This window comes from Algicola sagamiensis DSM 14643 (assembly GCF_000374485.1).
GTDB classification, from domain to species: domain Bacteria; phylum Pseudomonadota; class Gammaproteobacteria; order Enterobacterales; family Alteromonadaceae; genus Algicola; species Algicola sagamiensis.
The window spans coordinates 1-42,957 of record NZ_KB894509.1; the positions used below are offsets into that span (position 1 = coordinate 1).

The following is a 42,957-nucleotide window of genomic DNA, read 5'->3' on the forward strand; positions in this document are numbered from 1 at the left end:
CGACTTTCCAGCGGAGCACTGGCAACATATTCGAACGACAAATCCAATCGAGTCCGTGTTTGCGACGGTTCGTTTAAGAACCACGAAAAGTAAGCATGGTGGCAGTCGAAAAACGACACTGGCGATGGCTTATAAGCTGCTGGTAACCGCACAAAATAAATGGCGTCGATTGAGAGGCTACCGCCTTCTAGCGGATGTCATTGCAGGGATCGAATTCAAGGATGGAGAAAAAGTAACGTCGGATGATCAACAGGATGCTGCATGATCATGTCATACACCAGATTTGACTATAGCTCTCAACTGATATGAATTGAAGAAAAGCTATCTCAATTGATTTAGCGCCTGACTACAGCTGTTTTAAACAAATAAACAAGCAGGTTGGTTTATAATTGGGTACGTAATTTGATTTTTGTTTGAAAATAACTTCCTAAGACAAAGATGATCAAGCAAACCGAACAGACCTTATTAGAACAACTTCGGATCACCGAATTTGAAATTGAACATCGTAAAGCACTATTCGGTATTACCGAAACGGATTGCATGAATCTAAAAAAGCATCAAGACCTCGTTGATAAGAATTTAGAAACTATCGTTGAAGATTTTTATAAAATTCAGACAAACATCCCTGAAATATCTCTGATCATTGGTGATATTGATACACTGGGTCGGTTAAAGTCTGCTCAGAAAAATTACATTATCGATCTGTTTAGTGGTGTCTATGATATTGAGTATGTGAATAATCGGCTGAGGATTGGTCTTGTTCATAAACGGATTGGAGTAGAGCCAACTCTATATCTTTCAGCCATTTATGCTTTGAAGACATTGATCTATGAATTGTTCGCAAGAAGTAAGCTCACAGTAGAAAAAGGCACACTGATACAGTCTTTAGAAAAAGTCTTTATGTTTGATGTGACGTTAGTCTTTGAGACCTATATTCGTAGCATGCTTTCCGAAATAGAAATGTCAAAAGAAAAGTCTGAGCGCTATGCGCAAGAATTGGAAGAAAAAGTAAAGCAAAGGACTCAGGAATTAGAGGAAATAGCACGCGTTGATATGCTCACTGGACTAATTAATGTCCGTTACTTAGACGAAACGCTCACGAAATGTCTCAGAGCAGCGGAGAGAAGATCGGAGCCAATTACGCTTGTCTATATGGATGTGGATGATTTTAAAGCATTCAATGATACACATGGCCACCAAATAGGAGACGAAATCCTAAGGGCTGTAGGTGTTGCGATGCTCAATGTTTCACGTGAAGACGATCATTGCTTTCGTTATGGAGGGGATGAATTTTGTGTTGTAATGCCGAATTGTACAGAAAAACATGCACAAGATATTTACGTTGAAAGGCTCAAAAAAGAAATACATTTACTTCATGAGGCTGTTGATGTGACGGTTGGTATAGCTCAAACAGGACCGCTAAGTTTTCTAAAACCACATGAACTTATCTCTCAAGCAGATGAACGCATGTATATCCAAAAACACTTAAAACCTGAAACGAAAATAAGTACTTCAAAAAAAGGCGCTGCAAAAAAAAGCAGTGGAGAAGTGTGATGCATCGGACATTCCATGACTTTTTGCATGGTAAGAGTTACTTTTGAATGATGTGCTTTCAATGTATCAAAGATGGCTCTCCGGATTGATAAATATTACCTTGGAAGGAATACGGTTGCTGAAAGTCCTTCAAGGTGTTCGCTTTTCTCTAAAATCAATTTCCCTCGATTCGATTCAATGATCTCAGACACGATACCGAGACCGAGGCCAGTCCCTTTCTGATCATTTGGACTGACACGATAAAAGTGTTGTGTGACATATTCTAAGTGCGTTTTTTCAATACCTGGCCCATTATCTTCAACAATGAACAGAAAATTGCTGCCTTGCAATTCACATCGCATGTTGATTTGGATCGTTGCTTTATCGTTGTAGCGTAATGCATTTTCGATGAGATTTCGGATAATGATTTCTAACTGGCTGGGATCCGCGGTGACGATAAAAGTCTCTTCTGGGACAATAGAAATCTGTGTTCGATTCATATCGAGTAATTCATGGGAGATCAAATCCCCGAGCACCTGACGGATCACCTCAGTGACATCGACGGATTGTTTACGCTGACAGTGGTTTGATTGCACACGTGCCCAATCGAGGAGTTGCGTTGTGAGCAGTTCGACACGGAGCGTTGCTTGCTCAATTTGTTTTATCGCTGGTGATGGCTGATAGGCATCAGAGGCGATATACGATTGAACTTGCGCTTTTAAAGCCGTGATCGGTGTGCGTAACTCATGTGCTGCTGAATCTAAGAATACGCGCTCTTTCGCAAGGCTATCACTCAGTCGATCCATCAGGTCATTGATCGCCTGGACCATCGGCTTGATTTCTTGCGGAACATTATCGCAGGGGAGTTGATGACGCTGTTTCATATTCAGCTTATCAATTCTTTGTGCCAGCTCATCCAAGGGTTTTAAACCCGTTCGAACGCCATAATACATTACGATAATGGCAAAACTGAAAATGAGTAATAAGACGAAGAATAAAGCGGCAATGAGAAATCTCACAGCCAGCTTTCGCTCAGAATCCTTTAGACCAACCCAAACCGTTGTTTGTGTTTCGTCGTCAGTGGCGGAGCTGACGAGCCACTTTTCGCCAGTTTTTTCATCTGTAAAGACCGTGTTTTTTGTAAAAAAGTAAAGCTGTGGACTGTTTGCTGTTTTATAAAGGGTTTGATTGCCACGGCGGACAAAAATGAATCGATCTGAATGATTCGGACATGCCTGATAGTCGTCATCCCCAAGCTCTCTTGCCATTTTCATCGTATCCAGAATATTGATCGCGATGATCCGGGCATGGTGGAAATACATCTTTCTGGTTTCTTTCCAGACCAGAAACTTTGCGCACACAAGTGCGACCAACCAGGCAACACCGATGATGAGAGCGATTCGAGTGACAAGGCGACGTTGAAGGGAGGTCATTCAGGTACCTTTGGTGTGAGGTAACCAATCCCGCGAATTGTTCTGATTACGGATGGACTTAACTTTTTACGAATTTGTGAGACGTAAACTTCGATTGTATTCTCTTCAATATATTCATCCCAGTTATATAAGGCGTCAATGAGTTGCTTCTTCGTTTTGACATGACCTTTATTTTCAACCAGATAATGCAAAAGTTTGTACTGGGTCACTGGTAAATTAACAGGCTTATTTTGGTACGTAATGATTTTACTTGCTGGATCAATGGTGACCTCACCATAAGTGAGGATTGGTGCTGCACGACCCATACTCCGACGGATCAATGCACGGACGCGTGCAAGTAATTCTTCTAAATCAAACGGTTTGACTACATAATCATCTGCACCTAAATCCAAACCGCGAACTTTATCATAGGACGCATCCCGTGCTGTAAGCACTAAAACAGGTGTTTCGACTTTTTGATTTCTGATTTCATTGAGCACCTGGAAACCACTCATATCAGGCAATCCTAAATCCAGAATGATCAGGGCATATTCCTGGATCCGGACCGCATGCAATGCCTGACTACCAGAAGCCGCATGGTCCATCTGTTGTGCGTCTTGTTGGAATCGTGTTTGGATTGCATCCGCAATGATTGGATCGTCTTCAACGAGTAAAATTTTCATTCATAAATCTCCCAGGAAGCGCATTGTAACTTTTTTTCCTGATGAAATGCTGATTGATCCTTTCAGGGAATTATCAGGATAAAGAAGTATTATCGTGAAAAATTCACTGAGTTAAAGGAAAAAATAATGACATCTCTCGTCGAGACACAACATCAGGAGTCGGAACAACAAATTAGTTCTGCAAAAAAATTATCGAAGACATCTATTCTTATGCACTGGAGTGTTGGCTCATTGATGATTGGCATCATGGCCATTGGTTTCTTTATGACTTGGAACGAACGCTATGACCTTTACAGTCTACATAAGTCTTTAGGTGTTCTTATTTTGCCGCTTGCACTTGCACGAATTGCTTGGCGAATGAAAAAAGGGTTTCCAGAGCCAGTGGCACCCATGGATAACCTCAAAGTGATAGCAGCTAAAGTTGTGCATTACTTATTGCTTGCAAGTACAGTGATCTTACCTGTATCAGGCATGGTTGGGTCGGCAGCAGGTGGTTATGGTGTGCCATTCTTTGGGATGAGTCTCATTGATGCTGTACCACAAGATATGCGCCCAGTGAATGAAACCTTGGCTAGTTTTGCACATACGACGCACTACATTGCGGGCTATGTACTTGCGGGTGTTTTGATACTTCATGTTGCTGGAGCGCTTTGGCATCATGTCATCATGAAAGATAGAACATTGAAACGTATGCTTGGTCGTTAATTGAATAGTCTCAGGCACCCGATAAGGGGTGCCTGAGGTGAGTTACTGATATTGGATTGTGATATCGGTGCCAAAGTAGGGGAAGGCATTATGTAGTGCGATATGCCAAAGCCCAGGCTTTGGGTTTTGGATTAAACATTGTTCATTGTTCCCCCATAAATAAGGGCGGCAGTCAAAGTCTTGGTGTGATGGGATTGCTTCATGTCGAATATACAGATCAGCATCACCGATACCTCCTGCAATAGAGACCTCAAATAATGTCGCTCCTTCTGGGATTTGAATGGAATAATGTCGCCATGGTCGGAAGAATGACCAAAGCTTCGGATTGATTTGCTGATAAGGAACAACTTTTCGTGCCATATCCAGCAAGATCATATCGTGATCAGCGGCACGGAACGGCCCTTCGGAATAATAGTCTTGTTGTTGGCTTGGTGTTTTATTTTCAAGGTTGTAATCTAAGACACGAGGCTCATCACTATTGGTGTGCCAGACGGATATCCGATTAATTTTTTCTGCAAGAGAATGGGTTGCAAGTGCATGATCTAACGCACCAGCATAACCATCATAAATATAGGTATAGTTGTTCGCTTCTTTATCGCGTTTGAGTAGATTGTTATAACCAGATGACTCAATCGCACGTACAGGATCTTCCATGCTATAGGCATTCAGATCACCTATGATCAAGATATCTTCATCTTGGATCCCTGTAGGGTAAGTATTGAGCCATGCGGCAAGTGTTTTTGCTGCAGTTGTTCTCGTTGCATTCCAGCATCCTTGACCATCTTGTTGATCCCTATCTTGGCCTGTCGGATTGTTACAGCGTTTTGATTTGAAGTGATTGACAGCAACCGTAAAAATCTCACCTGTGAGCAGGTTTTTAAAGCTTTGAGCGAGTGGTTGGCGGTTATGATAATCGAATGGGAATGTATGAAGGACTTTAGCCTGACCGACTTCATCAAAGATTTGTGTGTTATAGAGAAGTGCGACGGTGATGGCATCATCGCCAATTCGATTTAGTCCTTGAGGCCGGACGAATTGGAACGTTTGATTGGTTCGTTGATTGAATCGGTGAGTGAAGTCAGCAATTGCGCTGTGTTCTCCAAAGCCATCGTTTTCAATTTCGACGAGGCCGACCAATGCTGATTCAGAGTCCCAAATACTGTTGATCAATTTTTCAGTCTGTCGTGCCAGCTCTTGAGGAGTAGAGGCCCCACGCGGTGTTGGAAAACCACCACCTTGTCCGTTGCCATTAAAATAGTTTTGCACATTGAGGACACCGATACGATAGGCATCTCCTTTTTCTAAAGGACGTGGTCTTGGATTTGTTTGAGTGAAATGTACTGTCTCAATCGGATGGATTTGATATTGATCAAATTGGCCGAGGATACCTATTAAACTGGTCACTGTATCGCCAGAACGAACGGTATTGTCACTACTTAATCCTGGCAGGGGGAAAGGAATATAGGAAGGGAAGCGTGATTTGCTTCCATCATTGAGCACGATCTGACGGTGTTCATTTTCTTTTTTGATGCGGTTCGCTTCTTCACCAGGCAATGCGATTTCAGTGGGCTGCATTAAGCGTTCAGAACCCAGAGTAAGTTGACCACTGAAACCAAGCCGATAGGTATGATTCACGATCCACGGGTGTTGGTTGGTGATAAGCATACCTTCCAATGCTTCGATTTCAAGCGGATGAGCAAAAGGGAGAGGAAGGAAAGTTGGTGTGATTGAATGCCCTTGATCACATATGTTGATGGACTCTACCTGGGAAAGTTGCGTTTCGGATTTAAATTCGGCTATACGCCCTCTTACACGGACATGGTCCCCAATTTGCAGTTGTGGCTGCTGGGTTGTCGTATACACAAAAAGTCCCTCTGAAGTCGATGAGTCTGTATCCTGATTGCCCGTTTTTTCCTGAATAAAAAAACCATTCAGCTTATCATCCCCTAAATATAATGCAGAGACGATTGCCTCAACATCTACACGTTGACCAAGCATTGGACTGCGTAACTGATTACCCTGGATTTCATGAATGCGAACGACTGGTTCGCCACAAGTGGGCTCAGGCAAGTCTGGAGTGTCCGGATCATCGTTTGTGTTATGTTTGCCAAGCCCTGAAAAATCATTCTTTGCAAACATATCCCAGGTATGATCAGGGTAAAAAGGAGCATGGGCATTTAGGTCACCTGTCTGAATACCCTGATGGCGGCGCAACGTTCTATCTTTGGTGTATATACCGCCACTTGACCAAGCGTCTCCTGGGTCAACGCCAATTGTGCCAAAGCGATCAACGATCTGTCCTTGATGCGTAAGAATAATCGCATCATCACCATTAAACCAAGACTCCTCATCCGTTTGTTGCGCAACACGAAGTATCGCTTCGGATGCGTCACTATTGGCCAGAACAAATGTTTGATGCGAGTCGACCATACCACGGAGCTGGATCGTGCGCTGAGGGTGGTTTTGACCATTAAAGTACATTTGGATTTTATATTGGGAGAGGTTGATGGTTTCTTCGGTTGGATTGTAGATTTCTATGGCTTTATTGAGTGCACTTCCTTCAACATATTCAGAGATAAAAACCGAAGCTTCTAATTGAGATTGTACGACTATGTTTGTAAGCCCTAACATCCACCATACCAGAGGTTTTTTCATAGTTAATCCTTCGCTTTTTGTTTTGTTCCTGTTATCTTATTTGATTAAAATCATAGGCTTAGAGTATTTCCAAGCTGCATAAAGATTAGCCAATAGATGTGACGATGTCATGAACTTTCATTGGAGATTTAAATATGAATCGTTTGAAGTGAAAGTTATTTACTTCGATTTTAGATAGGTAACAAGCTCTGAATATGGCATCGGTTTTGCGTAGTAAAACCCTTGTGCATCATCACAACCTAAGCTTTTTAAGAAAGCTTCTTGCTCTGGTGTTTCGATGCCTTCAGCAAGCGTGTTGAGTTTGAGCTTTTTCCCAAGATGCAGAATGGTTTCAACAATTGCAGCACCTTGCTCATCATCACTGGCACTCACAAATGCGCGGTCCACTTTAATACGATCCAGGGGTAATTGCTGGAGATAACTTAAGCTGGAGAAGCCAGTCCCAAAGTCATCAATGGCGACTTTCACACCAAGCTCTTTGATTTTGAGTAATGAGTCAATGACCATTTTCGGATCATCCATCACCAAAGACTCTGTGATTTCCAGTTCAACCTGTGTGGGGGGCAAGCCAGACATCATGATGGTTTCTTTGACATTATCCACAAAGCTGAGGTTTCTGAACTGTGGCATGGATACATTCACGGCAACTTGTAGCCCAGGAAATCCCTCATCATCCAACTTTTTCGTATCTTCTAAGGAGCGTTCGAGGACCCAAGCACCGATATCGACGATCAGTCCAGAATATTCAGCGAGTGGAATAAAAGTCGCAGGTGAGATGTAGTCTCCATCACCGACGGGCCAGCGAAGGAGGGCTTCCATCCCGTCAACTTCCCCTGTTTCGAAAGACAGCTGGGGCTGATACCAGACCTCGAGTCGACGACTTTCAAAATCAGTTCGTAGTTGGCGGATGATCCCAAGACGCCAAGTGGTTTGCTCTTCCATTTCCGGCAAATAGTATTCGTGTCTCTCCTGAATCGATTTCTTTGCACGATTCAAAGAGATATTGGCTTGTTTTAAGATCACGAGGCCTGAGTTTGAGGTTTGCAATTTTCTACAAAGCCCAAGCGTAACTTTGATAGGAATGGAGTGTTCACCAGCTCGGAAGGGGGTTTCAAAAATCCGGAAAATATTCTCAGGAGTGATCTCAGTATCATGACCAATGACGCCAAAGACATCGGCACCAATTCTTGCAATGACTGTCTGGTCACCCAGCTCTTCTTGAAGTCGTTCAGAAACAGAAATTAACAGTAGATTTCCGACATCCTGTCCTAATCCATCATTGATATCGGAGAATTGGTCAATATCAATGAGCGCAACGATATCGCCTTCGAGTTTTGATGTGACGTATTGATCAAGTAGATTGATAAATTCAGTTCGATTTGGAAGTTTTGTGAGCCAATCGCGAAAAGCTGCGTACTTGAGTTCTTTCATCAAGTTCACACTTGCGTAAGCAGTTGCAATATTGCTGATGAAAATATTCAACATCTGCTCATCTAATTCGATTTGTTCCCCTTTACCAGGCAGATAAACAACAGCTTCGTAGCCCCGAATGCAAATGGGTATTACAATATCATACTCATCGATGAGCATTTCTTTTGTACTGAAAAAGTCAGTGACTTTCTGAATGATCCGGCCGTTATCTAAATCCGTGAGTTTTTGCCCAATGAGCTCCTGCTGTGTATTGCTAGCACCGACAACGATGGCAATTTTCTTATCCTTTGAGGCTGCATCAACGGGGACTTCCGCGCAAACAACCCCTTCACCACATAGATCAAGAAATCCAGAGATTGCTTTGATGACTGCCTGAGAAAAACTGGCAACATCACGCTGGGCCATAATGTGATTCACCGCATCGATGATATATTCGAGATCCGATTTATGTTGTTTGATCGTGCGGATTTGCTGAAAGGAGCGGATAGACGAAATGAGTGTGGCAACGAGTTTGCCGCGAGTCAGCTCTGTCTTTGTTTTATAATCATTGATGTCATAATCTTTGATTACGCTTTCTTCTGGAGCGAACCCAGGCTGACCTGTTCGTAACACGATCCGTACATCATCCAGCTTCATTTCTTCGCGGATATCCCTGGCGACTTTCAAACCTGCATCATCGGACTCCATCACGACATCTAACAGAATGACGGCAATGTCCTTATATTCCTGAATCAGTTTTTTCGCTTCCATCCCTGAATAGGCATGAAGAAACTCCAAGTCACGACCGAACACACTCAGGTCGGACAATGCAAGCTGTGTGACTGTATGGATTTCTTTGTCATCATCGACAATTAAAATTTGCCAGACGTCAGTGGAGCCGGAATTTTCCTCCAGCTCTTCTTCGTCGTCTTCGTCAATGAATAAAAGCTCGTCGTTTTCTTCGTTATTCGTCATAGAGACCTGCAGATACTCCGAAGGCTTAATATCTATTTTGGCTGACTTGCTACGTTATTAATTTATAGTCCAAAACGATGAAGACAGCCTAATATTCAGGCATGAAGAAGGGATAAATTCATGAGTAAAACGACTTGATTTTTGCTGATAGTCGCCGATGAGTTCTATATATTGCTGGATAAAAACAGCCCCTTCTGGTAGAACAGGAACACAGCAATTCGAATAAAAATAATGCAGTCAAGGCTCATATGAATTTGAAAGATAAAGTGATCATTGTCACCGGCGCTTCAGAAGGGATCGGTCGTGCATTTTGTTTGGAAGCGATAAAAGAAGGTGCAAAAATATCGTTGGCTGCAAGAAATCAGGAACGGCTGCAATCGTTAAAATCGGAGCTGGAGTCTTTAGGTGGTGAAGCAATATGTACTGTCACAGATGTGACTCGGCAGCAACATTGTCAAAATTTAATCGAATCAACAGTAGAACACTTTGGTCAAATAGATATTCTGGTAAACAATGCGGGTATGACCATGTGGTCACTATTCGAAGATATTGAAGATTTATCGATATTTGATGACCTGTACCGGGTCAATGTCATGGGGGCTGTCTGTTGTACTCACTTTGCATTACCTTACATAAAGCAAAGGCAGGGGATGATTGTAGCAGTGAGCAGCCTTGCAGGCTTGACGGGCGTTCCGACGCGAAGTGCATATTGTGCAACAAAGCATGCGATGATAGGGTTCTTTGACGCGCTGAGGATAGAATTAATGGATACTGGTGTGAGTGTTGTGAATATTGCGCCAGATTTTGTACGATCGGAAATTCATAAACGTGCTTTGGATGGAAAAGGGGTTGCTTTAGGCGACTCTCCAATGACGGAAGATAAAATTATGACGGCAGAAGAATTTGCTTTCTTCATGGTGGATGCGATTCATGAAGAGAAACGACTTGCGATCCCATCTCTTCGCGGTAAATTAGGGCGGATATTAAAAATAATCGCACCTGGTATGGTTGATCGTTTGGCCCGTCATGCAATCGAAAACAGGTATTGATTATGGCGAAAGTTGTCCCTTCTGTTTCGAGTACAGTCGTTCCGCTGAGTAGCAACAAAACGAATCGTGCCACCGAGCCGCAACGCCCGGCCAAAACATCTCGGCAGGATGGAAAGGATAAATCGACTGGTTCGATGAAGTCCGCAAATGCCAAAGCAAAATATACCCGCTTGTTTGCCAACCTCGGCCTCCAAATTGATGCTGTAGAAGATGCCGATGGATTAAGCCTTGATCAACGAGCCCGAAAACGACGTCATGTGATTGCACTGCGTAAGCAACGAAATTTAGAAGTTATCCTTGCGCTTGCCATTGAATTTTGCCCACCCCATGTTTCGGAGCAGGATGTTGATCCTGATTGGTTCTATAGCTTTACCGAAATGGCGGAGAATATTAGTACCAAAATAATGCAGGAGCTTTGGGGGAAAATCCTTGCAGGAGAAATTACGCAACCGGGGACATTCTCTTATAAATCACTGCAAATATTGCGAAAAATGACGTTGAAAGAGGCGCAGGCTTTTCAATCTGCTGTTCAATTGAGTTGCCGAACAGATCAGGATAGCGGCTCTCGGATCATCTCGGGTTTTTATTGCAAACCCTCATTATTGAATATATTTGGGATGAGCCAGCGGGAACTGATCAACCTGAGCAAATATGGTTTGAGCTATCCACAGTTGTTAAGCCTAATGGATATCGACTTGGTTCATCATGCTGAAATTGAATCCGGCGAAGCCACTCCAGATCAGCCGCTTACTTTGGTCTATGCAGGCAACTACCTTCCCCTTCAGCCTAAACGTCCAAAAACAGTGATGACCTATTATAAACTCACACAGTCAGGAAATGAGCTTGCAAGGCTGATGTCGGTAACCCCGTCTGGTAGTTATTTTGATGCACTCAAACAAGCACTAGGGAAGGGGTATCATATTCATTAGATTACATCCGCAGCATAATCAATCAAGATTGAGTATGTATCATATGAATCGTGAAAATGCTGACTTAAATGACTAAGCCAGCAGTAAATAATGATTAAAAATGGAAGACGACTCCACCATATAAACCATCCATATTGATATTGACAACCACCTTATCAATGTCTTCTAAATCTAAATTGAATCGACGATAGCCCAGGTATCCTGTGATATCGACAGCGGGTGTATCGACGAACTCATAAGCGAGTGCCAATGTGTAATCTGAGGCTGTATTATCGCTGATTGTGATGTAATTGCCTTCACCAAAAATGGAGAGTCCAGTTCCCGGAATACCAAATTCAGCGCGCGCATAGAGCATCGGCAAGAAGCCATCGAATGTTTCTTTACTTTGCTGTGCTGGGCTATCGACGTTTTTTACGGTAATGTCACCATCAACGTATTTCACGCTCATCCCTAAATCCAAGGAGATAAGGTCATTATCAAATAGCTCGTAATATAAATCTGTATCGAAACCACCAATGTTGGTTTCAGATAGAAGGTTTGAGTTGACCGCGTAGGTCGTTCCCCCAAATATGAACGTATTGGTCAGTGTTGTTTTCCCTGTATAATCCAGATCTTGATATGTCACGCGGACATTCGGGATCATCGGTAGTAGATGCTCAATCGCGACATAAAATGAAGCAGGTGTTTCATCCCCAAAATCAAATGTTTGTTGGTTATCTTTGCTGCTACCAAACTTTCCAGTTGGGGAGACATCCCAGCCCTCAATACCAATATAAGCACCAAGGATGGTATCCGCAGAGGCCGAAAAGGTCCCTACAGCCAGCATCAAGCCGGGAATAAGCGCGTATTTAGACATGGTTTGGATCCTTTTGATATCATTATTTTTACAGGAATAGATCCTACTTGCTGTTTTAGGTTCCGTCCATATGTACTGAAATGACAAAATCTTGCACAATATTACTCGATGGAAACGTTACTCTGACAGTCACCGCACCATTGACGGGGGCTTCGCCTGCAACCGTTGTTGTATTCGTATTGGATAAGGTAAAGGTCACGCGGTTGCCACCATAAGTATTTGGTTTGTTCGCACCGATCGAATTGGGGATCGTAAACGAAGTGGTGCCACCCAGAGCACCAACATTTGAGCTGATCCCAACAGTGGTTCCAGCAGGAAGAATCTGTCCCATTGTTGATGCGGTATCTGCAAGCGCAACACGAAGGGTCACGCTGCGGTCTTCACCCAAGGAGATGTCTTCTGTCAACGGATTCTTCGTACTGCCGATACTGAGATTGGCATCTTGATTTGCATCCGGATCATTGGTTCCAAGCACATAAAAACCTTCAAGATAACTCGGGTTGCCAGTTTGTGCGGTATTTGTACCAACGACATAAAGAGATATTTCCGCAGATGAAGAAGACAAAATTAATACAAACCCTTTGCGGACGCGAATACTCTTTTGAGACGCGCATAGAAGGGGGGCTGTACAATTTGGCCCGTTGAATAATCCATTTGCAGCATCGTAAACCCCATCGCCATCTTCATCCAAAACAATATCTTGATTATTTTTGATCCCATCTTCATCCAGATCCAAGAAGGTCTCAGCCATGTCATACCAACCACTGTTTTGATATTGAATATTACCAAAACCATTATTGATATTGGCTCCGCTGGGTCCTGCATCAAGTGCACTCCCATCATTACTATCGAAAACACCATTACCATTCGTATCGAAAAAAGTTTCCTGACCATCGACATAGGCAAGAATGGTGGCGCGATGATCACCGACGACAGGCTGCGTGCTTGTCCAAGTCACGTTACATGTCCCATTCGTCGTTGTACATTGGGAAGGGATCTGGCCTGACTCTGCAATAAATTGAACGGTAGTATTATTCGCAACAGGGTTATTGGCACTGTCCGATAGAAATACGGTCATGTTGACGGTTTCTCCGGGGCGATCCGCGGCTTCTGGATTAATTGTTGCTGGGGAGAAAGTGATGCTGTTTTGGTCAGGTAGCCCTGTATTGATGGACAGCTGACTCGATTGACTCTGCAAGACAGAATTATCAGGAAGCGTTAAGCTAGCCAACACTGAAAGAGGTGTTGGAACGACACCTGAGTTGACGACTGTTGTGACCAGTCCTTGGGAATTCGTTAAGGATGTTGTAGGGCTAAGTACAATACCGCCAACGGTTGTTGAAGCTGTGAAGTTAACCTGTTGGTTAGCCAGAGGATTATTGTTTTTACCTTTGACTAAGAATGTTAAGGTGGATGTCTCAACCCCACCAGTACCTTTCAAGGTGATACTTTGCGGGGAAGCAGAAACGAATTCGATGGAGCCTGCATCTTCGCCTGTGATTTGAATATCTTCAGAGGCAAGTAAGTCTACGGTATTGATTGTCACTTTGCCTTCAATTTTATCGAGCTTTCCTGTTGCTCCTCCACAGTTGATGTCTTCATAGGTGGCTGTTGCGCTTCCGTTGATCGTGGTGACAGTGGCATCAATGGTTGCTTTACCATCAGAGACACAACCCGATGAAAAGGTAATGGTGTTGGGGGTTAAGATCCGGATATTATTTTCATCGACAATGACGGCCGTTGCACTGAGTGTACCGCCTGCACTAATGGTTGGGGTACCCGTTTGGGTATCTGCAAAATCGATTTTCAATTTCCCATCAATAAACTGGTTGTTTGTGTCAAAATGACCAATTTTAACAATACTGGTTACAGGTGGTGCAGCTGTGATCTCATAGTTGAATTGACTGGTAAAACTGACCCCATCTTTTGACGCAGTGGCAATCGCAGTTCCTGCGCCCAAATTTGTTAAATCAGAATTGAGCGTCACTTGCGCTTTGCCCAACGACGTCGTTAAGGCACTGCTCGTGGCGAGTGTACCCAAGCCAGCTGTGAATGTAACGATCGCGTTTTCAATCGGTTGGTCATCTTCATCTAAGAAAGTTGCCTCTAACTGAACAGATTTACTTGCCTGAAAACGATTGACCAGGACACCGCTTTCCAGCATTGTTAAACTCACTTCTGGGGTAGCAGCACTTCCAGGTGAGCTTGCGCCAGAACTCACAAATTCAAGCGTTGTGGTTTGGGTTTCGCCAGTGCTGAGTGTCGTTGTTAATGTCCCAGCCCCCAGTGTACTGGATGTGCTATCGATACTGACTTGTGCAATACCTTGCGTATCGGTGAGTTTTGAAATGGGGTTGGGTGTTCCGATACTGCTTGAAAATCCAACATTTGCCCCAACAACAGGTTGCTCATTTTGAGTGACTTTTGCTTGAGCACATACAGTACTTCCTGCGAGAAAACTTGCGGTTGTGACTGCTGCACATTGATCGTCGAGCAGACTGATGGCGATTGTGGCTGCACCGGAGGGACTGACATCAAGAGCTGCAGTTTGTGTTTCAGTATTGCCAGCAATATCGGTCGTGAGTGTTAAGGTTGCAACACCTGTATCTGTATTCGCAAATGCGATTGTTGCTGTGGCAATACCTTGGCTATCTGTAAGCGCACTTGGTTTGGATAATGCGCCAAATGTTGTGGCAAAATTGACGGTTTGGTTTGGAATTACATTGCCAGAAACATCCTTGACCGTGGCTTGAATTGTGACGACTTCTGAATTAAGAATTGCGGTTGTTGCTTTATTCGCCTGATCAAGTAATGCAATTGTAATGGGTGTCTCCTTACTTTGCACGATACTCAAGGATTTTGAAACGTTTTGAGAACTGCCATCCACAGTAAATGTTGCCTGAATGCTTGCCAGTCCAATATTTGCATTCGAAACACTCAACGTTGTTTTCGCAAGCCCTGCAACATCGGATAAAACACTCGATTGGGATAACGTACCAGCTGTTGTTGTCCAATCAACTTGTACCCCTGATAACGGTTGATTTTGTGCATTCTTAAGAACAATTTCCAGTGCAACAGATTCACCGCCTGTGACTTGAGTGACAGGATCGCCATTCGTGTTTTTCATTTGCAAAGTTGGGGTGACGACTTCTGTTGATGAGACCTCAACGTTCGTTGTTGCTATTGTATCGGTTGAACCATCCAGTTGAGAAGTTGCAGTAATGGTTGCAACACCAGCATCAGAAGCGTTAAACGTCAGCTGCACAATTGCTTCACCATTCCCGCCGGTTAAAGCGGTTGCTGAGGAGAGTGTCCCGAGTGTGGTGGTAAAGCCTACGGATTGATTGGTGAGTGTTGGTGTTGTTTTGGCAGTGACTGTAACGGTGTCATTTGCGCTGACTTTACTCGCGGTGCTACCGGATGAAGTCGTAGCATTAACGCTTAATCCGGTGGCTCCAGTCGTCGGATTTTTCCCTGAAGAACCATTACAACTCATGAGCGATAACGCGGTGAATAGAAACAACGTCCATCTGATCATTATGTTGCCCCAATGTTGGTTTTCGGGCCTGTTTATCTTTCCTTAATGCTCAAAGAGAAAAGGACAGACTGGATTATTCTGTTAATTCAGCTTTGAGATATTGGAATAATTCCCGATACGCCTTTGGGGGTTTCTCAAGCTGCTGTTCTTTTTGTGCCTGTTTGACGAGCTGGCGTAGTTTTTGGCGCTCGAGTTGGTGATACTGCCCAACGATTTCGTTAATCGCCTTATCGCCATCTTTGATGAGCGCGTCGCGCATTGCTTCCAATTTATGCAACTCTTTATTCGCTGCGTTTTCTTTATTCAGGATCACATTGAGTGCTTGCTGTAGTGGCTCTGGATCCCGTCCACGCATCAGCTTGCCAATATATTGAAGTTGTCTTCGATAGCCTTCTGATTTTTTGCGAATTTTTTCAAGCTCATCAAAAGCAGCGGCTAAAATGTCATCCATGGGAATGGTTTCGCGCTTGCCTTTGCTGAGCTTACTGATTTCAACGCCAAGCGATTGAAGCTCATGCATTTCTTTTTTTCGTTGAGTTTTACTCTTATATTCTTCTTCGTGTTCCGATTGAAAATCTTCTGATCCTGTCATAGCGCCATATATCGTTGTAATACTTTCATCTAATCTCACTAGTATACCCAATCCCCGCTCGATTTTCACAAAGCGAGCTATTTTTCATTGCGACGCCCGTCGGACTCAGTTGGTATGGTATGCTTAGGCAAACGAAAAAAAGCGATGAACTTGCCATGTCAGAAAGTTTAAAAAATATTCAAAATGAAATTGATGAGGTAAAAAATGCGGTTGAGCGTGTGCTAAAACTTGCAAAAGATCAGGGGGCAACATCCTGTGAAGCTGCGATTAGTCGTACACGAGGTTTATCAGTCTCAACACGCCTCAGTGAAGTAGAAACAGTCGAATTTAATCAAGACGGTGCTCTTGGTATCAGCGTGTATCACAATAATCGAAAAGGGACTGCATCGACATCTGACTTATCTGAAGATGCGTTGATCCGAACTGTAACAGCCGCAACAAATATCGCAAAATATACATCGGAAGATGAGTGTACCGGTGTTGCGGATAAAGACATGCTGGAAATGACTCCCAAAGATTTGGATTTGTTTCATCCGGAAGATATTTCACCAGAACAAGCGATCCGTATCTGTCAGCGAACAGAAGACGCAGCTTTCGCTTATGATAAGCGAATCAAGAATTCTGATGGTGCGAGCCTTTCTTCCCATTATGGTTTCCGCGTGTATGGCAATAGCCATGGGCAGATTGTGGGTTATCCAAGCTCTCGACATAGTGTGAGTTGCTCGGTGATTGGTCAAACTGAGAACGACATGCAGCGCGATTACGCCTATACCGTTTCTCGTCGCTTTGCAGGTTTAAAGAATGCAGAAGAAGTGGGAATAGAAGCCGCTAAAGAAGTCGTCACTCGAATGGAACCTCGCAAGATGGCAACCACCAAAGCACCGGTGATGTTTCGTGCCGATATTTCTAGTGGCTTATTTGGCCATTTAGTTGCTGCAATTAGCGGTGGCAATCTCTATCGCAAGTCAAGTTTCCTTCTCGACAAATGTGGTGAACAAGTCCTTGCAAACCATATCAACATTCATGAAGAACCACACTTGCAACGTGGTTTAGCGAGTTCACCATTCGACTCAGAAGGTGTTCGCACACACCCGCGGAAAATTATTGAATCCGGTCATTTACAAACCTATTTGACCACGTCTTACTCTGCCAGAAAGCTTGGTTTAGACATGACGGGTCATGCTGGTGGTATTCACAACTGGTTTGTTGATCCGACACTTGGCGGTTTTGAAGCTTGCTTGAAAGAGCTAGGTACCGGCTTACTCGTCACGGAACTCATGGGGCAAGGTGTGAATATTGTGACAGGAGATTATTCTCGTGGCGCAGCTGGTTTTTGGGTCGAAAATGGTGAGATCCAATACCCCGTCAGTGAAATCACGATTGCTGGAAACCTCAATGATATGTTCTTGAATATGGTTGGGGTCGGTGAAGATGTGGATAACCGCGGCTCGATTTGCACAGGTTCCATATTACTTGAAAGTATGCAGATAGCGGGTAGTTAAACGGAATGACTTCAGCTGATGATTATCAGCTGAAGTTGTATGATTTATAAATGTAATTTCAATCTTGTATGAGAATCGACAAACCCAAGACGATGGTAAAATGAGATAGCTTCGAATACTTTCTCATATGATTGGGGAAGTGGATTCGAATTTTGCGCTCTTTGCGCGCTCAGAGGGTCATCAGCAAGCATGTCGATCAGCGCTGATAAATCTTGCTTGATTGCTAAACATCTTGTTTCATACAATTCCCTAAAAATTTCAGTGGATACCTTGTAAATATAAGCGGATACCCATGCGGTTGAGTTGTTCTTTTTCTTGCTCAAGTCCTTCCCGAAGAATGGGGTGTGATTCGAGCCAGGATTGTGGCATTTTCAAGGTTAATTTTTGTTGTGAATATTGCACTTGAAATTCCGGTAAGATTTCATCTTTTCGTTTTTGATTGAGTAAAATTGCCAGACGCAAAATACAGATCATGCGATGGACTTGAACCCCATCAAAAATATTAAATAATGGGATCTCTTCTGGTCGGATTTTTTTCTTATAAAAACGAACGAGTGTGGCAAGTAGCAGCTGTTCTTCCTGATTAAAGCCGGGCAAGTTACTATTTCGAATAATATAGCTGGAGTGGCGATGAACACCAGAAGAATTGATATGTAATCCAACTTCATGCAGGATTGCTGCCCATTCCAAAAGTGATTGGAACTCAGGGTTATCTAACTGCCACGCCTGCTTCAGTTGTTCAAAAAGTTGTGCTGTTGTTTCAAGTACTCGTTTTGCATGAGATGTATCGATATGATAATGCTGGATCAAACTTTCTACTGTTCGTTGACGAATATCATGATGGCGCATGCGCTCTTCCATTTCATACATTACACCTTCGCGCAGTGCCACATCAGAATAATTGATTGAATCTATCTCGAACTGTTTGAAGATGGCAATCAGAATGGCGAGTCCGGCACAGATCACGGGTTTGCGGTCATCGTTCAGTCCAGGAATGTCCAGATCATCCACATGGCTAGCAGAAATCAACTGTTGTTTAACATTCAGTAGATTCGACATCGTGAGTCTTTGTGTATTTTCTGCTTCGCAAATGGCTTTAATCGTTCCAGAGGATCCAAAGCAGTCCTCCCAACCTATCGAAAGGAAATGTTGTTGAATGTGTTCGAGCTTGGTGCCTGCTTCCAATATGGCTGCTTCAAATCTTTTTTTAGTGATTTGTCCGTTTTTAAAAAAAGCTTGGGTAAAGCTAACACAACCCATGTTTAATGAACTGACAGCAATGGTCTGAAATCCTTGACCTAAGACTAATTCAGTACTTCCGCCACCAATGTCTATCACCAAGCGCTTTTCATCGCCGTGAATATGATGGGCGATCCCTTGATAAATCAGTCGCGCTTCTTCCTGGCCGGAGATAACTTCAATCGGAAAAGGAAAGACATCTTTGGCCCTGAGTAGGAATGCATCTGCATTGGTAGCAGCACGTAATGTGTACGTTCCAACGACACGGACTTGTGAGGGCGGTAGGTTTGATAGTGTGGTCGAGAATGCTTTGAGGGTTTCTAAACCTAGCGCCATCGATGATTCGCAAAGAATATTACGTTCATCCAGGCCTAAGGCAAGTTGGACTTTTTGTTTTTCTCGATGAAGAATTTGTATCGTGCCATTCACCACTCTGGCAAGGATAAGATGAAAACTATTCGACCCTAAATCAACCGCAGCAATCGTATCGTCTTTCCTTTCGATTCGGCTTAATAATTCTTTTTTAATCAACATATTTCAGTGAGTTAGCACGTAGACTTTTTATCGGTATATAGGAATAGCATAGTCGATGCTATCACAACGGTATATTACATCTTAACAAACATAGCTAGTAACAATAAAATTTAATTACTATTCATATATTTATATCAATTTTGCTGAGTTGTATTGTAACATACAACGATACTCAAATATGTACCAAAAAGTCGATTTGTGTACCAAATCGCGTCCTAAAATCAGTTATTATTGTGGCATGTATTAATTAAAAGGATGTGTTATGTCATTAACGGTTTTGAAGTTAAAAAGTTTGCATGGCAAACCATATGAAGGAAAGCCAGAAATTTCTGATGGTGATGGGCTCTCCATTAGAATTTCCCCAAAAGGAAAAATTGCGTTTCAATTTCGGTATCGGTTTGGTGGTAAGCCAGCACGTATCAAATTAGGTGATTATCCATATATGGGTCTAAGTGATGCCAGAAATAAAAGGGATGAATACCTAAACCAATTATCAAATGGAAAAGATCCTCGCAGCGTAAGAGCTATCCAACTTATAAGAAGAGAATCAGTATCTCTTGATGATTGTATTGATTTTTGGAATAAATCTTATTGCTCTTTAAAAAGAAAAAACAGTAAAGCAACTTACAGAAGGATTGTAAAACGAATTGATAAAAAATGGCTTGATGTTTGTGTGAATGAACTCGACGTTACAGATTTTTCACGGCTATTTTCCCATATAGCGAAACGTCATCGTGAAGATAAAGCTTCTTCTGTTGCCACTGCGGCTCTAACAGAGCTTCGATCAGTTCTTAGATATTGCGTTAGGCAAGGAAAGATTGAGAATACCAGTTTCGAAGGTTTAAAACTTAGTGATTATGCTGAAAAGCCGCCATCACGAGACAGGGTACTAAATGATTCAGAGATAGGCATGCTTTGGATTCATTCTGAAGAAGTGCTATCAATGGAACAACTCATTGCATTGAGAATGACTATTGTATTTGGATGCAGAAGAGGCGAGCTTGTTACTGCCAGAAAATCTGATTTCAATACAGATGAGCTAGTGTGGACAATTCCCAAAGAGCATACAAAAACAAATAAAGTAATAAAGCGCCCGATCCCTGCTTCAGTTGAGCCGTTAATCAGTGACTGGATTGATAGTCAGAAAGGCTCTCCTTGGTTTTTCCCTAACAAGAAAAACGAAAATCATATATCACCTAAACCTTTGGCAAATATCCCTGGAAAATGTGAAAAGTATCTAGGTATAGAAGACTTTGTATTACATGATTTTAGACGAACAATATCGACGAGATTAACTGACTTTGGTTGTCCAATTTATATTACTGAGAAAATATTAGGTCACCACCTAGGCGGGATCATGGCTGTCTACAACAAATCTGAAATGCTGGATGAAATGGCTAAATGGCTTGATGTTTGGGTTGATCACATTGCTAAATGTGTCGATGACGTGAAACATAAAAATCCAAGGGCTGCTTAAGTGCAGCCTTGGTGCTCAATGACTTTGCCTCTACCCAAATCATTTTCCCACTGGGCTATATCTTCTTTTAAATAGCGGTTAGGATTACCGTATATTTTGGGCTTTGGAAACCCTCTTAACTTCTGCCAGCGACTAAGTGTTGGAGCTGTGATCCCGTACATTTGCAGCACATCTCTGGTGGTACAATAGCGGCAATGTACAGGTAAAGTGATCCTCTTCTTCGGTCGTGGCTGACTGACTTGGTAGCTACCGAACTGATAGCTTTGGTGTATTACTGGATAATCCATCGTTAAATCTCCTAACTCGCTTTATCAATCGTTTCATTTAGGCCAGCACACAACATCAATTCATGTGTGCCGTTTGCGTCTAATTCAAAGTACTCAGCAATGCGGTGTATCATGCTTTCCGTAACCTCGATTCTTCCAAGTTCAATACCGCTCAGATAACTTGAGGTGAGCTGGAGATCCTTAGCCATGATCCCCAAATGGATCCCTTTCTGAACCCTCATATGGCCTAGCATTTTGCCGAGCTTGGTTTTCTTCATTTGAGAGGTGCTTAACCAGTTTGGTGTGCTCATCATGCTACCTCCATCTCTTGGTAGATTGACCAAGCTCCACTTATTACAGCCTGAAAGATTTTCCGTTCGTAGAGGTAGTGCCAATTATCTCTATGGGGGACTGCGTGGTGATCACCTCCATATATGCGAGCTATAAGCTTTTCATTCTCTGCTAGCCAAATACAAACAAACTGCTTAAAACTGACACTGTAAAGCTTTCTTGCTGTTATTCGGTCCAGTTTCTTATTACGTCTGAGGTGTAGGATATCTGATTGAACCTTTTCACCATCAATAATGAATTGCTCAGAACCACTCAAGTAAGCTTGCAAGTATTCCACATTCATAGAGCTGATAGTTTCAATAAATGATGATTCTTCCGACCATACTAAATGACATGTCCAAACTTCATAAGAGCACTTCACCATGAGCTTTCCAGAACTCTGGCCTAGATCCTCTAAAATCACCGTTATCGGCTCAATCCCTTCAATATTAGAGATGTGTATTTTCGTTACTTGAGATGTTTCGACTTTCATCAGTTCGCGCCCTATATTCGGTATTCGTCTATTAGCTTTCCAAGCTTCTCAGCGAATTCATTACGACTTGCCCCGCATATGTAGAAGTGGCCGGATAATTCGACGGATGTGTCCTGTTCTTCCTGGTCAATCACTTCAATTTCGTATTCCATGTATACATTGTGCGAAGGCCGTAAACTCTCAACTTTTTTGGTTGGTTCCATGATGAATCTCCCTTTAAACACGCTTGGATGTAAGAAACAATATGCCCATTTGTTGTCTGATAGCTTCATTAGCGCATTGCAAGAATGGGCTATCATCATCCATTTCTTCTCTATGCACCGCCCATGAGCATTTAGAACATTCGACACCGCAGCAGCCATCGCTTTGAAGTACGTTTTCAATGATACGTTTAACAAGCTTGCCGTTTTTGCTGATCTCGAATGTGACCTGAGCATCCAAATCAGCCCACGCTTTTATAGTTGAATTGCATTCTGGGCATGAGAAGTTGTTTTTTAGCTTTGGCATGTCTCATCCTCCACCTTCTTCCCAAAATATGCATAAGGCCCATCCTCATCATGAAACTTCGCGAGCAAGGTTGCGCCGCGAGGAACACGAGGTTTCCATAAAGAGATATCCAGACTGCCTTTATCAAACACCTCATCAAGGAGCGCTTTGTCCTTACAGGTGCTTTCCATCCAAACTCCAGTGACCTGAATACCGTTTTCATTCCCCCATTGGGTGAGAGAATCGTGGTCGAACTCTTTTGGGATATCCGGGTGAAAGTAGATACCGAATTTGTTTGTGTATTCTGCTTCATTTACTTGTCGCATGGTATTTCTCCAATTAAGAGTGGATCCAGATTTACAGCGATATTTGAAGGGAAATAGCTAATGGGTTTGTTCTTCCTCAGTGCTGCGTTTAACTTCTCCACTAAATCCATGCACTCGTTGCTGAGAACTTCATCGGCATAGCTGTCCTCTGCCAGAACATCAGTAAGGTGTTCATCTATGTCGATTTCACCTGGGAAACAAGGTTTGCATATATAAAGCCGTAAACTCTCAAGTGTTTCACGGTTTTCAGAAGTGAGCTCTGAGAATTGCTCAGGGTAGAAAAAGTGATCTGTTTTTTCTGAATAAATAACATCATTCGGATAAACATCGCGCTTTTCCGCGTTAAGGTACTTTTGGATCGCTTTCTGTTCTTCGCACTGATCGCAATATATCCAATCACTCACATCATTAGAGCACTCATCGATTTTACACGGACGAATATTACTTGTGATCATCCTTGCTCCATGCTCATCAAACCCCAGAAACCGCTCGCCATGAAACCAAGCTTTGACTTCCCTTTGCTCAATCGGTGCATCGTTATAATGAATTTGGTTATTACTCATTATTCTTTCCTTCATAGTCAAATGGTCACAAAGATGTTGGACAGCATGTATTGCTGCTGATAGAGCATGTTTTGCAGCACAATTGGGTTGTCGGCCTGTTTGCACTCATGCTCATATGGCTTTGTATCAAGCGTTTCCTTGTGCTGGCTGACCAATTTATCCATGGGTAATTCAAGCGGCTTGTTCATCGTTTTCCTCCATGATGTCGTTTGCGATGGCTTCTAGGAGTCCACGTTCAATTTGAACCGTATGGGGCTTGCTGGTGGGTGCGAGCCATGGATCGAACAAAAAGAGGGCTGAGCCTTGGGTATTCCCATGCACCCGCTTTTTCGATTCAGCGTTGATAAAAGAAATACGCCCTTTGGTGATCCGAAGAACATTCACACCCGATTGAGGCCACCAACCGACAGAAGCGGTATCTGGCACCAACATGACGGTGAAGACGCCTTTTGCTTGTTGCTCTTTCGCTTTATCAACCCAGGGCTGAATATTGGAGTAGGGTGGATTGACCCAGACTTTCTTATCCTGGTGTCCATCCGAGTCCAACAGTGCAAACCAATCAATGGACAATGCGTTGTCTTTTTCGCTCAGGAACCTGTGGCACTTTTTGTTTTTATCACTGGCGGCAGCATCCAATTGAAAGGGGCCGTAGATTTCATCCAATGCGACAAACAGCCAAGGGGGTGTTTCCCACAGGTCACGGATAGATGGCTCAGTTTTTGATTGGTGGCTGAGGCTCATAACGCACCTACCACAACTTTATCTAATGAATGAAGCTGAGAAATCTGTACCGGCTTTGTTTGACCTGAGATCCAAATCACATTTTGACGGTCTCTATTTCTCCATGCAGGGGAATGCAGTGTGACGAATTCAATCTCATCACCGTGTTGATAGGCCATCCGTTCCCCCTGATCATGCGTCATATTGAATTCACAGAGGATCAAGCGATCGATGAGTTGCTTGCGTGTGATCACTTCGGCGTTTTTCCTCTGTTCTGATACATAAGCGGGGAATAGTCGTGTTTTGTGAGCACTTATCGTGATAGCTTCCATGATTTCCCCTCACTCGTAGTCCCAGATATACAAATCCTCACCATAGGCGTCATCAATCCCGGTGATCATGGTTTTTCGACAGTAAAGCTTGTAGAAATACTGTGTTAGGGTGTACAAGTCGCTTGAGTTAGCCGCTTTATCTGTGGCCGCTGTCGTATTCTCTCGTACTGAATAGATGTAGTAGCTGTTTGAATGAGCAGCTCTATCCAGAGAAAGGTGGATATCTTCAAAATCACACCCAGGGTGCTTGAGTGTCAGGTATGTAAAGTCACAAGTTCCTCGTCTCCATTCGAGGGTGATCTCGCTTTCTTGTTCAGACTCAGCATCACTTCGCCATCTGGTGGTGATCTCTTTAAACACCTCATGAATGTGAATTGCTTCAGGTGCAGCACCCATCTTTTCACTCAATAACCGAAGGACCTGTTGCTTGCCTTCCGTTTCAAGGATTTCATTGAGAGTTTCGTTCACGCAATCTGCGAGAAAGTTGTTGTACTCAGGGAGACTGACCTGCTCTAATGACAAAGCCATTGTTTTGTTGACTAATGATCCAAGTGCTTTGCCAAACTCACCATATGAGCGCATGGATTTATCGACGACTTCCTGCACTGTTTTTTCGAGGGCTTTTCTCAGCATGCATTCAAGTGTCCCATCAGCAATCATTTCGTTCATTTTATTGGTGACAACATCTTGCAGTTCTTTCATTGTTCTTATCCTTCAAATTTGAAAAATGGCGGGGAACGCCCCGCGTCTAAACAATCGACAGCTTAATTCGTCACCCACGGCTTTGAGTTCATTGAAAACTTGGTTGATTTTTCAATGAGGCCGTCACCGTTCAAATGGTGTTCTCGTTGCTCAACCTCTTCGATCTGAAACATTTCTTTCAGATTTGGGAATGGAAGATCAGAGGTAACCGTGAGTTTGAATACTTGGTCATCATCAGGAGTAATGTTTAACCCTTGAACGTTAACCCCGGCACCTTTACCGACCATTTGGATCATGAGCCCCAGTTCTTCATGTGAAATATCGGTTGAATGGATAGCTGTTTTCTTCATCGTTATTCGTCCTTTATCAGTTCTCGAAATTGTTTTACGCCGATTTAACGGCATTCAATGGATGTAGATATCCCACCTCAATAGGCTGACGATGGCCTGAGATATGGACGTATGTTTTTCCGTTGCTGGACTCCCAGGCGGCAGTGCGAATGGTGGTGAACTCCACACACCCTGAATAAGGCTTGAATAGGATTTCGTCGCCTGGACTAAATTGGGCATTGAATTGTTTACTGTTCATGCTGAAACGCCTTCTTTCTTTTGGAATTTACGTCCACAAAAACAGCAGTGGCTTGCGAGCATATGTGTTGTGAAATGATTCTTTTTGGAGTAAGGCGTCCCGTCCTTCTTAGTTTTACGGTAGCTACATGTGATCGCGGGGTTAGATGGCGCTGTTTCGGTATCCGAGAAAATATAAGCGCTATCATTCCAATAAATTTCAACATGAGTGGCACCTTCAGGAAGCTCTTGCTGGATCATCTCGGTTCTGGTTTTCAAAATATCTTCGAAGCATGTGCAGGTGTTCATGCGGCCACCTCTGGACGTTGTTCAAGGGAGAACTCCCAGCCTGGGGTGGGTTTTAATTGAGTTGAAGGCGAGCCGAATACCATGTCGCCACCATCCCGCCAAACAAGGCCATACCGCTGGGGCTTATTCATGAAATACAGCCAGCTTCCATCCGCATTTCTTGCGCGCCATTTGAAATTATCGGGCGCTTCTTCCCAAGTCGGAGTGGGCTTTTCAAGGCACAAGAATGCATGGAAGATATTCAGTAATACCTTTGCTTCATGACGTGCATCATGAAGGGCGTGGTGTTTGGTTCCTTCAAATGGGATATCGTATTTTGGGTCAATCCCCAGAATAAGTCGGCCTAACCAGACTGCGGTGCGAAGGGATTGATTGCCTGAGAACTCCCAAGATGGAGAAAAAAGGACCTTTTTGAAGGCTGTTTGCAGAATGACATTATCAAAATCGCAGCCATTGCCCATTAGTTGTATTGTTGAGGGGTCAACAAAGTGCTTGATGAGAAAGTTATTGAACTCAATTAATGCCAGTTCAAATTGGCCACTTTCTTTGATTGAGTTAGATTTTTCGTACTCTTTCCATGCCGCGGGGTTTGTCTCTTTTTGTTCTTCCCACCAGCGAACTGTGCTTGGCATTGCATCTCTGTTGTAAATGGCTTGGTAGTAGGTGTCCGTTACACGGTAAAATTCATCAACGGTTTCTTGGGTAAAGAGGTTTACAATGACGCAGCCGATAGAGACGATGGCTGCATTGGGCTGTGTACTGAGTGTTTCAATGTCCACGACAGCCACGAGTGGCGAGATTTTTAATTCATTGAGTGTTTTCATTCTTTTATTCCTTCAATAAAGGCGGTACTGCTCAATCTGCCAAGGTCAAAGTTTGTTTATTTACACTTTCAACAACAAAAGTTGTTTAGGTTGTTTTAATGGTTGATCATGGTGTTTAAATTGTCAATAGAGTTGTTGTAAAAATATATTTATGTAGTATTTTAAGTTGTGGATGTTGATGGAATTGTTTAGTTCTAAGATTGTTTTTATTGTGAAAATAAGTCCTTAGGTATTACCTTTCATGGGTAATTATGGTAAATATAAACTTAGGTTTTATTTACTTGTGCCCTGACTTATTGCAGGGTATTAGGTTCTTTTTTGGCTATGGGAAAGATTAGGTATGAGCTTATTGGATAAGTTTTTGGAAACCTCATCACGTGAGCAATCAACTCCGAATGACTTACCATCCATTGATATTGTTTCTTCTGAAGAAATCGAAGTTATTTCAGGAGGAAAGAAACAGGCGCATGCGATGGTATACAGTCGATTACAACAAAATGATTCGTCTCCTTCGGATATTTGGGGGGGGGATGGTACTGAGCCTTAATAAAAACGATGAGAATGATTATGGATGGAATTAGCCTTTATCTTTTTAAGATCAGTGAGTATTTAAATATAGTTCAAGTTGTCATTACTTTGACATTTATCTATTTGACTAAACGGAAGATATTTGATCTGTTGAAAGGACATGGAACACCAAAAGAATCGGTTATTCTTTCTTCTTTTATATGCTTATTCTTAAATATGGTAACTTTCCCTTCGTTTTCTTTTATGAACGAAGCGATTCTTTCTCTTGAAATGCCGATAGAAACTAAAAGAGTGCTGCATTACTTGTGTCATACATTTTCAATGCTTTTCTATCTTTTGCTTATGTCGTATTTCCATATTTTGTACAGAATAAGATTTAGTCAATACTCCCTTCTTTGTAGTGTTTTAGCTTTCGTTGTTTCAGTGTTACAAGTATCTAGATATTTTGATCGGATGGTATTTGAAACAAATCAACTAGGCTTCATTTATAAGGTAGGGATTGTCGCAGTGGGTATTATGATTGTTTTTTGTGGGTTTATTTACGTTGGATTTTTAGCGTATCTACGGATCAAGCCACTTGTACTAAGGAGTTTATAATGCAGAATCCTGAGATTAATATCCTTTTCATTGGGTTGTTAGTGTTGACCGTGTTGATTCTACTTATGATCGTAAGGCACTTTAAGCAGGGAGTGTCATTGTCCCCCCCCAAAATAAGGAGTATTTACTGTTCAAATCAATACATTTCATCCTTAGTTTCGTTAATTGAGGATGCTCTTGAGACAGATCAGCAGATGCTGGAAGTTGATTTGGATATAGATAAAGTGTCTGAAAAACATATTAGATGGAAGAATGATGCAAATAAAAAAATAAAAGAATACAAAAACTTTTTAGGAAACAGTCAAGTTTAGAGAGGTGCATATGGTTGAGGAAATAAAATTAAAACTAACCGAAAATGAGTTGAGTCAAAAAGAAATTTCGGACATCTCAGGGGCTATGAAATGCCAAGGTAATCAATCCTTAATTGACAGTAGAAGTGAATCCATTAGGTTAGAATATAGGTACCTTGATGGGATTGGAGGAAATGGGTTAGATCACTAACCGATAGCTTCCCTCTAGTACCATCAATACTGGAGGGAAGTTATACAACAACTAAGAGTTTTTAGCTTCATCGTATGCCATTTCAATAGCTACTGAAAGGTAGTCACCACCTAATCGAGTCACTAAACATGCTTTCATTGCGTGTTTAATCAATTCACTATCTTTTATTGCATCGACGTTTGGATCGTCATTTCGCCTGATTTTCACACTTCTGATTGATTTTACAGCTTCATCAAAACATTCTAGAGCTAAATCTGCAACTTTGTTAGCATCGAATGACTGCTCTGGCTTAGGAACTTCAGATAGTTCATTTGGGGAACCTTTACCTTCCCTTAGGTACTTTTCAGAAATACTCAGTATCTCTGCTATTTCAGGTAGTACTTTAGTTCTAGTTATATCTCCATTTTCTAACTTTTGGATCGTTTGCTGGCTTACACCAGCTTTTTCTCCCAACTCTTTTTGAGATATTTTTTTTCGTTCTCTGTAGTAACGAACGCGGTCTCCAATAGTTTCCACAAGTGACAATTGCATTAGTTGTTTCTCATTCCTCAGATATTACCCCCTATGTTGTAGTATGACAAACAACTTTAGGTGTTGACAAATTTTTATTTAAACACTATTTTGCTAGTTAAAATATATATAAAGTGTTTTTCTAATGTGTGACCCCCTAGAAAAAGCAATACAGAAAGTTGGAAGTCAAACAGCACTAGCGAAGGTTCTAAACAAAAAACAGGGACATGTTTGGAATTGGTTAAACAGAGACAAAAAGGTTCCGGCAGAGATGGTGATCCCAATTGAAAAGGTTTCTGGGGTATCCCGCCACGAACTCCGTCCCGACATTTACCCACTGCCTGAAAAACCCGGATAGCTCACTATTTGGCATCGTATCTCATCGTTTAAAAACAAGAACAAAGGTCAAAGAAATGAGCACTTTACTCTACGAATTTTCAGGGCAAGGCCAGAGCATTTCAATCTGTCGCCCATTTATCAAAATCACGGGCTCACTCCGCGATGCGTTGGTATTGGGTCAACTCGTCTTTTGGGCGGGCAATATGGAAAAATCCGGTCGAGCTTGGTTCTACAAACGCCATGAGGATCTTGCTGAGGAATGTGGTATCTCCGCAGATCAAGTCAAACGCGCAGTTTCTGAACTCAAGAAAAACGGATTTGTCAGCACAAAACGCATGAAAGCCAATGGCGCACCAACAACGCATTATCAAGTGCATTGCGACAAAATCAAACAGGATATCTATGCGCTAAGGCACGAAAACATTGGTTCGGACGAAACCGCACAATCAAATAGGCGAAATCGCCTAAACCAAAGTGCGGGATCGCCTAATGGAACAGGCGGAATCGCCTATTCCAAGGATTGTGCGAAATCGCCTAAACCATTAACAGACACTAACCAGATCAATAATACAGATCATAGATCTGCACTTAAGCCTAAAGATCCCGAACCTGACAAAGTGACACCCCAACAGCTCAACAGCGCGTTTAATGAGTTCTGGTCGGTTTATCCCAAACGCAAAGGCAAAGCGAATGCTAAATCAGCCTTTGCCAAACTCGCCAAGAACCGAACGAGCAACGAATTTAACGACTTGATCACACTGATCAACAACCACCTGACCCACCGCAGACAGTTTGATCCAGATTGGCTCAAAGACGGCGGTCAGTTCATTCCAAATCCATCGACCTTCCTGAACGGGGGCCGTTGGGAAGACGAGTATCAAACTGGAGACAGCCATCATGCAGCAGCTCAACAGCGTACTGGACAACACCATGAATTCAATCCGTTCGGCTTCGAACACCAACTCGCAAACTTCTAGCGGGCTGAGTGATCCGCAAAAGCAGGTGATCGTGGCGTTCACTTCACGGTTGAATGCTCTGTATGGTCAACGGTTTGTGAAGGCATTCCCAAGCGAAGAAACACGAAAGATCATGAGGCGAGAGTGGGGACCAAGGATCCTCCAGTTGAGCGCAGCGCAGATAAACCAAGGGTTTGAGGATTTAAAAGACCTGTTAGAGGAGAACCACGATGACTACCTGTGGCCGGATATCGGCCGGATCATCAACTTATTCCGTCATGGAAGACCAAGAAAAACCAAAGTCCCATGCCATGAATGGGGAAAGCCCTTCGCTTGCATCAGCAAACTGACATGGAAGGAGCAAAAAGAATTAGGCGAACAACAGATCGCGAATATTCGCCAGAAATTAAGACCACGGAGGGCAGGATGAAGAAGTTGACGACTCAAAAACAACGCGTCGCAGCAGTCTTATGCAGCTCACATTTTTACACACTGGAAGAAGCCAAACACGAGATCACACGTCGCTTTGGCAAAACGGATACAGAAGCGGCGATCAGTGCACGGTTTCGAGATCTAAAAAAGACTGGGCAATTCACGTGTTACAAACGCAAGCGTGAGTCGTACAAGAACCTTTGGGAATATCGATTGGAGCAAGTAGGCCAATGAAAACAGGCACCAAATTAGACCAAAACAAACTTGATCATTGGCTCGTCCCGGTGAAACCGATGAACGAAGTGATACGCGTATTGATGTTTGGCGCAAATAAGTATGCGCCAGATAACTGGCAAAAGATTTCAGATCCAAAGCAACGCTACTTTAACGCTTGCCTCCGCCATGTAAACCAATGGCGGGATGGTGAAATACACGATAAAGAAAGTGGTCGGCATCATCTAGCCCACGCGGTGAGCTGCTTGTTGTTTGTGTTGTGGTTTGAATTGAGGGGGGAAGGGAAATGATCAACCAAGACTATATAGAGCAACTCAGACTGGATTGTGAGTCGAACAAGATCATGTACGAATACAGCCGTCAAGAAGTAGAACATAAAGCCAGAGTGATCCGAGACCTCATCGCATTTCAAGACCGCTATCGCGTGGTTTTATATGTATTGACGATGGTTTTTATCATCTCATCACAGTTCACATGGGAACACTTCAAACTCATGGCGGTTATCTATGCGGGGATTGTTCTGTTTTTGGAAGCAGAGCTGAAGTCGTATGACGTGATCCGGATGTCCATTCAAGTCTGGTGGGAGGCAAGGAAGTGCTCATGAAAAAGGAAAAAGAACAGCGAGACTGTGCCACGTTGATGCAGCTTAGAAGATCAACAAGGAACTATAAGGTTGAGATATTTGTATTACGACTGCTTCTTGCTGCTGCGGTGGCTGTGTTTTTGATCCAGCAGGTGAGTTGAACAATGTTGATATTCAGTGGTCCATTTCTGTTCATGATTGTTGAGGTATGAAAATGAAGCATTTGAAATGGGTTGGATTGACAATTGCTGGTGGAATGATGGCTGGTTGTGAGCACCATTTTGGTGATTGCTGTCATATCAATCCAGATATTGATATTCGTATTCTTAGCGAAGCCGTTGATATGTATCACTTCTGCTGCAAGAGGTACCCTCAAAAACTTGAGGAACTTATATCTAAATCTCCATGTGAAGGACTTGATGATCAAATTCTAATTAATTTGATAGAACATGATCGGTGGGGCAACGCAATTCAATACAATTTCCCAAGCCAAGACCCATCGCGAGGTGTGCCATATGACCTTTATTCAGCAGGGGAAGATGGTGTTGTTGGTACAGAATATGATCTGTCGAATTGGGCTTTGAAAAGAGAAGAGGAGAGCGGCAGTGAGAGTACACGTTAAGTTATCGATCCTTTCTGTTCTTGCTATCTCAATTAGCGGCTGTGACAACACAGTGGGTACGGCTGTCTCAGGCCAAGGGATAAAGTTTGAGTTCTTACAAAGTGCCCTTGAAATGCATGTCGAGATTTGTGGCGACTATCCGAATGATCTCCAGACGCTGACTCGTCCTGGAAAATGCCAAATATTGAAAGAGGATACTTCGCTCAACGATATCTGGGGGAACCCATATGAATACAGCTATCCAAGCCGATTGCCTTCTAGGGGCGTGAAGTATGATCTGTTTTCCCGAGGGGAGGACAAGCAGTTGGGTACTGAGGACGACATCGCGAATTGGATCCCAAAAGAAGTTTGGGAAAATTATTACCAGAAACAAAAAGAGGCGTTCTATCAATGAAAACAGGCGAATTCCTCAAACATTGGCGCAAGGTGTCAGGGAAGACCCAAGAGCGGGCAGCAATGGAATATGGGATTGGTATCCGAACGTTGATTGCCTGGGAGCGAGGGGAGCATGAGCCGAAGTTCTTTGATGTATTGAATTTAGTTACTCGGGTTTATGGGGTGGATGTTGAAGTTGGAGGGCAGGGAATTGCATGATAATAAGAAAAAAGAACTATATGAACTACAGTTAGCATACAACTTGGAATGATTCTTTAGCCAAATGTGACTTAGGATTTATGGGTCACAAGGAGGAAGTATGTCAGAGGTGTATGCAAAGGATTTTAGTGAGATCGAGTCTACTCTAAAATCCAATTATGTTCTTAAAAATTTGGTTTTAAATCTTGCTCAAAGTGAGCCGATTATTGGTAAGGTAGTGGAAGATAGAGAAGAAAAGTCTCGACAAATTCTCTTAGATTACTTTAAAGGTAATATCACATATAGCGAAGCCGTTACTCAAACCGAAAAAGGCTTACCTAGGGGTGAGAGTAAATATTCTCAAGAAAACCATGCATTTGCCAGTGGTTGGGCAGAGAGGCACGTTAAAACACAAATAAGTCGATTCTATAATCATGCAGTATTGAAGAAGATCATTTCATCAGGATCTAACGATTGTTATATTCATCACTCTCAAAGTGAAGATCAAGATTCAAAGTGTACTCGGGAGCTGGCTGGTAAAACACACTCTGCAGCTGAAGTATTAAAAAATATAAAAGCAGCATATAGCGAAGGCAATTATAGCGAAACACTAAAAGTTCCTTATCATCCTCACTGTTCTCATACCGTTTATCCAGTAGTATAAGTATCCCAACATAATAAAATTGTAGTGGCACAACGATCTTGGCCACTACAATACTCTATTCGAAAAGTTTGCATATTCTTGGAAATTTTTTGATGAGATAAATTTGGTAATACGGGCTTATGAGTTGGATCTGGAACTCTTACGTTAAAGAAAGCAACAGCTATTGAATATCACTTATCCAGTCTTTATCCCATTGTCATCCTTCTAGAATAGAGGTATATTCTTACCCCATATTTACGGCCTATCAATATAATTCAAAAAGGAATTTAGCAAATGGATACCCAAGTTGCACATCGTTTAACCCCTCAAGAAATGCAACGTCAACAAAACATCGAATCACTCCTGAAGCAAAACCAACATACCTTTGTTCAAATGAACAGCCAAGAATTCTTTCAGCTTGCTTGGAATGTGAAGCGGCTTGAAGGCTACTCATTCGAACAATTTAGTGCTTGGGTGGATACAACCCTTGAGAAAAGTGGTGTTGTCTCTGAGCAATGGCAACAGTATCGAGGAACCATTAAGAATTCGAGTGGTTGGATCCCAGTTGTCATGGACAGCCTTGCCTTAACTGCTATCGCAAGAGAAATGCATCGTGGTGGAAAAGTCTTTGCAAAATACAGAATCAAAATGTTTGGTGGAAACCCGCACATTATTTTTGAGGGTTATGCCGGCTTACGTCGCCACTTAACTGGGACCAAGTATTTAGCGAGTAACCCCAAAGTCGTGACGCTTGGTGTGGGGAAACTTGGCGCAAAGCAGGCGATCAAAGGTGGCTTTATCATCTCTGTGATTGTTTCTGCTGCGTTTCATTTCGTTGATCAGTTATTCAATGATGAAAAGACTTGGCATGATTTTGTTGGTGGGGTCGCTGTCGATGTTGCCGCAGGTGCAACTGCCGCCGCAACGGCAATTGTTACTCCTATCGTCGGTGCGGTGAGTATGGCTGCGGTTGGTCCACTAATAGCAGTTGTAGCGGTCGGTGCTGGTTTAGTTATGCTGACGAACCTGTTGATTGATACAGACTCTATCGCTAATAGTATTGCAACAAGCTTAAGGGTTGCTGAAAATAACCTGAAAGACAGCATGAGAGATCTGAAAAGAGGCATTCAAAAAGTTGAACGCTCATTTTTTGATGATCCTATCGGCTTTATGCATCGACTCTTTGCCGTCCCTCAGATAAGAATTTAAAGATGAAAGCTTCTGAAGAAATAGATTTAAAAGAACCAGAGAGTCATACTGAAAAGCTCAAGCTTCTTGGGCTTATCATTTTTGTGATGGGTTTAAGCTGTGTCTCAGTCTATGGCTCTATCCAAGAGATGATGACCATATCCAGCTTAGTTTCAAAGCCTGTATTTTTTAAGTCTTATACTTTTGCCTTTGCTATCTTGTTGCTTGTGCCGATATTTTTAACTTGTGCATATATTTACTGGCAAAAATTCATTGGCACCATGACGCAACGAAAGTCAGATCTTGCGATGAAACTCATCATATTTTCCTCAATCGGTTTTTTTGTGATCCGCTTGGTGAGTGGTTACATTCTGCCCTCATACTATGAAGGTCGTGGTTATATTCATTGTTATTATCTTTCTGGGACGAACCTGGGCTCATACAATATTTGGGTAAAAGATAATGGATATTGCTTTGAAACATCATCTTCGGTCAGAGTTGATCTGCTTTCATGGATGGAAGAAGAAGTGAAGAAAGGGAGAAAGCCAACCGTGACCGAGGTTCAAGAGAAAGCGGCTTTGTTGAAAATGGAATATGAGATGTAGTTCCAATAAACTCTTCATTTATTCGTTCAAACCTGCAACAACCTGCACTTTTATCAATCGACATGCTGTTATCCTTTTCATATCCCTTGAAATGATTTGGAGTCAGCATGTTTATCAAACTCTGTCGCATCGGTCGTGATACCGAATGCCGTTACACCCCGCAAGGTACACCAGTTGCCACGATTTCTTTGGTTTATGATATCGGTTTTGGTGAAAACAAAAAGTCACAATGGATTGAAGCCACGCTTTGGGGTAAGAAAGCGGAAGGGATCACCCCGCATTTAACAAAAGGAAAACAGGTCCTATTAACTGCGGACGATTTAGAGGTTGAAACCTTCACCCGTAAATCTGATGGTACTGTCGGTGCGAAGCTCAAAGCCAAGGCCATCGATATTGAATTTGCTGGTGGAAGCCGTGAAGAAGCCGCGCCAATCCAACAGCAAAAACCTCAAGACCAAAACCCACCAACCCAACAACCAAAGAGTCAAAGTTCGGGGCCACCCCTTGATTTTGATGATGATGTGCCGTTCTGAAAGGGGGAGGCAATGGAACAAACACAGCTCAAATGGCGTCATGCGAGTGAGATCCCTTCGGATGAACTCCTCATAGAATATGAACATCGATCACCCCGTGGGATCTTCCTCTGTTATTACCCAGATAAGCCCCCAATGGGGAACATCATTCAACTGATATACGAAAAAGAATTCGGCTGGAACTTTGATGGGTTTACCCACTGGGCGCCGATACCAGAACTACCAGACCATCACGAGCCTAAGAAAGTGCTGCGTCGATTTTTGGAGTACTTTGGAGAAGAAAATAGGGAAGGGTTAGCTCGCTTTCTTTATCGTGTGAGAGATAGAGAGTTATTCAGCATATCCAGTGTTGCAGCTTTCATTGAAAGAGAAGAGCATCAAGCCCATGCGTTTATCACTGATGTCCTTCTGAAAGAAAACCTGATTGAAAGGGGTAGTAAGTACAACCGTGACTCTTTCAGATTAACCAGTCGCGGCAGCTTGTTTCAGGAAATTTCGAAAGAAGCGGGGAAGGACAATGGTTAAATTAACCCTGCCGTACCCACCCACAGTGAATCACTACTGGCAATCATTCACAGCATGGAGAGCAGGCAAAAAGATCGTCAAAAAGACACTCTCAGTCAAAGCAAAAAAATTCGTCAATGATGTGCATTTTCATGTGGTGAAGGAGAAAGCCGCAAAGCGCTATGCAACGCCTGTAGAAATCAATATCGGTGTGTATCTGCCGGATAAGCGCAAACGCGATCTCGACAACCTGCTGAAAGGGCTGTTTGATGCCCTGACGAAAGCGAGAGTGATTGAAGATGACTCACTGATCCACAGCTTTTCGATCCAACGTCTGGGCATTGAATCTCCAGGCAGAATTGAGTTAACGGTGACACCGATTGAGGGGGAATGATGAAAAGTGGTGAATTGCTGCGTTTTTATCGGACTTATTTGGGGTTCACACAAAAGGAAGTCGCGGAAAGGTACGGTGTGACAGAAAGAACGTATCGGCGTTGGGAAAATTCAGTCACACAGCCTGGACACGATGACATCAAGGGCGTCATTGAAGGGGTATTCGGGATCACAGTCGAATCCGCAATAGAGGCGTATAAGTATGTTGAACATCAAACAGTTGCGGCATGAGCTGCAAATCTGGGGGAATTATTGGTATTCAAAGGAATTCGGAATGGGTTACAACCGCCGCGCAGCCACGGAAAAAATTGGGTTAGGAAGACATGTTTTTCAGAGCAGTGCGGATTTCTCTGTACCGACTTACATTGAGAAGCTTGATAAAAAAATAGGGCAGTTACGGCCCGAGTGTGTCAAGGCGCTGCGTGTCGAATACATCGTTAGAAAACCTGCACGGCTGGTGGCGAAACAATACGGTTTTGACTCAATACAGTCATTTCAATTCTGGCTGGCTAGGGCAGAAAGAACCCTGATTCTCAAAATTAATCATTTCAGAAAAGTGGATAGTGGCTGTTAAGCACAAGCAATTTGCGGTGAATGACATTTAATTATGATTATTGATATTTTTCTTAGATAAAATCAAGAATTTTGCGATTAATCGACTATTAACATTTCGATTTTTTATTTTATCAGGTTGGATCGTTTTTTGATCGCCTTGAGTGTTTGTTAGCCATGACTTTGATGGCTAATCATAGTTTATGAATTTTAAAAGTTAATAGGCATATCAAATAATTCATAAGTTAAAAATGGAACTTCTTAGTAGTGTTGACAGGAACAAAAAGCTCCAATAGAATTCGGTCCGACTAGCGGTACAGCAATACTGGCGTAAGTTCAACTTTGGATTTTATTTCATAAATATCAATGAGTTGGATTTTGGTTTGTTTAGGTTCGGGCTATAAAATTAATTGCTGCTAGTGTGTAGATTAAAAAATATGATCTCAATATTGAGAATAGTATTGTACTAAGGAAAATCGGAATGCGTATCATTAAAGGAAAAACCCTCCTTCTTATTACTGGCGCTAATTGCGAACAGAAGTCTATTAAAAAGGAATTTTTGTCACTTACTTGCCATCTTTTCCCTCCAGTGCCAGATAGAGGCGCATTTAGTGGGGGCTTCATCATACAGGTTCCACCTGATAAATCGCAAAAAATTGATTTGGTTTAATTGTTGTTTGGCTGGGGCAATGAATATGAGCTTTAGTCATTCATAACATTCAGCTTTGCGTGCAAACAAAATTACGCTGGTATTTCATAGGTAGTCCAAATGCCATTATTTAGAAAAGAAGCAATTGATCACCAAAGTGAGCGGCTGAGAGGAGCCATTTCAATTAATCAGCCATTACCAATACAACTCTGCGTATTTGGGTTGGTATTGATACTGTGTATTATTTTGACCTTTTTGTTTTGTGCAAATTACGCTCGAAAAGAGACGGTCAAAGGGTACTTGGTACCATCTGGTGGCATGTTAAAAAGTTTTGCGCCACAAGGAGGTAGTATCGAATCCCTCTTTGTGAAGGAAGGGGACGTTGTTAAAAAGGGACAAGTTCTCGCAGTTCTTATTATTGATAAAAAGGATTTAACAGGAGCTGATATTAATGAGCAATTAATCACTCGTTTAAAACAGCAGATAAGCTTAGCGAATAAAGAAATACAGCAGTATACAAAACTCTATTCAAAAGAATTAGATGAGGTCGATGAAAAAATTCGGTCTCTTCATGAAGAAAAGTCTGCCTTAGAAGCACAGTTGGAAATATTACAGCAAAAACTGGCATTACATTTAAAGCAAAATACAGACTTAACAGCACTCAATAGCAAAGGGTTTATTTCTAATATTGAAATGGATCGACAAAAACAGAGTTTATTAGAAACAAAGCTAGAAAAACAGCAAATTGTACGGCAAATATTTCAGTTTGAAACACGGTTGCAGGAACTGTCGATCAAAAAAGAAAAGCAACCCTATGAACATAAGATCAAAATTTCACAGCTTTTGAGACAGAAGGATGATCTATCGCAAAGGCTTGAAAAGTTTCAAGCAGAATACAAATACACTGTAACAGCGAGTCAAGATGGTGTGATTGCAAGTATTCAAGTAGTACTCGGTGAGGTTGTTACCCCGAGAAAACCTCTTGTTCATATTGCTCCATTAGGTTCAGAGTTAGTTGCAGAAGTATTAATACCAACACGCTCGGCTGGGTTTATTGAAAAAGGAAAAACGGTTCGTTTGAGGTTTGATGCATTTCCATATCAAAGATTTGGCTCTATTGAAGGGCAAGTCAAAAATATTGACCAAGCATTGATATCACCTGGAGAGGTTCACTTACCAGTTGATTTTAAAGAACCTGTTTATCGCTTAAAGGCCCAACTGAATGAACAGGAAATTAAAGCTTATGGGAAAGCTTTTCAGCTAAAAAGCGGTATGTTCTTCGAGGCAGATATTATTTTGGAAAGACGAACATTGATTGAATGGGTTTTAGATCCAGTCCTGAGTCTCAAAGGGCGTATTAACTAAATAAGAATTGTAGGAGTGATTATGAAACAACTCAGTATTCAAGATATTAAGCTGGTTAGTGGTGGGTTCCCCGCGATAATCGTAGCAGGTCCAGTCATTATCAACAGAGCTTAAAAAAATTTATTCCAAAAGCGGAATAAAGAGTTGCTGGTTTAACCGACTTTAGCGAGAAAGAAAAACCAGCATTTGAACCGCAAGCTCAGAGAGCTTGCAATTACAATCCGACGTGAGTCGAACATTAAGGAAAGTATCACAATGCGTGAATTAAATCTATCAGAAACTAAGAATGTAAATGGTGGTGCACTATTTCTAGTGCCTGCGGCAATTGGGCTCTTTGAAGCTGGTAGTGCAGGTGCTTTTGCTGCTGGAGCAATTACTCATTTGGCTGTACGTGGTGCTGCTGTTTATGGGGCATATAGATTTTTAGGTCGTAACTAAAAGGAATTTTAAAGAAATGAAAGAACTTACAAAGAAAGAAGTAAGGGAGGTTTCTGGTGGCTTTTGGGGAAACGTTGCATGGACTGCTTTTACAGTATATAAAGGTCACACATATTTGAAAGAAAATGGCTTTTATCTACCAGCTGGTAAATGGCTTTACAACGATGGTAACTTAAGGCGTATGCCGATTTAAAGGTAACCTCTTATTGATGAAGGTATTTTATTACCTTCATCTTCTTATGTTGTCAGTATGCAATGCATTTTACAAGGAGTATCAGTCTGATGAAATGCCAAGAATGTGGGAAAAAAATACCTTTTTTAAACTATTTCAAAAACTTTCAATATGTGTTTAGTTGTAGTTTTTGTAAGAAAGATAATCGATTACCTCTTTTGACTTCATTATCTGGTAATCTAACGATTGCTTTGTTACTTGCTGCGACCGCATTTTTAAATGGCTTTAGTAAAGAAATTACCCTTGTTTTTTGTATCTTATTTGCTGGAGTCTTTTTTAGAATCTGGTGTTACTTTAAAAACTGAAGGTCTTAACATTGATTTATAAATGGATAATTTCATTTACTCTATTAGCTACTATAGCTTTGTTGTATATATTTGATGCACCTTACTATATAGATATAATTCTATCTGGCTTTGGTATGTTGTTTGTAATGTTTAGGCTCCTTTTCAGCTCTGAGGAGTGATGTCATTTATTCAAACAACAAATAATACGTTCGTTGATCCTTGAGACAAACGAAATAAAGATTTTCCAAATTATCATTTCTCGCCATCAAATCAAAATACATATGGAAATATACGTTAGATAGATTTCGAAGAGAAATTTATTGCATGTAGCTTTTAACTACTCCCTAAGAAAAACCATGTCAAGAAACGAACAAAAACAAATGGATAGCAGCTGGTTGATCAAGTTTTCGGTGACAACTTCTACCCCACTTATTCTTCAAGCAGAAGCAGCTGAGTGCGGACTAGCTTCTATGGCAATGATCGCTTGTTATCATGGCCACCAAATCGATCTTCCCTCGATGAGAAAACGGTTTTCAGCCAATTTACAAGGAATGAACTTACAACAAATCATTGAGCTTGGCGATAGTCTCGGGCTGGCAAGCCGGGCACTACAATGCCCGATTGAGGAAGTTCATAAACTGGCAACACCTTGCATTTTACACTGGGATATGAATCATTTTGTTGTGTTAACGCAAGTGTCTGGCTCCGGGGAAAAAACAAAATACTCTATCAATGATCCAGGTGTAGGAAAGCGAGTTTTAACTAGAGATGAGTTCAGTAAACACTTTACAGGGATTTGTCTTGAGCTGACACCAACCAGTCGATTTCAAGTCAAAAAAGAAAAAAGTCAAATGAGACTTTCTCAGCTATGGAGCAAAATCTCTGGGTTGAAGATGGGTTTGCTGAAATTATTCAGTTTATCAATCATTCTCCAAGTCTTCGCATTAATGAGTCCCTATTATATGCAGTGGGTCGTTGATGAAGTGCTCATTAGTTTTGATAAACAGCTACTCATTGTTTTAGCAATTGGGTTTGCGCTCATTGCCGTGATTAATACCATCACAAACGCGCTGCGAAGTTGGTTGATCCTTCGGTTATCAAGTCTTCTTAACATGCAAATGGGTGTCAACCTACTCAGGCACTTGCTGCGACTCCCCATGAATTACTACGAGTCAAGGCATGTTGGTGACATCGTTTCAAGATTTGGGTCGCTCTCTCAAATTAAAGAACGGCTTACGACCGGATTTGTTGAGACTATTGTTGATGGGCTTATGGCAATCGCTGTTTTGGTAATGATGTCTATTTACTCCGTCAAGTTAACGTTGATTATTGTTGCAACGGTCATGATTTACAGCTTGATCCGCTTCACTCTATATCGGCCTTTACATCAAGCAACGGAAGATATGATCCAGTGTTCAGCTAAAGAGCAGTCCAATTTTCTGGAAAACATTAGAGGGATCCAGACGATTAAGTTGTTTAGTAACGAGTCTCAACGTCAAAGTATTTGGCAAAACCGTTACGCAGAAGTCATTAATAGTGAGATCCGATTAGGGCGACTCAAAATCAGCTTTGATAGCATGAATAAACTGTTATTTGGGATTGAAAATGTCATTGTTGTCTATATTGGTGCGACATTGGTTATGGGGAACAGCCTCACTGTTGGTATGCTTTTGGCATTTATTACCTATAAAACCCAATTAACAGAAAGACTCTCCAATTTTATTGAGCAGCTCATTCAGTTTAAGATGATGCGTTTACATCTGGATCGTATTGCTGATATCGCTTTAACACCTGAAGAAGAAAACAGGGATGGTGAAGCCGTTATTCGTAAACCACAAGGGGTGTTGACGATAGAGAATGTGAGCTTTAGTTATGGCACAGATCAGGCAGCAATTCTGAATGATATAAACCTGACTGTGAATCAAGGTGACTCTATTGCAATAACAGGATCATCAGGGGCAGGAAAAACTACGCTCATGAAAATTATGCTTGGCTTACTTCAACCAACATCAGGAAGAGTTTTATTTGATGGAATTGATATTCAGACAATTGGTTTAAAAAATTATCGTAAGATGATAGCTGCGGTGATGCAAGACGATACGCTGCTTGCTGGTTCCATTGCAGATAACATCAGCTTTTTCGATCCTCAACCAAACTATTTAAGAGTTGAGCAATGCGCTCATTTGGCTGCTATTCATGAAGATATTGGAAAAATGACAATGGGATATAACTCCCTTGTTGGTGATATGGGTGCAAACTTGTCTGGAGGGCAAGTGCAACGATTACTGCTTGCTAGAGCACTTTACCGTTCGCCATCCATTGTATTTTTGGATGAGGCTACAAGCCACTTAGATCAGAATAATGAAATCAAAATTAGTGAAAAAGTAAAGAACCTTTCTGTATCTAGAGTGATGATAGCCCATCGTCAAGAGACAATTGATATTGCAGATAAAGTCTATGTATTGGAAAAAGGTTTTTTAATTGAGCCAGATATACCCTAACAAAATAGAGCTATGATGATTTCTGGTGTATGAGGTGAGAAAAAGAATGTGGTGCTAATCTGTTGATTGATCTCGCAAATCAATAGTCAACAAAGAGAAACACCACATGGCAAATCATAAAGTATCACCACTGAAATCACCAGAAATAGATCCACTGAACGACGTTTTAAAACAAGGGGCACAAGC

The 42,957-nt window shown here is 42.1% G+C and carries 55 protein-coding genes; 32 read left to right on the forward strand and 23 right to left on the reverse strand.

Annotated features, from left to right (window positions below; genetic code table 11):
- A partial coding sequence (locus C505_RS22955) for a transposase (protein ID WP_018694200.1) occupies nucleotides 1-265 on the forward strand: 265 nt, incomplete at its 5' end.
- Nucleotides 266-438: 173 nt separating this feature from the next.
- Nucleotides 439-1,554, forward strand: a complete 1,116-nt coding sequence (locus C505_RS0118865) for a GGDEF domain-containing protein (RefSeq protein WP_018694201.1) — start codon at nucleotides 439-441, stop codon at nucleotides 1,552-1,554.
- A gap of 95 nt (nucleotides 1,555-1,649) precedes the next feature.
- Here C505_RS0118865 and C505_RS0118870 read toward each other — a convergent pair whose 3' ends face one another.
- Together C505_RS0118870 and C505_RS0118875 are read right to left on the reverse strand one after the other, a co-directional pair.
- Nucleotides 1,650-2,966 carry a sensor histidine kinase gene (locus tag C505_RS0118870; RefSeq protein ID WP_018694202.1) on the reverse strand — a complete coding sequence of 439 codons (1,317 nt, stop codon included), beginning with the start codon at nucleotides 2,964-2,966 and terminating at the stop codon, nucleotides 1,650-1,652.
- Nucleotides 2,963-3,628, reverse strand: coding sequence for a response regulator transcription factor (locus C505_RS0118875; RefSeq protein ID WP_018694203.1), 666 nt, complete (start codon nucleotides 3,626-3,628; stop codon nucleotides 2,963-2,965). The genes C505_RS0118870 and C505_RS0118875 overlap by 4 nt, the downstream gene beginning before the upstream one ends.
- A gap of 126 nt (nucleotides 3,629-3,754) precedes the next feature.
- On the opposite strand from C505_RS0118875, the gene C505_RS0118880 reads away from it, so the two are divergent.
- Nucleotides 3,755-4,333 carry a cytochrome b gene (locus C505_RS0118880; RefSeq protein WP_018694204.1) on the forward strand — a complete coding sequence of 193 codons (579 nt, stop codon included), beginning with the start codon at nucleotides 3,755-3,757 and terminating at the stop codon, nucleotides 4,331-4,333.
- A gap of 42 nt (nucleotides 4,334-4,375) precedes the next feature.
- Here the strand turns inward: C505_RS0118880 and C505_RS0118885 are convergent, their stop codons facing one another.
- Together C505_RS0118885 and C505_RS0118890 are read right to left on the reverse strand one after the other, a co-directional pair.
- Entirely contained in the window at nucleotides 4,376-6,988 is a 2,613-nt protein-coding gene (locus C505_RS0118885) for an ExeM/NucH family extracellular endonuclease (RefSeq protein WP_040440319.1), read from the reverse strand.
- A gap of 159 nt (nucleotides 6,989-7,147) precedes the next feature.
- Nucleotides 7,148-9,373: a bifunctional diguanylate cyclase/phosphodiesterase gene (locus tag C505_RS0118890; protein ID WP_018694206.1), complete on the reverse strand. Its 2,226-nt coding sequence runs from the start codon at nucleotides 9,371-9,373 to the stop codon at nucleotides 7,148-7,150.
- A gap of 248 nt (nucleotides 9,374-9,621) precedes the next feature.
- Here C505_RS0118890 and C505_RS0118895 point away from each other — a divergent pair, with 248 nt between their 5' ends.
- Together C505_RS0118895 and C505_RS22960 are read left to right on the forward strand one after the other, a co-directional pair.
- Entirely contained in the window at nucleotides 9,622-10,422 is an 801-nt protein-coding gene (locus tag C505_RS0118895) for an SDR family oxidoreductase (RefSeq protein WP_018694207.1), read from the forward strand.
- Between the two features lie 2 nt (nucleotides 10,423-10,424).
- On the forward strand, nucleotides 10,425-11,351 hold the full coding sequence (locus tag C505_RS22960; protein ID WP_018694208.1) for a TIGR03899 family protein: 927 nt from the start codon (nucleotides 10,425-10,427) through the stop codon (nucleotides 11,349-11,351).
- 94 nt (nucleotides 11,352-11,445) lie between these two features.
- Here the strand turns inward: C505_RS22960 and C505_RS0118905 are convergent, their stop codons facing one another.
- The 3 genes from C505_RS0118905 to yjgA form a co-directional block, all read right to left on the reverse strand.
- Complete coding sequence (locus C505_RS0118905) at nucleotides 11,446-12,207, reverse strand: TIGR04219 family outer membrane beta-barrel protein (RefSeq protein WP_018694209.1); 762 nt, start codon at nucleotides 12,205-12,207, stop codon at nucleotides 11,446-11,448.
- Between the two features lie 55 nt (nucleotides 12,208-12,262).
- Entirely contained in the window at nucleotides 12,263-15,745 is a 3,483-nt protein-coding gene (locus tag C505_RS23920) for a beta strand repeat-containing protein (RefSeq protein WP_018694210.1), read from the reverse strand.
- A 73-nt stretch (nucleotides 15,746-15,818) separates the two neighbouring features.
- On the reverse strand, nucleotides 15,819-16,376 hold the full coding sequence (gene yjgA / locus C505_RS0118915; RefSeq protein WP_245556379.1) for a ribosome biogenesis factor YjgA: 558 nt from the start codon (nucleotides 16,374-16,376) through the stop codon (nucleotides 15,819-15,821).
- 116 nt (nucleotides 16,377-16,492) lie between these two features.
- Here yjgA and pmbA point away from each other — a divergent pair, with 116 nt between their 5' ends.
- Nucleotides 16,493-17,839 carry a metalloprotease PmbA gene (pmbA, locus tag C505_RS0118920; protein WP_026318093.1) on the forward strand — a complete coding sequence of 449 codons (1,347 nt, stop codon included), beginning with the start codon at nucleotides 16,493-16,495 and terminating at the stop codon, nucleotides 17,837-17,839.
- A gap of 258 nt (nucleotides 17,840-18,097) precedes the next feature.
- Here pmbA and C505_RS0118930 read toward each other — a convergent pair whose 3' ends face one another.
- Nucleotides 18,098-19,612, reverse strand: coding sequence for a Ppx/GppA phosphatase family protein (locus tag C505_RS0118930; protein ID WP_018694214.1), 1,515 nt, complete (start codon nucleotides 19,610-19,612; stop codon nucleotides 18,098-18,100).
- A 262-nt stretch (nucleotides 19,613-19,874) separates the two neighbouring features.
- Between C505_RS0118930 and C505_RS0118935 the strand changes: the two genes are divergently transcribed.
- Entirely contained in the window at nucleotides 19,875-21,089 is a 1,215-nt protein-coding gene (locus tag C505_RS0118935) for a tyrosine-type recombinase/integrase (RefSeq protein ID WP_018694215.1), read from the forward strand.
- On the opposite strand, the gene C505_RS0118940 is transcribed toward C505_RS0118935, so the two are convergent.
- From C505_RS0118940 to C505_RS0119005, 14 genes are all read right to left on the reverse strand, one after another.
- The gene (locus C505_RS0118940; RefSeq protein WP_018694216.1) at nucleotides 21,086-21,376 is read right to left on the reverse strand and encodes a hypothetical protein; all 291 of its coding nucleotides are present in this window, start codon (nucleotides 21,374-21,376) and stop codon (nucleotides 21,086-21,088) included. The two genes, C505_RS0118935 and C505_RS0118940, sit on opposite strands and share 4 nt — an antisense overlap.
- Nucleotides 21,377-21,387: 11 nt before the next feature.
- Nucleotides 21,388-21,666, reverse strand: coding sequence for a helix-turn-helix domain-containing protein (locus C505_RS22970; protein ID WP_157369211.1), 279 nt, complete (start codon nucleotides 21,664-21,666; stop codon nucleotides 21,388-21,390).
- Complete coding sequence (locus C505_RS0118950; protein WP_018694218.1) at nucleotides 21,666-22,178, reverse strand: hypothetical protein; 513 nt, start codon at nucleotides 22,176-22,178, stop codon at nucleotides 21,666-21,668. Before C505_RS0118950 ends, C505_RS22970 begins: the two co-directional genes overlap by 1 nt.
- A gap of 11 nt (nucleotides 22,179-22,189) precedes the next feature.
- Nucleotides 22,190-22,381, reverse strand: coding sequence for a hypothetical protein (locus C505_RS24130; protein WP_018694322.1), 192 nt, complete (start codon nucleotides 22,379-22,381; stop codon nucleotides 22,190-22,192).
- 13 nt (nucleotides 22,382-22,394) lie between these two features.
- Entirely contained in the window at nucleotides 22,395-22,685 is a 291-nt protein-coding gene (locus C505_RS24135; protein ID WP_083938398.1) for a hypothetical protein, read from the reverse strand.
- Nucleotides 22,673-22,990, reverse strand: a complete 318-nt coding sequence (locus C505_RS0118960) for a hypothetical protein (RefSeq protein WP_018694220.1) — start codon at nucleotides 22,988-22,990, stop codon at nucleotides 22,673-22,675. Before C505_RS0118960 ends, C505_RS24135 begins: the two co-directional genes overlap by 13 nt.
- A complete protein-coding gene (locus C505_RS0118965) occupies nucleotides 22,978-23,553 on the reverse strand; it encodes a hypothetical protein (RefSeq protein WP_018694221.1) in 576 nt (191 codons plus the stop codon). Before C505_RS0118965 ends, C505_RS0118960 begins: the two co-directional genes overlap by 13 nt.
- Nucleotides 23,554-23,570: 17 nt before the next feature.
- Nucleotides 23,571-23,741, reverse strand: a complete 171-nt coding sequence (locus C505_RS24475) for a hypothetical protein (protein ID WP_018694222.1) — start codon at nucleotides 23,739-23,741, stop codon at nucleotides 23,571-23,573.
- Nucleotides 23,725-24,294: a phage N-6-adenine-methyltransferase gene (locus tag C505_RS0118975; RefSeq protein ID WP_018694223.1), complete on the reverse strand. Its 570-nt coding sequence runs from the start codon at nucleotides 24,292-24,294 to the stop codon at nucleotides 23,725-23,727. The genes C505_RS24475 and C505_RS0118975 overlap by 17 nt, the downstream gene beginning before the upstream one ends.
- Nucleotides 24,291-24,605: a hypothetical protein gene (locus tag C505_RS0118980; protein WP_018694224.1), complete on the reverse strand. Its 315-nt coding sequence runs from the start codon at nucleotides 24,603-24,605 to the stop codon at nucleotides 24,291-24,293. The genes C505_RS0118975 and C505_RS0118980 overlap by 4 nt, the downstream gene beginning before the upstream one ends.
- 9 nt (nucleotides 24,606-24,614) lie before the next feature.
- A complete protein-coding gene (locus C505_RS0118985; protein WP_018694225.1) occupies nucleotides 24,615-25,307 on the reverse strand; it encodes a hypothetical protein in 693 nt (230 codons plus the stop codon).
- 62 nt (nucleotides 25,308-25,369) lie between these two features.
- Nucleotides 25,370-25,657, reverse strand: a complete 288-nt coding sequence (locus C505_RS0118990) for a hypothetical protein (protein WP_018694226.1) — start codon at nucleotides 25,655-25,657, stop codon at nucleotides 25,370-25,372.
- A gap of 234 nt (nucleotides 25,658-25,891) precedes the next feature.
- Nucleotides 25,892-26,182, reverse strand: a complete 291-nt coding sequence (locus C505_RS0119000; RefSeq protein ID WP_018694228.1) for a hypothetical protein — start codon at nucleotides 26,180-26,182, stop codon at nucleotides 25,892-25,894.
- A complete protein-coding gene (locus C505_RS0119005) occupies nucleotides 26,179-27,006 on the reverse strand; it encodes a 3'-5' exonuclease (RefSeq protein WP_018694229.1) in 828 nt (275 codons plus the stop codon). Before C505_RS0119005 ends, C505_RS0119000 begins: the two co-directional genes overlap by 4 nt.
- A gap of 340 nt (nucleotides 27,007-27,346) precedes the next feature.
- Here C505_RS0119005 and C505_RS0119010 point away from each other — a divergent pair, with 340 nt between their 5' ends.
- Nucleotides 27,347-27,553 (forward strand): hypothetical protein, encoded by a 207-nt coding sequence (locus C505_RS0119010; RefSeq protein ID WP_018694230.1) that lies wholly within the window; start codon nucleotides 27,347-27,349, stop codon nucleotides 27,551-27,553.
- 577 nt (nucleotides 27,554-28,130) lie between these two features.
- Nucleotides 28,131-28,442, forward strand: a complete 312-nt coding sequence (locus C505_RS0119020) for a hypothetical protein (RefSeq protein WP_018694232.1) — start codon at nucleotides 28,131-28,133, stop codon at nucleotides 28,440-28,442.
- Between the two features lie 241 nt (nucleotides 28,443-28,683).
- On the opposite strand, the gene C505_RS23925 is transcribed toward C505_RS0119020, so the two are convergent.
- Nucleotides 28,684-29,163, reverse strand: coding sequence for a helix-turn-helix domain-containing protein (locus C505_RS23925; protein WP_018694234.1), 480 nt, complete (start codon nucleotides 29,161-29,163; stop codon nucleotides 28,684-28,686).
- A 124-nt stretch (nucleotides 29,164-29,287) separates the two neighbouring features.
- On the opposite strand from C505_RS23925, the gene C505_RS0119035 reads away from it, so the two are divergent.
- From C505_RS0119035 to C505_RS0119150, 23 genes are all read left to right on the forward strand, one after another.
- The gene (locus C505_RS0119035; RefSeq protein ID WP_018694235.1) at nucleotides 29,288-29,500 is read left to right on the forward strand and encodes a helix-turn-helix domain-containing protein; all 213 of its coding nucleotides are present in this window, start codon (nucleotides 29,288-29,290) and stop codon (nucleotides 29,498-29,500) included.
- A complete protein-coding gene (locus C505_RS23930; protein ID WP_169337072.1) occupies nucleotides 29,427-30,458 on the forward strand; it encodes a helix-turn-helix domain-containing protein in 1,032 nt (343 codons plus the stop codon). Before C505_RS0119035 ends, C505_RS23930 begins: the two co-directional genes overlap by 74 nt.
- Nucleotides 30,412-30,867: a hypothetical protein gene (locus tag C505_RS0119045; RefSeq protein WP_157369209.1), complete on the forward strand. Its 456-nt coding sequence runs from the start codon at nucleotides 30,412-30,414 to the stop codon at nucleotides 30,865-30,867. The genes C505_RS23930 and C505_RS0119045 overlap by 47 nt, the downstream gene beginning before the upstream one ends.
- Complete coding sequence (locus C505_RS0119050) at nucleotides 30,864-31,103, forward strand: hypothetical protein (protein ID WP_018694238.1); 240 nt, start codon at nucleotides 30,864-30,866, stop codon at nucleotides 31,101-31,103. Before C505_RS0119045 ends, C505_RS0119050 begins: the two co-directional genes overlap by 4 nt.
- The gene (locus C505_RS22990) at nucleotides 31,100-31,393 is read left to right on the forward strand and encodes a dATP/dGTP diphosphohydrolase domain-containing protein (RefSeq protein WP_018694239.1); all 294 of its coding nucleotides are present in this window, start codon (nucleotides 31,100-31,102) and stop codon (nucleotides 31,391-31,393) included. Before C505_RS0119050 ends, C505_RS22990 begins: the two co-directional genes overlap by 4 nt.
- Nucleotides 31,390-31,707: a hypothetical protein gene (locus C505_RS0119060; protein ID WP_018694240.1), complete on the forward strand. Its 318-nt coding sequence runs from the start codon at nucleotides 31,390-31,392 to the stop codon at nucleotides 31,705-31,707. The genes C505_RS22990 and C505_RS0119060 overlap by 4 nt, the downstream gene beginning before the upstream one ends.
- Nucleotides 31,704-31,847 carry a hypothetical protein gene (locus C505_RS24600; RefSeq protein WP_018694241.1) on the forward strand — a complete coding sequence of 48 codons (144 nt, stop codon included), beginning with the start codon at nucleotides 31,704-31,706 and terminating at the stop codon, nucleotides 31,845-31,847. The genes C505_RS0119060 and C505_RS24600 overlap by 4 nt, the downstream gene beginning before the upstream one ends.
- Before the next feature lie 53 nt (nucleotides 31,848-31,900).
- Entirely contained in the window at nucleotides 31,901-32,308 is a 408-nt protein-coding gene (locus C505_RS0119070; protein ID WP_018694242.1) for a type II secretion system protein GspG, read from the forward strand.
- Complete coding sequence (locus tag C505_RS0119075) at nucleotides 32,292-32,702, forward strand: type II secretion system protein GspG (protein ID WP_018694243.1); 411 nt, start codon at nucleotides 32,292-32,294, stop codon at nucleotides 32,700-32,702. Before C505_RS0119070 ends, C505_RS0119075 begins: the two co-directional genes overlap by 17 nt.
- Nucleotides 32,699-32,902, forward strand: a complete 204-nt coding sequence (locus tag C505_RS0119080; RefSeq protein ID WP_018694244.1) for a helix-turn-helix domain-containing protein — start codon at nucleotides 32,699-32,701, stop codon at nucleotides 32,900-32,902. The genes C505_RS0119075 and C505_RS0119080 overlap by 4 nt, the downstream gene beginning before the upstream one ends.
- A 100-nt stretch (nucleotides 32,903-33,002) precedes the next feature.
- Nucleotides 33,003-33,545 carry a hypothetical protein gene (locus C505_RS0119085; RefSeq protein WP_018694245.1) on the forward strand — a complete coding sequence of 181 codons (543 nt, stop codon included), beginning with the start codon at nucleotides 33,003-33,005 and terminating at the stop codon, nucleotides 33,543-33,545.
- Nucleotides 33,546-33,818: 273 nt separating this feature from the next.
- Nucleotides 33,819-34,733, forward strand: a complete 915-nt coding sequence (locus C505_RS0119090) for a hypothetical protein (RefSeq protein ID WP_018694246.1) — start codon at nucleotides 33,819-33,821, stop codon at nucleotides 34,731-34,733.
- A gap of 2 nt (nucleotides 34,734-34,735) precedes the next feature.
- Nucleotides 34,736-35,317, forward strand: coding sequence for a hypothetical protein (locus tag C505_RS0119095; RefSeq protein ID WP_018694247.1), 582 nt, complete (start codon nucleotides 34,736-34,738; stop codon nucleotides 35,315-35,317).
- A gap of 107 nt (nucleotides 35,318-35,424) precedes the next feature.
- On the forward strand, nucleotides 35,425-35,850 hold the full coding sequence (locus tag C505_RS0119100) for a single-stranded DNA-binding protein (RefSeq protein WP_018694248.1): 426 nt from the start codon (nucleotides 35,425-35,427) through the stop codon (nucleotides 35,848-35,850).
- 12 nt (nucleotides 35,851-35,862) lie between these two features.
- Nucleotides 35,863-36,375 carry a PX domain-containing protein gene (locus C505_RS0119105; RefSeq protein WP_018694249.1) on the forward strand — a complete coding sequence of 171 codons (513 nt, stop codon included), beginning with the start codon at nucleotides 35,863-35,865 and terminating at the stop codon, nucleotides 36,373-36,375.
- Nucleotides 36,368-36,748: a RusA family crossover junction endodeoxyribonuclease gene (locus C505_RS0119110; protein ID WP_018694250.1), complete on the forward strand. Its 381-nt coding sequence runs from the start codon at nucleotides 36,368-36,370 to the stop codon at nucleotides 36,746-36,748. The genes C505_RS0119105 and C505_RS0119110 overlap by 8 nt, the downstream gene beginning before the upstream one ends.
- Nucleotides 36,748-36,978, forward strand: coding sequence for a helix-turn-helix domain-containing protein (locus C505_RS22995; protein ID WP_018694251.1), 231 nt, complete (start codon nucleotides 36,748-36,750; stop codon nucleotides 36,976-36,978). Before C505_RS0119110 ends, C505_RS22995 begins: the two co-directional genes overlap by 1 nt.
- Nucleotides 36,950-37,321, forward strand: a complete 372-nt coding sequence (locus C505_RS0119120) for a hypothetical protein (protein WP_018694252.1) — start codon at nucleotides 36,950-36,952, stop codon at nucleotides 37,319-37,321. The genes C505_RS22995 and C505_RS0119120 overlap by 29 nt, the downstream gene beginning before the upstream one ends.
- A gap of 459 nt (nucleotides 37,322-37,780) precedes the next feature.
- Nucleotides 37,781-37,969: a hypothetical protein gene (locus tag C505_RS0119125; RefSeq protein ID WP_018694253.1), complete on the forward strand. Its 189-nt coding sequence runs from the start codon at nucleotides 37,781-37,783 to the stop codon at nucleotides 37,967-37,969.
- Nucleotides 37,970-38,266: 297 nt separating this feature from the next.
- Entirely contained in the window at nucleotides 38,267-39,313 is a 1,047-nt protein-coding gene (locus C505_RS0119130; RefSeq protein ID WP_245556381.1) for an HlyD family secretion protein, read from the forward strand.
- Between the two features lie 186 nt (nucleotides 39,314-39,499).
- Complete coding sequence (locus tag C505_RS0119135) at nucleotides 39,500-39,751, forward strand: hypothetical protein (RefSeq protein ID WP_018694255.1); 252 nt, start codon at nucleotides 39,500-39,502, stop codon at nucleotides 39,749-39,751.
- Nucleotides 39,752-39,767: 16 nt separating this feature from the next.
- Nucleotides 39,768-39,944 (forward strand): hypothetical protein, encoded by a 177-nt coding sequence (locus tag C505_RS24480; protein WP_018694256.1) that lies wholly within the window; start codon nucleotides 39,768-39,770, stop codon nucleotides 39,942-39,944.
- A 682-nt stretch (nucleotides 39,945-40,626) separates the two neighbouring features.
- Nucleotides 40,627-42,771, forward strand: a complete 2,145-nt coding sequence (locus C505_RS0119150) for a peptidase domain-containing ABC transporter (protein WP_018694258.1) — start codon at nucleotides 40,627-40,629, stop codon at nucleotides 42,769-42,771.
- Nucleotides 42,772-42,957: the final 186 nt, after the last annotated feature.

Excerpts from the sequence above, each read along its gene's own strand:
- C505_RS0118865 (WP_018694201.1), top strand. The coding sequence starts at position 439 with ATGATCAAGCAAACCGAACAGACCTTATTAGAACAACTTCGGATCACC.
- C505_RS0118870 (WP_018694202.1), bottom strand. The coding sequence starts at position 2,966 with ATGACCTCCCTTCAACGTCGCCTTGTCACTCGAATCGCTCTCATCATC.
- C505_RS0118875 (WP_018694203.1), bottom strand. The coding sequence starts at position 3,628 with ATGAAAATTTTACTCGTTGAAGACGATCCAATCATTGCGGATGCAATC.
- C505_RS0118880 (WP_018694204.1), top strand. The coding sequence starts at position 3,755 with ATGACATCTCTCGTCGAGACACAACATCAGGAGTCGGAACAACAAATT.
- C505_RS0118885 (WP_040440319.1), bottom strand. The coding sequence starts at position 6,988 with ATGAAAAAACCTCTGGTATGGTGGATGTTAGGGCTTACAAACATAGTC.
- C505_RS0118890 (WP_018694206.1), bottom strand. The coding sequence starts at position 9,373 with ATGACGAATAACGAAGAAAACGACGAGCTTTTATTCATTGACGAAGAC.
- C505_RS0118895 (WP_018694207.1), top strand. The coding sequence starts at position 9,622 with ATGAATTTGAAAGATAAAGTGATCATTGTCACCGGCGCTTCAGAAGGG.
- C505_RS22960 (WP_018694208.1), top strand. The coding sequence starts at position 10,425 with ATGGCGAAAGTTGTCCCTTCTGTTTCGAGTACAGTCGTTCCGCTGAGT.
- C505_RS0118905 (WP_018694209.1), bottom strand. The coding sequence starts at position 12,207 with ATGTCTAAATACGCGCTTATTCCCGGCTTGATGCTGGCTGTAGGGACC.
- C505_RS23920 (WP_018694210.1), bottom strand. The coding sequence starts at position 15,745 with ATGATCAGATGGACGTTGTTTCTATTCACCGCGTTATCGCTCATGAGT.
- pmbA (WP_026318093.1), top strand. The coding sequence starts at position 16,493 with ATGTCAGAAAGTTTAAAAAATATTCAAAATGAAATTGATGAGGTAAAA.
- C505_RS0118930 (WP_018694214.1), bottom strand. The coding sequence starts at position 19,612 with ATGTTGATTAAAAAAGAATTATTAAGCCGAATCGAAAGGAAAGACGAT.
- C505_RS0118935 (WP_018694215.1), top strand. The coding sequence starts at position 19,875 with ATGTCATTAACGGTTTTGAAGTTAAAAAGTTTGCATGGCAAACCATAT.
- C505_RS0118940 (WP_018694216.1), bottom strand. The coding sequence starts at position 21,376 with ATGGATTATCCAGTAATACACCAAAGCTATCAGTTCGGTAGCTACCAA.
- C505_RS22970 (WP_157369211.1), bottom strand. The coding sequence starts at position 21,666 with ATGAGCACACCAAACTGGTTAAGCACCTCTCAAATGAAGAAAACCAAG.
- C505_RS0118950 (WP_018694218.1), bottom strand. The coding sequence starts at position 22,178 with ATGAAAGTCGAAACATCTCAAGTAACGAAAATACACATCTCTAATATT.
- C505_RS24130 (WP_018694322.1), bottom strand. The coding sequence starts at position 22,381 with ATGGAACCAACCAAAAAAGTTGAGAGTTTACGGCCTTCGCACAATGTA.
- C505_RS24135 (WP_083938398.1), bottom strand. The coding sequence starts at position 22,685 with ATGCCAAAGCTAAAAAACAACTTCTCATGCCCAGAATGCAATTCAACT.
- C505_RS0118960 (WP_018694220.1), bottom strand. The coding sequence starts at position 22,990 with ATGCGACAAGTAAATGAAGCAGAATACACAAACAAATTCGGTATCTAC.
- C505_RS0118965 (WP_018694221.1), bottom strand. The coding sequence starts at position 23,553 with ATGAGTAATAACCAAATTCATTATAACGATGCACCGATTGAGCAAAGG.
- C505_RS24475 (WP_018694222.1), bottom strand. The coding sequence starts at position 23,741 with ATGAACAAGCCGCTTGAATTACCCATGGATAAATTGGTCAGCCAGCAC.
- C505_RS0118975 (WP_018694223.1), bottom strand. The coding sequence starts at position 24,294 with ATGAGCCTCAGCCACCAATCAAAAACTGAGCCATCTATCCGTGACCTG.
- C505_RS0118980 (WP_018694224.1), bottom strand. The coding sequence starts at position 24,605 with ATGGAAGCTATCACGATAAGTGCTCACAAAACACGACTATTCCCCGCT.
- C505_RS0118985 (WP_018694225.1), bottom strand. The coding sequence starts at position 25,307 with ATGAAAGAACTGCAAGATGTTGTCACCAATAAAATGAACGAAATGATT.
- C505_RS0118990 (WP_018694226.1), bottom strand. The coding sequence starts at position 25,657 with ATGAAGAAAACAGCTATCCATTCAACCGATATTTCACATGAAGAACTG.
- C505_RS0119000 (WP_018694228.1), bottom strand. The coding sequence starts at position 26,182 with ATGAACACCTGCACATGCTTCGAAGATATTTTGAAAACCAGAACCGAG.
- C505_RS0119005 (WP_018694229.1), bottom strand. The coding sequence starts at position 27,006 with ATGAAAACACTCAATGAATTAAAAATCTCGCCACTCGTGGCTGTCGTG.
- C505_RS0119010 (WP_018694230.1), top strand. The coding sequence starts at position 27,347 with ATGAGCTTATTGGATAAGTTTTTGGAAACCTCATCACGTGAGCAATCA.
- C505_RS0119020 (WP_018694232.1), top strand. The coding sequence starts at position 28,131 with ATGCAGAATCCTGAGATTAATATCCTTTTCATTGGGTTGTTAGTGTTG.
- C505_RS23925 (WP_018694234.1), bottom strand. The coding sequence starts at position 29,163 with ATGCAATTGTCACTTGTGGAAACTATTGGAGACCGCGTTCGTTACTAC.
- C505_RS0119035 (WP_018694235.1), top strand. The coding sequence starts at position 29,288 with ATGTGTGACCCCCTAGAAAAAGCAATACAGAAAGTTGGAAGTCAAACA.
- C505_RS0119045 (WP_157369209.1), top strand. The coding sequence starts at position 30,412 with ATGAATTCAATCCGTTCGGCTTCGAACACCAACTCGCAAACTTCTAGC.
- C505_RS0119050 (WP_018694238.1), top strand. The coding sequence starts at position 30,864 with ATGAAGAAGTTGACGACTCAAAAACAACGCGTCGCAGCAGTCTTATGC.
- C505_RS22990 (WP_018694239.1), top strand. The coding sequence starts at position 31,100 with ATGAAAACAGGCACCAAATTAGACCAAAACAAACTTGATCATTGGCTC.
- C505_RS0119060 (WP_018694240.1), top strand. The coding sequence starts at position 31,390 with ATGATCAACCAAGACTATATAGAGCAACTCAGACTGGATTGTGAGTCG.
- C505_RS24600 (WP_018694241.1), top strand. The coding sequence starts at position 31,704 with ATGAAAAAGGAAAAAGAACAGCGAGACTGTGCCACGTTGATGCAGCTT.
- C505_RS0119070 (WP_018694242.1), top strand. The coding sequence starts at position 31,901 with ATGAAGCATTTGAAATGGGTTGGATTGACAATTGCTGGTGGAATGATG.
- C505_RS0119080 (WP_018694244.1), top strand. The coding sequence starts at position 32,699 with ATGAAAACAGGCGAATTCCTCAAACATTGGCGCAAGGTGTCAGGGAAG.
- C505_RS0119085 (WP_018694245.1), top strand. The coding sequence starts at position 33,003 with ATGTCAGAGGTGTATGCAAAGGATTTTAGTGAGATCGAGTCTACTCTA.
- C505_RS0119090 (WP_018694246.1), top strand. The coding sequence starts at position 33,819 with ATGGATACCCAAGTTGCACATCGTTTAACCCCTCAAGAAATGCAACGT.
- C505_RS0119095 (WP_018694247.1), top strand. The coding sequence starts at position 34,736 with ATGAAAGCTTCTGAAGAAATAGATTTAAAAGAACCAGAGAGTCATACT.
- C505_RS0119100 (WP_018694248.1), top strand. The coding sequence starts at position 35,425 with ATGTTTATCAAACTCTGTCGCATCGGTCGTGATACCGAATGCCGTTAC.
- C505_RS0119105 (WP_018694249.1), top strand. The coding sequence starts at position 35,863 with ATGGAACAAACACAGCTCAAATGGCGTCATGCGAGTGAGATCCCTTCG.
- C505_RS0119110 (WP_018694250.1), top strand. The coding sequence starts at position 36,368 with ATGGTTAAATTAACCCTGCCGTACCCACCCACAGTGAATCACTACTGG.
- C505_RS22995 (WP_018694251.1), top strand. The coding sequence starts at position 36,748 with ATGAAAAGTGGTGAATTGCTGCGTTTTTATCGGACTTATTTGGGGTTC.
- C505_RS0119120 (WP_018694252.1), top strand. The coding sequence starts at position 36,950 with ATGTTGAACATCAAACAGTTGCGGCATGAGCTGCAAATCTGGGGGAAT.
- C505_RS0119125 (WP_018694253.1), top strand. The coding sequence starts at position 37,781 with ATGCGTATCATTAAAGGAAAAACCCTCCTTCTTATTACTGGCGCTAAT.
- C505_RS0119130 (WP_245556381.1), top strand. The coding sequence starts at position 38,267 with ATGTTAAAAAGTTTTGCGCCACAAGGAGGTAGTATCGAATCCCTCTTT.
- C505_RS24480 (WP_018694256.1), top strand. The coding sequence starts at position 39,768 with ATGAAAGAACTTACAAAGAAAGAAGTAAGGGAGGTTTCTGGTGGCTTT.
- C505_RS0119150 (WP_018694258.1), top strand. The coding sequence starts at position 40,627 with ATGTCAAGAAACGAACAAAAACAAATGGATAGCAGCTGGTTGATCAAG.